This window comes from Aestuariispira insulae (genome assembly GCF_003385955.1).
GTDB lineage: Bacteria > Pseudomonadota > Alphaproteobacteria > UBA8366 > Aestuariispiraceae > Aestuariispira > Aestuariispira insulae.
This window is the reverse complement of record NZ_QRDW01000001.1, coordinates 873,854-931,524: the sequence shown is the minus strand read 5'-3', so window position 1 is coordinate 931,524 and position 57,671 is coordinate 873,854. Positions and strand designations below refer to the sequence as shown.

51 protein-coding genes (1 of these 51 cut by a window edge) are annotated in these 57,671 nt (G+C 56.2%); 23 read left to right on the top strand and 28 right to left on the bottom strand.

Annotated features, from left to right (window positions below):
• The 19 genes from recN to DFP90_RS04520 form a co-directional block, all read right to left on the bottom strand.
• Positions 1 to 219 carry the beginning of a DNA repair protein RecN gene (gene recN, locus DFP90_RS04610; protein ID WP_115935203.1) on the bottom strand. The gene continues 1,452 nt to the left of window position 1, outside the view, so the window shows 219 of its 1,671 coding nt (coding positions 1–219); it begins with the start codon at positions 217 to 219; its stop codon lies beyond the left edge, outside the window.
• Positions 220 to 238: 19 nt separating this feature from the next.
• Positions 239 to 1,072, bottom strand: coding sequence for an outer membrane protein assembly factor BamD (locus DFP90_RS04605; RefSeq protein WP_115935202.1), 834 nt, complete (start codon positions 1,070 to 1,072; stop codon positions 239 to 241).
• A 162-nt stretch (positions 1,073 to 1,234) separates the two neighbouring features.
• The gene (lpxC, locus tag DFP90_RS04600) at positions 1,235 to 2,206 is read right to left on the bottom strand and encodes a UDP-3-O-acyl-N-acetylglucosamine deacetylase (protein ID WP_115935201.1); all 972 of its coding nucleotides are present in this window, start codon (positions 2,204 to 2,206) and stop codon (positions 1,235 to 1,237) included.
• Positions 2,207 to 2,519: 313 nt separating this feature from the next.
• Positions 2,520 to 4,193, bottom strand: a complete 1,674-nt coding sequence (gene ftsZ, locus DFP90_RS04595) for a cell division protein FtsZ (protein ID WP_115935200.1) — start codon at positions 4,191 to 4,193, stop codon at positions 2,520 to 2,522.
• Positions 4,194 to 4,335: 142 nt separating this feature from the next.
• Entirely contained in the window at positions 4,336 to 5,574 is a 1,239-nt protein-coding gene (ftsA, locus tag DFP90_RS04590) for a cell division protein FtsA (protein ID WP_245956962.1), read from the bottom strand.
• A 60-nt stretch (positions 5,575 to 5,634) separates the two neighbouring features.
• Positions 5,635 to 6,546 (bottom strand): cell division protein FtsQ/DivIB, encoded by a 912-nt coding sequence (locus DFP90_RS04585; RefSeq protein ID WP_181905187.1) that lies wholly within the window; start codon positions 6,544 to 6,546, stop codon positions 5,635 to 5,637.
• Positions 6,534 to 7,436 carry a D-alanine--D-alanine ligase gene (locus tag DFP90_RS04580; RefSeq protein WP_115935197.1) on the bottom strand — a complete coding sequence of 301 codons (903 nt, stop codon included), beginning with the start codon at positions 7,434 to 7,436 and terminating at the stop codon, positions 6,534 to 6,536. The genes DFP90_RS04585 and DFP90_RS04580 overlap by 13 nt, the downstream gene beginning before the upstream one ends.
• Positions 7,433 to 8,359 (bottom strand): UDP-N-acetylmuramate dehydrogenase, encoded by a 927-nt coding sequence (murB, locus tag DFP90_RS04575; protein WP_115935196.1) that lies wholly within the window; start codon positions 8,357 to 8,359, stop codon positions 7,433 to 7,435. The genes DFP90_RS04580 and murB overlap by 4 nt, the downstream gene beginning before the upstream one ends.
• Positions 8,359 to 9,780, bottom strand: coding sequence for a UDP-N-acetylmuramate--L-alanine ligase (gene murC, locus DFP90_RS04570; protein WP_115935195.1), 1,422 nt, complete (start codon positions 9,778 to 9,780; stop codon positions 8,359 to 8,361). Before murC ends, murB begins: the two co-directional genes overlap by 1 nt.
• Positions 9,777 to 10,922 carry an undecaprenyldiphospho-muramoylpentapeptide beta-N-acetylglucosaminyltransferase gene (gene murG, locus DFP90_RS04565; protein ID WP_115935194.1) on the bottom strand — a complete coding sequence of 382 codons (1,146 nt, stop codon included), beginning with the start codon at positions 10,920 to 10,922 and terminating at the stop codon, positions 9,777 to 9,779. The genes murC and murG overlap by 4 nt, the downstream gene beginning before the upstream one ends.
• Positions 10,919 to 12,037, bottom strand: coding sequence for an FtsW/RodA/SpoVE family cell cycle protein (locus tag DFP90_RS04560; protein ID WP_115935193.1), 1,119 nt, complete (start codon positions 12,035 to 12,037; stop codon positions 10,919 to 10,921). The genes murG and DFP90_RS04560 overlap by 4 nt, the downstream gene beginning before the upstream one ends.
• Complete coding sequence (gene murD, locus DFP90_RS04555) at positions 12,034 to 13,443, bottom strand: UDP-N-acetylmuramoyl-L-alanine--D-glutamate ligase (RefSeq protein ID WP_115935192.1); 1,410 nt, start codon at positions 13,441 to 13,443, stop codon at positions 12,034 to 12,036. Before murD ends, DFP90_RS04560 begins: the two co-directional genes overlap by 4 nt.
• Positions 13,444 to 13,449: 6 nt before the next feature.
• The gene (gene mraY / locus DFP90_RS04550; RefSeq protein WP_115935191.1) at positions 13,450 to 14,535 is read right to left on the bottom strand and encodes a phospho-N-acetylmuramoyl-pentapeptide-transferase; all 1,086 of its coding nucleotides are present in this window, start codon (positions 14,533 to 14,535) and stop codon (positions 13,450 to 13,452) included.
• Positions 14,525 to 15,973 (bottom strand): UDP-N-acetylmuramoyl-tripeptide--D-alanyl-D-alanine ligase, encoded by a 1,449-nt coding sequence (locus tag DFP90_RS04545; protein ID WP_115935190.1) that lies wholly within the window; start codon positions 15,971 to 15,973, stop codon positions 14,525 to 14,527. Before DFP90_RS04545 ends, mraY begins: the two co-directional genes overlap by 11 nt.
• Entirely contained in the window at positions 15,970 to 17,409 is a 1,440-nt protein-coding gene (locus DFP90_RS04540) for a UDP-N-acetylmuramoyl-L-alanyl-D-glutamate--2,6-diaminopimelate ligase (RefSeq protein ID WP_115935189.1), read from the bottom strand. Before DFP90_RS04540 ends, DFP90_RS04545 begins: the two co-directional genes overlap by 4 nt.
• A 26-nt stretch (positions 17,410 to 17,435) precedes the next feature.
• Positions 17,436 to 19,196: a peptidoglycan D,D-transpeptidase FtsI family protein gene (locus DFP90_RS04535; protein WP_245956961.1), complete on the bottom strand. Its 1,761-nt coding sequence runs from the start codon at positions 19,194 to 19,196 to the stop codon at positions 17,436 to 17,438.
• Entirely contained in the window at positions 19,193 to 19,573 is a 381-nt protein-coding gene (ftsL, locus tag DFP90_RS04530) for a cell division protein FtsL (protein WP_115935188.1), read from the bottom strand. Before ftsL ends, DFP90_RS04535 begins: the two co-directional genes overlap by 4 nt.
• Positions 19,570 to 20,535 carry a 16S rRNA (cytosine(1402)-N(4))-methyltransferase RsmH gene (rsmH, locus tag DFP90_RS04525; protein ID WP_115935187.1) on the bottom strand — a complete coding sequence of 322 codons (966 nt, stop codon included), beginning with the start codon at positions 20,533 to 20,535 and terminating at the stop codon, positions 19,570 to 19,572. The genes ftsL and rsmH overlap by 4 nt, the downstream gene beginning before the upstream one ends.
• Positions 20,532 to 20,990: a division/cell wall cluster transcriptional repressor MraZ gene (locus tag DFP90_RS04520; protein ID WP_115935529.1), complete on the bottom strand. Its 459-nt coding sequence runs from the start codon at positions 20,988 to 20,990 to the stop codon at positions 20,532 to 20,534. Before DFP90_RS04520 ends, rsmH begins: the two co-directional genes overlap by 4 nt.
• A gap of 528 nt (positions 20,991 to 21,518) precedes the next feature.
• On the opposite strand from DFP90_RS04520, the gene neuC reads away from it, so the two are divergent.
• The 9 genes from neuC (at position 21,519) to DFP90_RS04475 (ending at position 30,789) form a co-directional block, all read left to right on the top strand.
• Positions 21,519 to 22,700 (top strand): UDP-N-acetylglucosamine 2-epimerase, encoded by a 1,182-nt coding sequence (gene neuC / locus DFP90_RS04515; RefSeq protein ID WP_181905186.1) that lies wholly within the window; start codon positions 21,519 to 21,521, stop codon positions 22,698 to 22,700.
• Entirely contained in the window at positions 22,693 to 23,787 is a 1,095-nt protein-coding gene (locus DFP90_RS04510; RefSeq protein WP_115935528.1) for an N-acetylneuraminate synthase family protein, read from the top strand. Before neuC ends, DFP90_RS04510 begins: the two co-directional genes overlap by 8 nt.
• Complete coding sequence (locus DFP90_RS04505; protein ID WP_115935185.1) at positions 23,787 to 24,719, top strand: Gfo/Idh/MocA family protein; 933 nt, start codon at positions 23,787 to 23,789, stop codon at positions 24,717 to 24,719. The genes DFP90_RS04510 and DFP90_RS04505 overlap by 1 nt, the downstream gene beginning before the upstream one ends.
• Positions 24,716 to 25,450, top strand: a complete 735-nt coding sequence (locus tag DFP90_RS04500; protein WP_115935184.1) for an acylneuraminate cytidylyltransferase family protein — start codon at positions 24,716 to 24,718, stop codon at positions 25,448 to 25,450. The genes DFP90_RS04505 and DFP90_RS04500 overlap by 4 nt, the downstream gene beginning before the upstream one ends.
• 3 nt (positions 25,451 to 25,453) lie before the next feature.
• Positions 25,454 to 26,788, top strand: coding sequence for an N-acetyl sugar amidotransferase (locus tag DFP90_RS04495; protein ID WP_245956960.1), 1,335 nt, complete (start codon positions 25,454 to 25,456; stop codon positions 26,786 to 26,788).
• 10 nt (positions 26,789 to 26,798) lie between these two features.
• Entirely contained in the window at positions 26,799 to 27,560 is a 762-nt protein-coding gene (gene hisF, locus DFP90_RS04490) for an imidazole glycerol phosphate synthase subunit HisF (RefSeq protein ID WP_245956959.1), read from the top strand.
• Complete coding sequence (gene hisH / locus DFP90_RS04485; protein ID WP_115935182.1) at positions 27,557 to 28,201, top strand: imidazole glycerol phosphate synthase subunit HisH; 645 nt, start codon at positions 27,557 to 27,559, stop codon at positions 28,199 to 28,201. Before hisF ends, hisH begins: the two co-directional genes overlap by 4 nt.
• A 15-nt stretch (positions 28,202 to 28,216) precedes the next feature.
• Positions 28,217 to 30,202 carry a motility associated factor glycosyltransferase family protein gene (locus DFP90_RS04480; protein WP_181905185.1) on the top strand — a complete coding sequence of 662 codons (1,986 nt, stop codon included), beginning with the start codon at positions 28,217 to 28,219 and terminating at the stop codon, positions 30,200 to 30,202.
• 101 nt (positions 30,203 to 30,303) lie between these two features.
• On the top strand, positions 30,304 to 30,789 hold the full coding sequence (locus DFP90_RS04475) for a PAS domain-containing protein (RefSeq protein WP_115935180.1): 486 nt from the start codon (positions 30,304 to 30,306) through the stop codon (positions 30,787 to 30,789).
• 15 nt (positions 30,790 to 30,804) lie between these two features.
• Here the strand turns inward: DFP90_RS04475 and DFP90_RS04470 are convergent, their stop codons facing one another.
• Positions 30,805 to 31,134 carry a rhodanese-like domain-containing protein gene (locus tag DFP90_RS04470; protein WP_115935179.1) on the bottom strand — a complete coding sequence of 110 codons (330 nt, stop codon included), beginning with the start codon at positions 31,132 to 31,134 and terminating at the stop codon, positions 30,805 to 30,807.
• A gap of 34 nt (positions 31,135 to 31,168) precedes the next feature.
• Positions 31,169 to 32,356, bottom strand: coding sequence for an O-succinylhomoserine sulfhydrylase (gene metZ / locus DFP90_RS04465; protein ID WP_115935178.1), 1,188 nt, complete (start codon positions 32,354 to 32,356; stop codon positions 31,169 to 31,171).
• 164 nt (positions 32,357 to 32,520) lie between these two features.
• Between metZ and DFP90_RS04460 the strand changes: the two genes are divergently transcribed.
• A complete protein-coding gene (locus tag DFP90_RS04460; RefSeq protein WP_115935177.1) occupies positions 32,521 to 33,096 on the top strand; it encodes a helix-turn-helix domain-containing protein in 576 nt (191 codons plus the stop codon).
• Positions 33,097 to 33,156: 60 nt separating this feature from the next.
• Entirely contained in the window at positions 33,157 to 33,807 is a 651-nt protein-coding gene (locus DFP90_RS04455) for a GntR family transcriptional regulator (protein ID WP_115935176.1), read from the top strand.
• A 6-nt stretch (positions 33,808 to 33,813) separates the two neighbouring features.
• Here the strand turns inward: DFP90_RS04455 and DFP90_RS04450 are convergent, their stop codons facing one another.
• Together DFP90_RS04450 and DFP90_RS04445 are read right to left on the bottom strand one after the other, a co-directional pair.
• Positions 33,814 to 34,377, bottom strand: coding sequence for a TetR/AcrR family transcriptional regulator (locus DFP90_RS04450; protein WP_115935175.1), 564 nt, complete (start codon positions 34,375 to 34,377; stop codon positions 33,814 to 33,816).
• 16 nt (positions 34,378 to 34,393) lie between these two features.
• On the bottom strand, positions 34,394 to 35,005 hold the full coding sequence (locus DFP90_RS04445) for a glutathione S-transferase N-terminal domain-containing protein (RefSeq protein WP_115935174.1): 612 nt from the start codon (positions 35,003 to 35,005) through the stop codon (positions 34,394 to 34,396).
• Positions 35,006 to 35,326: 321 nt separating this feature from the next.
• Here DFP90_RS04445 and DFP90_RS04440 point away from each other — a divergent pair, with 321 nt between their 5' ends.
• The 4 genes from DFP90_RS04440 (at position 35,327) to DFP90_RS04425 (ending at position 38,907) form a co-directional block, all read left to right on the top strand.
• Entirely contained in the window at positions 35,327 to 36,532 is a 1,206-nt protein-coding gene (locus tag DFP90_RS04440; protein WP_115935173.1) for an MFS transporter, read from the top strand.
• A 51-nt stretch (positions 36,533 to 36,583) separates the two neighbouring features.
• Positions 36,584 to 37,585 (top strand): 4-hydroxyproline epimerase, encoded by a 1,002-nt coding sequence (locus DFP90_RS04435; protein WP_115935172.1) that lies wholly within the window; start codon positions 36,584 to 36,586, stop codon positions 37,583 to 37,585.
• A gap of 72 nt (positions 37,586 to 37,657) precedes the next feature.
• On the top strand, positions 37,658 to 38,599 hold the full coding sequence (locus DFP90_RS04430) for a cation diffusion facilitator family transporter (protein WP_115935171.1): 942 nt from the start codon (positions 37,658 to 37,660) through the stop codon (positions 38,597 to 38,599).
• A complete protein-coding gene (locus tag DFP90_RS04425) occupies positions 38,596 to 38,907 on the top strand; it encodes a dATP/dGTP pyrophosphohydrolase domain-containing protein (protein WP_115935170.1) in 312 nt (103 codons plus the stop codon). The genes DFP90_RS04430 and DFP90_RS04425 overlap by 4 nt, the downstream gene beginning before the upstream one ends.
• 17 nt (positions 38,908 to 38,924) lie before the next feature.
• Here DFP90_RS04425 and DFP90_RS04420 read toward each other — a convergent pair whose 3' ends face one another.
• On the bottom strand, positions 38,925 to 39,437 hold the full coding sequence (locus tag DFP90_RS04420) for an Lrp/AsnC family transcriptional regulator (protein WP_245956958.1): 513 nt from the start codon (positions 39,435 to 39,437) through the stop codon (positions 38,925 to 38,927).
• Positions 39,438 to 39,580: 143 nt separating this feature from the next.
• Between DFP90_RS04420 and hppD the strand changes: the two genes are divergently transcribed.
• A complete protein-coding gene (gene hppD, locus DFP90_RS04415; protein WP_115935169.1) occupies positions 39,581 to 40,678 on the top strand; it encodes a 4-hydroxyphenylpyruvate dioxygenase in 1,098 nt (365 codons plus the stop codon).
• A gap of 76 nt (positions 40,679 to 40,754) precedes the next feature.
• On the opposite strand, the gene DFP90_RS04410 is transcribed toward hppD, so the two are convergent.
• The 4 genes from DFP90_RS04410 to hrpB form a co-directional block, all read right to left on the bottom strand.
• Positions 40,755 to 44,114: a PAS domain S-box protein gene (locus DFP90_RS04410; protein WP_115935168.1), complete on the bottom strand. Its 3,360-nt coding sequence runs from the start codon at positions 44,112 to 44,114 to the stop codon at positions 40,755 to 40,757.
• Complete coding sequence (locus DFP90_RS04405) at positions 44,111 to 45,253, bottom strand: ABC transporter substrate-binding protein (RefSeq protein ID WP_281269688.1); 1,143 nt, start codon at positions 45,251 to 45,253, stop codon at positions 44,111 to 44,113. Before DFP90_RS04405 ends, DFP90_RS04410 begins: the two co-directional genes overlap by 4 nt.
• Positions 45,254 to 45,617: 364 nt before the next feature.
• A complete protein-coding gene (locus DFP90_RS04400) occupies positions 45,618 to 46,874 on the bottom strand; it encodes a cation:proton antiporter (RefSeq protein WP_115935166.1) in 1,257 nt (418 codons plus the stop codon).
• A 29-nt stretch (positions 46,875 to 46,903) separates the two neighbouring features.
• Complete coding sequence (gene hrpB / locus DFP90_RS04395) at positions 46,904 to 49,429, bottom strand: ATP-dependent helicase HrpB (protein ID WP_115935165.1); 2,526 nt, start codon at positions 49,427 to 49,429, stop codon at positions 46,904 to 46,906.
• A gap of 138 nt (positions 49,430 to 49,567) precedes the next feature.
• Here hrpB and DFP90_RS04390 point away from each other — a divergent pair, with 138 nt between their 5' ends.
• The 7 genes from DFP90_RS04390 to DFP90_RS22780 form a co-directional block, all read left to right on the top strand.
• Positions 49,568 to 51,958 (top strand): Tex family protein, encoded by a 2,391-nt coding sequence (locus tag DFP90_RS04390; RefSeq protein WP_115935525.1) that lies wholly within the window; start codon positions 49,568 to 49,570, stop codon positions 51,956 to 51,958.
• Positions 51,959 to 52,036: 78 nt separating this feature from the next.
• Complete coding sequence (locus DFP90_RS04385) at positions 52,037 to 52,903, top strand: division plane positioning ATPase MipZ (RefSeq protein ID WP_218044565.1); 867 nt, start codon at positions 52,037 to 52,039, stop codon at positions 52,901 to 52,903.
• Between the two features lie 217 nt (positions 52,904 to 53,120).
• The gene (locus DFP90_RS04380) at positions 53,121 to 53,435 is read left to right on the top strand and encodes an STAS domain-containing protein (protein ID WP_115935163.1); all 315 of its coding nucleotides are present in this window, start codon (positions 53,121 to 53,123) and stop codon (positions 53,433 to 53,435) included.
• Positions 53,435 to 53,800 (top strand): response regulator, encoded by a 366-nt coding sequence (locus DFP90_RS04375; protein ID WP_115935162.1) that lies wholly within the window; start codon positions 53,435 to 53,437, stop codon positions 53,798 to 53,800. Before DFP90_RS04380 ends, DFP90_RS04375 begins: the two co-directional genes overlap by 1 nt.
• Positions 53,801 to 53,922: 122 nt before the next feature.
• Positions 53,923 to 56,094: a chemotaxis protein CheA gene (locus DFP90_RS04370; RefSeq protein WP_115935161.1), complete on the top strand. Its 2,172-nt coding sequence runs from the start codon at positions 53,923 to 53,925 to the stop codon at positions 56,092 to 56,094.
• Positions 56,091 to 56,657, top strand: coding sequence for a chemotaxis protein CheW (locus tag DFP90_RS04365; protein WP_245956957.1), 567 nt, complete (start codon positions 56,091 to 56,093; stop codon positions 56,655 to 56,657). Before DFP90_RS04370 ends, DFP90_RS04365 begins: the two co-directional genes overlap by 4 nt.
• 39 nt (positions 56,658 to 56,696) lie before the next feature.
• The coding region (locus DFP90_RS22780; RefSeq protein ID WP_115935160.1) for a HAMP domain-containing protein at positions 56,697 to 57,671 on the top strand (975 nt) is incomplete at its 3' end.

Below are 57,671 nucleotides of genomic sequence, written 5' to 3'. Positions count from 1 at the left end.
GTCATCGGCAATCTCGAAGCTTGCAATGACAACCGCCTGGTCGCAGCCATGGCGGACAAGACGGGCCTCTGCACGGGCGCCAAGGGCGAGGCCTAGTGCATCCAGCAGGATGGATTTACCGGCACCTGTCTCACCCGTCAGCACTGATAGGCCCGGCGTGAGATCAAGATCCAGCCGGTCAATCAATACAACATCGCGAATGGACAGATCCGTCAGCATGAAAGTTCCAGAACGCCTGTTAGAATACCCAGTCCCACATCTGACTTAGCCAACCCTGATTCTCCTCAGGCGCCAAATCTTTTCCTTCCAACAGCTGATAGGAATCCGCATACCACTGGCTGGCCGGGAAATTATGCCCTAATACAGCGGCCGCCATCTGCGCCTCATCCGAAATGCCGAGGGAAAGATAGGATTCCACCAGTCGATGCAGGGCTTCCGGCACGTGGGTGGTCGTCTGATAATTCTGGATCACGGTGCGGAATCGGTTGATGGCCGCCAGATGCTCGCCACGTTTCAAATAGAACCGGCCAATGGCCATCTCTTTACCGGCCAGATGGTCGCGCGCCAGGTCGATCTTTAAAAGCGCATCGCGGGCATAGGTGGTGTCGGGATAGCGTTGGGCTACATCCTGGAGAGCATTCAGCGCCAAGCGGGTGATTTTTTGGTCCCGCTGGACATCTGTGATCTGCTCATAATAGGCAATCGCACGCAAATAATAGGCATAAGGCGTATCGGGGTTCCCGGGATGCAGCTCGATAAATCGATCGAGCGCGATGATGGCCTCGTCATATTTGTCTGACAGATAATGCACATATGCCGTCATCAACTGGGCTTTTGTTGCCCAGATGGAATAAGGGTGCTGCCGGTCAACCTCGTCGAATGCCGTGGCGGCTTCTGAATATTCCTTTTGTTCGAAGAGATCCATGGCTTCGTTATAGAGCTCTTCAACGGGACGCTCGACATATGGCGCCGGCTCATCATTGGACGAGCAGGCAGCAAGAAGCGTCATGGCTGCGGCGGCCAAGATGATTCCCCGAAAGGAACGCCGCAGGGCATCAGTTGATACAGACATTGGGACTCCGACTATTACCAATCTGGGGACAGGTTATAGCACCCAAAAAGGGAGGGAACCAAGGGGCAAAGAGGGGCAGATCATGCTTTCCGGCAGTAGAGGGGCAAATGGCAATAAAAAAGTCCGCCAAAAGCGGACTTCTTAAACCCAAGAAGATCAATATCAGGCGCTGGCGGCGATGCCGAATTCCGGCATTTTCTGCAATTTGGCGACTTCCACCAATTCCCAGTTTTCATCGTTGGAGAACAGCTCGCGCAGCAGTGCGTTGTTGATGGCATGGCCTGCGCGGCAGCCACGATAATGCCCTGCCAGCGGGGCACCGGCCAATGCCAGGTCTCCGATGCAATCCAGAACTTTATGACGAACAGCCTCGTCATCGTAGCGCAGGCCCTCGTCGTTGAGAACTTTGTCGCCGGAAATGCCAACAGCATTATCCAAGCTTGCGCCCTGGGCCAGGCCCATTTTCTGCAAAGCCTCGACTTCATGCATGAAGCCGAAGGTGCGTGCGCGGCTGATTTCGTGCCTGAAATTGTCGGACGAAACTTCCAGGAACAATTCCTGGCGGCCAATCACTTTGCTGTCAAAATCAATTGACATGGCGATGGTAAAATCAATGGCCGGGCTCAAAGTCGCGGTCGCGCCATTCACATCGACGCTGACTTCACGCTTAACGGCAACGGCCATGCGCGGCGCGTTCTGGTCCTCAATACCGGCGCATTCGATCAGGAAGACAAACGGTTCGGAACTGCCATCCATGACCGGGACTTCAGGTCCGTTCAGCTCAATCACCAGATTGTCGATGCCGCAACCGGCCAGGGCCGCCATCAAATGTTCGATCGTGCCAACGGAGACATCATGTTCGTTGGAAATTTTGGTGCACAGACGTGTATCCGTTACATTGTCAAAGCGGGCGGAGATGATACCCTTGTCGCCTTCGACGTCTGTCCGGTGGAAGGTGATGCCGCTGTTCGGTGCGGCGGGTATCAAGGCCAGCGAGACATTCTTGCCGCTATGCAGGCCGACGCCGTTGCAATGAATGGTGTTCTTGAGCGTGCGCTGGTTCAGGACCGGCAATGCGTCATCTGCCTGCATCGCTTCCGAAAACTGTCCACTGCCACTAATGCTGTCGAGCATTCTTTTCCTACCTTGCAGCTTCAGTCAGCCGCTACGCCATGATTTCTATCGGTATCTCGGAAAGCACTCTATTAAAACAAGACCACCGGATACTTTGTTCATTTCTATGAGAAGGATACGAACCCTTCTTTCATACCTATTTGTCTAGCAAGCGCTGGTAAATCTCTCAAATCAATTAGTGTTACGGAATGTTGCATGCTGTAACAAATTGAAACATTAAAAATTTCTTTTAAATTACAATTAGTTAAAAGAAAGCGCAGCCCGCCGCAAAAGCGGGCTGCGTTTCTCTGGCAATGATATCTTTCAGACGGGCCTAGTTGGCTTGTCTGCGAAGGAATGCCGGGATTTCCAACATTTCTTCATCGGCACTGCTTTGTGCCGGCTTTTCTTCCGGTTGCGGGATCGCGCTCAGGCCCGGCTCCTCGCGGAACTGGGAGACTGTTTCGGGCTTGCCACCCATATTCTCGCGACCGCTGACAAGGCCGGTCATGCGACGAAACAGGTTGGACCGCTTCGGAGCTTTCTGCTGCGCCTGATCACGACCGGCATTGGCGTAGTCAGCTTCGGCGAAAGGGTCGGGTTGCTCCCCGTCAAATTCACGGGTTTCGGCAGCCTGAACCGGGCTCGGCGGAATGAAGGCATCCCGGGTTGCAACCGGTGCCGGTCGCGGAGCAGGACGCGTATCTTCCGCGGTTGGAGCGGCCTCGGGAGCAGGGGTCGGTTCGCCGAGGTCGAACAGGGTGTTTTCCACTGTTTCGACCGGCGCGGCGGTGTCCTCTGCCACGATTTCTTCCACCGGGAAGTCTTGCGCTGCTTCCTCGTTCAATTCAGCCGCTGTATCCAGGGGGGCGGCGTCGGCCGGTTGATCGGTTTCCAGGGATGTTTCCACGTCAAGGGCAACCTCGGCAGCGGATTCCTCCTCATGCCGGCGGGTTGCGGCTTCCACGGCAGCCTGCACGACGGGAGAGGATTTTGGTTGGTTGAAGCCAACGGCGGCCGGGCGCGGCATAACGCCGACTTCAGCTTCAATGCCTGTGGCCACAACGGAAACCCGCATGGAACCGTTCAGATTCTCATCGAAAGTGGAACCGAAGATGATGTTGGCATTCTGATCCACTTCTTCACGGATGCGGTTGGCCGCTTCGTCCACTTCAAAGAGGGTCATATCCGCGCCACCGGTGATGTTGATCAGGACGCCACGGGCGCCCTTCATGGTGACATCTTCCAGCAGCGGGTTGGCGATGGCGGCTTCCGCGGCGGTGATGGCGCGGGTTTCGCCTTCCGCTTCGCCGGTACCCATCATGGCTTTGCCCATCTCGCCCATAACGGTACGGATATCGGCAAAGTCCAGGTTGATGAGACCCGGCATGATCATCAGGTCGGTCACGCCGCGCACACCGGAATGGAGAACGTCATCCGCCATTTTGAAGGCATCTGCAAAAGTGGTTTTTTCATTGGCCACCCGGAACAGATTCTGGTTTGGGATAATGATCAGCGTGTCGACGAACTGTTGCAGCTCCTCAATCCCGGCTTCCGCCAGGCGCATGCGCTGGGATCCCTCAAAATGGAACGGTTTCGTAATAACACCGACCGTCAGGATGCCGGCCTTGCGGGCGGCTTCTGCAATCACAGGGGCCGCACCGGTGCCGGTGCCGCCGCCCATGCCGGCGGTAATGAAGACCATGTTGGCACCGTCCAACTGGGCCATGACCTCTTCCAGGGCTTCTTCAGCCGCGGCGCGCCCGATTTCCGGACGTGCACCGGCACCCAGCCCCTGGGTGATGTTGGTGCCCAACTGGATCTTGCGCTCGGCACTGCTATGTTCCAGTGCCTGTGCATCCGTGTTGGCCACGAAAAATTCGACCCCTTCCAGATTGGAATGGATCATGTTGTCTACTGCGTTGCCACCGGCCCCGCCAACACCGACAACCACAATGCGTGGTTTCAGTTCGGTGATGGCCTGGGGCGTGCTCAGATTCAAAGCCATCTACGCCTCCATTAATCCCAAGTTATCATTGCCATATTCGCACCGGATGTCCATGAACTTTTGCCGGTGCAGCGCCGTTTCTAGAACGACGATTCTTTTCGGGTCAATACAACCCGAAGAAGAATTCCTAATCAGAGCCATATCAGAAGGTTTCACGGAACCAACCTCCGACTCTGGAAAGCAGGCCACCACCGGTTTTTGCGGCGGCTGCGGCCTCCATTGTTCTTGCTTCCCCGCGGTCGTCGACCGCGTAATGCAACAGGCCCGCAGCGGCGGCAAAGGCCGCGCCTCCCGTTGCTTCCGCCAAGCCGGTCACGCCCAGCGGACGGCCGATCCGGATTTGTTTATCGAGCATCTGGGTCGCCAGCTCGCGTACGCCGGTCAATTGACAGGCGCCCCCGGTCAAAACCACACGCTGGCCCGCGACGCCTGCGATGCCTGATGCATCAAGCCGGTCGCCGACCATTTCCAGTGTTTCTTCTATGCGCGGTGCAATGATGGAAACCAGGTAGCTTTTGGGAATGATGTTGGGGGCATCCTCTTCCTCACCGACCTGTGGTACTTCCAGCATCTCGCGGTCGTCTGAGCTGGCGGGCAGGGCGGACCCGTGACGGGTTTTAAGTTTCTCCGCCTCGGCCAGTGACGTGGACAGCCCACGCGCGATATCCGAGGTCACATGCTGGCCGCCCACGGGAATAGAGTCGGTATAGATCAGGTCGCCTTCGTAAAAGACTGCGATGGAGGTGGTCCCGCCGCCCATATCGACCACGATGGAGCCCAGGTCCCGTTCGTCCTCGACCAGGCTGGCTAAGCCCGCGGCATAGGGGGCCGCGACCACATTCTGGACCGCCAGATGGCACCGGTTCACGCAATAGCTGATATTCTGGACACTGGCGGCATTGCCGGTCACCAGATGCATGCGCATCACCAATTTTTGGGCATGCATGCCTGTCGGATGGTCGATGCCGGTGGCATCATCCACGTCAAACCCAAGGGGAATCGCATGCAGAAGGGTACGGTCGCGCAAGTCGGCCGCCTGGCGTCCGTCATTGAGCATGCGGCGGACATCGGCCTCGCGGATTGCACCGCCGCCGATGGTCAGTTCCCGCCGGATGATCTGGCTGACCGGCTGACCGCCCGCCAGGCTGACGGTCACCGCATTGATGGTGGTGCCGGCCATCTGTTCGGCCGAATGCACGGCGGCGAGGATCGACTGGTAGGCAGATTCCATGTCGACGATCACACCGTTTTTGACGCCCGCACTGGCCTGGTGGCTCATACCGGTCACGCGGAGCTGGCCGCCGCCCGATACCTCACCAATGAAACAGCAGATCTTGGAACTGCCGATATCTAGTGCTGCTATGCTTCTTTGTGTTGCCACTCTTTTGTTTTCCCACTTAACCGGCATTGCGCATCCTGCCCTTCGCGCAATGCCGGGAAATTAAGTATCCTCTTCTGGTGCCATTAGTCTTTGTGCCCCGACATCGGTCATCCGGATCACAAGCCGATCCGGTTGGCGCATGTCGATGGCGCGGATTTCACGGTTTAACAATTCATGTTCCTTGATCAGGACCGATAGCCGTTTCCAAGCGGCATGGGGGTCTTGTTCCGGGAGCCTGACGGAAACATCATTTTCAAGCTGGATGTTCCAGCGGCGGTTACCGACCCACACCGCACCAACCACTTGCTTTTCCAGCTGCGGGGCCTGTGCGAGCACCTGCAACAGTTGGGCGGTATGTTTCGGGGCATCGTCACCGGTAATGACCTTCAGGTCCGGGAACAGTTTCACATCTCGCTGGCTGATCAGGGCCCCTTCCAGATCCACCAGGAAATACTGATCATGCTTTTGCCAGATGGCCGCTGGTTTTCGTTCTTCCACCTGGACGACAATTCTGTCCGGCATGCGGCGTTCAACGGTAGCCGTTCGGACCCAGCCCAGCGCCTCGATATCCCGCCGGGCGGTTTCGGGGTCAAAATCCAGGATGGAATCGCCAATCTGGACATTGAGCGCGCGCAAGATGGCCTTGCGGCTGGTGCGCTGCCGATTGACCACATAGACCTCGCGAATGAACAGGCCGGAATCGATACTGGCCTCATGCAGGCCGTCCATTGTGTCATTCCAGGTTTCCGAAATGATACCGCTGGTCCAGAGCCAGGCTGATCCGCCGACAGTCAGGCCGAACAGAAGGCTCATGGATGCGCCGATCATCAGAGGCTTGCGCCATTTTGGCTGATTCCGGCGGCGGACCTGCTTGCGGCCTTTCGCGGCCCCTGCGGCAGTTTTCCGGGGGCCACCTTTTTTCGCAGACGCCTTGGATTTGGTGCGTGAGAATTTATCGGTCAGCCATCGCATTGGGCATTCTCCACCATCCATTTCATCAGATCCGGGAAGGAAATCCCCTTGTAGGCCGCCTGTTCAGGGACCAATGACAAAGGCGTCATGCCCGGCTGGGTGTTCACTTCCAGGATGATCAGGCGGTCCTTTGCCGCGTCATAGCGGAAGTCGGCCCGGCTGACACCGCGACATCCCAGGATCCGGTGCGCGCGCAACGCATAGTCCTGACAGCGTTTCGCCACATCGTCCGGGATCGGCGCCGGGCAGAGATGGGTTGTCTTGCCGTCGGTATATTTGGCCTCATAGCTGTAGAAACCCTCAAGCGGACGCAGCTCTGTCACTGCCAGCGCCTTGTCACCCATGACCGCGGTGGTCAATTCCAGGCCGGGAATGAACTCTTCTACAAGGGCGTCACCCAGGGTCCAACTGCTGTAATCGGGGCCGTTATCACCTTCCTGCACGATATAGACACCGACCGAAGAGCCTTCGCGCGCCGGTTTGACCACATAGGGGCGAGGCATGGGATCGCCGCGACCCAGATCCTCGGGCTTAACGATCATGCCCTCGGCCGTAGGGATGCCGGCCGCACGGAACAGACGCAGTGCCATGGGTTTATCCATGGCCACGGCGGAAGCCAGCAGGCCGGAATGGGTATAGGGGATCTGCAGCAAATCCAAGACCGCCTGAATCGTGCCATCTTCACCGTAACGGCCGTGCAGGGCGTTGAAGACCACATCCGGCTTCGGGTCGAGCGCTTCCAGCGTTTCCTTCAGATCACGGGTTAGGTCGATCCTGGTGACCTCATAGCCTTTTTCCTCCAAGCCCTTGGCGCAGGCCTCGCCGGATACCAGGGAAACCTCACGTTCCTCGGACCAGCCGCCCAGGATGACAGCAACATGTTTGGTCATTGGCTGGCCTCCCCGATCCGTTTGATTTCCCACTGCAACTCAACACCGCTTTTGGCTTTGACGCGGGTGCGGACCTCTTCACCCAATCCTTCCAGATCGGCGGCGGTGGCGTTACCGGTATTGATCATGAAATTGCAATGCATCTCCGACATTTGTGCACCGCCCACCATCAGTCCCCGGCAACCGGCATCATCAATCAGCTGCCAGGATTTATGACCTTCCGGATTCTTGAAGGTTGAGCCGCCGGTCTGGCTGCGGATCGGCTGGCTTTCCGAACGGCTTTTCTGGATTTCTTCCATTCGGGTCAGGATCTGGTCCTTGTCACCGTGCTGGGTGCGGAAACTGGCTTTCACAAAGATCCAGTCGGCGGGAATGCTGCTTTTGCGATAGGAAAAGCCCATGTCAGCGGCACTCAGTTCATGCATTTCCCCGGACGGGTCCAGGGCAAAGGCGGTTTCCAGTACATCCTTGGTTTCGGCGCCATAGGCACCTGCATTCATACGAAGTGCACCGCCGATCGTGCCCGGAATGCCGCTCAGAAATTCCAGGCCTGCGCGGCCTTCCTTGGCTGCGGTCTTGGCGACATTGAGATCGAGGGCCGCCGCACCGGCGGTTACCACATCACCATCCACGGTGATCCGGGCGAAATCGCCACCCATCTTGATCACCACGCCGCGCACGCCGCCGTCACGTACCAGTAGGTTCGAGCCGACGCCAATGACGGTGACGGGGATGTCAGTGGGCCTGTTGCGCAAAAAATTCTGCAAATCCTCAAGATCGGCAGGCTTAAACAGAATATCTGCCGGTCCACCGACACGGAACCAGGTGACCTTGGAAAGGGGCGCTGCTTCCGCATAGCGGCCGCGCACCTTCGGTAGGCGTTCAATCAGGCGGGCATTGTCATTCTGTTTTAGGGCGGCCATCAGGATGCGTCTCCTCCCTTGGCGAGCTCTTCCAGCTGCTGGGGCAGGGCATGGGCCCAATTGGTGATGGTGCCGGCACCCAGAAAGACCACAAGGTCGCCTTCTTCCGTCATGTCGCGGATCATTTCCGGCAGGTCGTCTTCGGACTGAAGCGCAAAGGCATTCCGGTGCCCACGGGTTTTCAACCCCTGAACCAAAGTATCCCGGTTGATCCCCTCGATCGGCTTTTCACCGGCTTCATAGACATTTGCGACAATCACGGAATCCGCGTCATTGAAGCAGGCGCAAAACTCTTCGAACAGACTCATTAGCCGGGTATAGCGGTGCGGCTGGACCACGGCGACCACATTGCGCCGGGTGGCAGCGCGGGCCGCCTTCAAAACGGCGGTGATCTCAACCGGGTGATGGCCATAATCATCGATGATGGTGACCCCGTTCACTTCTCCGGTTTTGGTGAAGCGGCGTTTAACCCCGCCGAAGCTGGCCAGGCCTTTGGCAATTTGCTCATCACTCAGGCCCATTTCGATGGCTACCACGATCGCGGCCAGGCTGTTTTGAACATTATGGTCACCATGCATCGGCAGATGCAGGCCCTTGAACTCGCGGGGCGCTTCGCCGCGAACAGAAGCGGTCACATCGAATGTTACACCGGAGGGATCAGATTGCAGATTGGTGGCGCGAACATCCGCCTGCGGGCTGAAACCATAAGAAATCAGGCGTCGGTCGGATATTTTGCCAATCAAGGCCTGGACCTCCGGATGGTCGATGCACAAAGCGGCAAACCCGTAGAAGGGAATATTCTGGACATAGGTCTGGAAGGCCTGGCGCAAGGTGTCGAAGGAGCCATAGAAATCCAGATGCTCTGGATCAATATTGGTCACAACCGTAATCGTGGCCGGCAGTTTGATGAAGGAACCATCTGATTCATCGGCCTCCACCACCATCCAGTCACCCTGGCCAAGACGCGCATTTGTGCCATAGGTATTGATGATGCCGCCATTGATCACGGTCGGATCCATTTCTGCGGTTTCAAACATCTGGGCGATCAGTGAAGTGGTGGTGGTTTTGCCATGGGTGCCGCCTACGGCGACCGACCATTTCAAGCGCATCAACTCAGCGAGCATTTCAGCGCGGCGCACGACCGGGATCAGGCTTTCCCGGGCGGCAACCAACTCCGGATTATCCTGGCGGATGGCGGTGGACACCACGACAACGGCCGCCCCTTCCACATTGGCAGCCTCATGGCCGACGATCACCTCGATGCCCAGTCCGCGCAGACGTTTCACATTGGCATTGTCACTCATGTCGGAACCGCTGACCTTATGGCCGAGCGTATGCAGAACCTCTGCGATCCCGGACATGCCAATGCCGCCGATCCCAACAAAATGAATACGTCCAATGGTAAGGGGCATCTGCATCATGCGGCTTCTTTCACTTTGTTACTGTCATGGCTGTCGGGGCCATGGCCGTTGCTCTTCAATAGGCTTTCCACCAGATCTGCCAACTGCCGTGTGGCATCGGGCATGGCCAGGCGCTTGGCGGCCTGGGCGGCATTGGCCAGGGTATGGGGCGTGCCCAACAGCTGGTTCAATCGGTTGGAAAGGGTTTCGACGGTCAGATCCGCCTGCGGGATCATCCAGGCACCGGCCGCATCGCACAGCCGTGCGGCATTGGCCGCTTGATGGTCATCAACCGCATAGGGGTAGGGGACCAGGATTGCAGGGCGCCCTGCTGTGGTTAACTCGGCCATGGTGGAGGCACCGGCCCGGCAAATCACAAGATGGCTTTTGGCTAACTGATCCGGCATATCATCCAGGAAGGATTTCAGGTCGGCCTGGATCCCAAGATCGCGGTAGCGCTGAGTGACCTCATCCAACTGTTCCTGGCGAACCTGCTGCGTGATCCGGATACGGCTCCTCAGCTCCGGCGGCAGGCTGCCAACCGCCAGAGGAATGGTTTCACCAAAAATGGCTGCACCCTGGCTGCCGCCGGTGACCAGGATATGAATCGGCTGATCCTGTTCAGGGCGCAGATAGGGTGTTTTTTCAATGCCGGCAATCTCCGGCCGGATCGGATTGCCGGTCCAGATGGTTTTGGACTGATCGGCCCCGCGCAAGGCGGAGGTATATTCGAAAGAGGTCGCGATCCGATCCACTCGCGGTGCCAGCAGTCGGTTGGCCCGCCCCAAAACGGCGTTCTGTTCGTGAATGACCGTCCGCTGGCCCAGCAATGTTGCCGCATACATGGTCGGAACGGACGGGTAACCGCCAAAGCCGACGACAGCATCGGGGCGCAACTGCTTTAGGAGCTTGCGGGCCTGGAAGAAACCGATACCCAGTTTGGCAATGGATTTCACAATGCCAAGCTTGCCACGGCCGGAGACGCCGGCGGCACTGATAATATGGGTTTCCAGGTTGCCTAACGGTCCCTGATAGGCACCGCCCCTGGTATCGGTGATCAGGATCAGTCTGTGGCCACGGCCCTGCATCTCTTCCGCGAGGGCCTGGGCCGGGAAAACATGCCCGCCGGTGCCGCCGGTCGCCAGTGCGATTAATTTGCTCATCGTTGGCCTCCCGGTCTGGTGCGGGTGATGGCCAACAACATCCCCATGCCAAGCGCCAACGCGATCAGGGAGGAACCGCCATAAGAAAGAAACGGCAGGGTCATGCCCTTGGTCGGGATAAGGTTTAGGGTTGATGCCATATTGACCAGGGCCTGTAATCCGAATTGCACCAAAAGGCCTGTCGCGGCCAGGACAACGAACAGATCATTGCGGTTAAGAACCCGGGCAAAGCCGCGTAAGACAACAAAGGCATAGATGCCGACAATCAACAGGCAGAAAAGCAGGCCGAATTCTTCGCCGGCCACTGCCAGGATGAAATCCGCATGGCCATCAGGAAGGCTGTTTTTGACAACGCCCTCGCCGGGGCCCGTTCCCATGATGCCGCCATTTTGAAAGGCTTCCATGGCCTGTTCGACCTGATAGTTATCGCCGGACGCCGGATCCAGGAACCGGTCGATGCGGCTTTGCACATGAGGGAAGACAAAATAGGCACTGATCAGGCCTAGAACACTGATGATGGCCAGAACGATCACCAGCACCATTGGCAGCCCGGCCAGGAAAAACTGGGTGAACCAGATGGCGGAAAGCACGAAGGCCTGGCCAACATCGGGCTGTAACAACAACAGGGTGAGCAAGACCATGTAAAGGCCGCCCGCCATGGTGTAGCCGGGAATATCCTCTCCCAGGCGGCTGGCACTGAAAAACGTGGCCGCAACAACGGCAAAGGCCGGTTTGGCTAATTCAGAAGGCTGGATGGTAACCCCGCCGACCGAGATCCAACGGGTGGCCCCCTTGATCTCCGCACCAAAGGCCAAAGTGGCCAACAGCAAAAGCACGGTGATGCCCAACAGACCGATGGCAAGCCGGCGGATATTCCTCAGATTCAGCAAGGAGACAGAGACCATGATCACCAGGGCCGGTACAATCAATGTCGCTTGTTTACGCACGAATAAGAGCGGGTCCGCACCGATCCGTTCCGCAACGCTGGGGCTGGCGAACAGCGTGAGCATGACGCCGAAGCCGGCCAGGGTCACGATGGCCATCAATGTCCAGCGATCGACCTCCCACCACCAGCGGCCCAGGATCGATGTGTCATTGCGCGCGATATTGATCATGATCCGATCCCTTCAACGAGCATTTGCCGGTTCTGGCAGGGCAGTTTGCGTACCAGATCACAGAAAAACGCGCCTCGGTCTTCAAAACTGGCAAACTGATCAAAGGAGGCACAGGCGGGCGAGAGCAGGACAACCGCGCCGCGTTCGCCATTTTCACGCGCCATTTCATGGGCGGCGTTCAAGGCGGTATCCAGGGTACCGCACTGGCTGACGGTGATATGGGGCGACAGGCTTGCACCCATATTTTTCGCCCCTTCACCGATCAGAAAGGCATGACGCACATTCTTGAGGTGCGGGGTCAGAATGTCATAGCCGCCGTCCTTTTCCTGGCCACCGGCAATCCAATAGATTGCGGGATAACAGGAAAGAGCCTTGGCGGCGGCCTCGGCATTGGTGGCCTTGCTGTCATTGACATAGGCGACCCGGTCCAGGATGGCGATCATCTGCTGGCGGTGCGGCAGGCCCGGGAAATCGAGAATGGCATCAGTCGCCTGACGCGCGGAGACGCCATACAGGCGCGCCACCGCATAGGCCGCCGCCATATTTTGCCAGTTATGGCTGCCGGGCATGGTCGTGACGGTGGATAGGTCCAGCACATGTTTGGTATCACCGTCCAAATCATCAATCAGTTTTTCGCCGTCCACATAGACCCCGCCTGCGACGGTATGATGGCAGGAAATCGGCACCACACGGCGCTGTCCCAGGGTCAGGGCCTCCGCCACACCGGCGCAACGGTCGTCATCAACACTGATTACAGCGATATCGCCGGGACCCTGGCCGTCGAAAATGCGGGCCTTGGCCGCAACATAACCGTCCATGCCGCCATGGCGGGGCAGATGATCGGGCGTGATGTTCAGCAGAACAGCGATTTTGAAATGGATCGGGGATAATTCCAACTGATAGGAAGACATTTCGATCACGTAAGCACCATCGGCGTCTAGGCGTTTCAGGTCGGTCGCGGGAACGCCCAGGTTGCCGCCGACTTCAGCATTTTTTCCTGCCCGATGCAGGATATGGCCGATGAGGGCGGTGGTGGTGGATTTCCCGTTGGTGCCGGTAATGCCGATATAGTTTGCTTTCGGTGCATAGCCTGCCAGCAGAGCGACCTCACCAATGATCGGCACGCCGGCTGCTTTGGCAGCGGCGGCCACCGGGTGGGGCGCGGGATGGGTATGGGGGATGCCGGGGCTCAGAACCAGTGCTTCTACATCGTCAAAGGCACCAGCCTGAGCCAGAGGGGTGACAGTGGCCCCCAAGGTTTGCGCGCGGTCCCTGGAATGCTCATTGTCGTCCCAGGCCAGAACCTCTGCGCCATCTTTCAACAAAGCATGCACGGCTCCAAGGCCTGCGCGTCCCAGGCCCATCACGGCGATTTTCTTATCTTTATATGTCCGGGCGGCCTGCATAATCGCTTACCTCAGCTTCAAGGTGGCCAGCCCGATTAGGGCCAGGATGGTGGCGATGATCCAGAAACGGATGACGATGGTCGGCTCTTTCCAGCCTTTCTTTTCAAAATGATGGTGCAGCGGTGCCATGGCAAAAACCCGTTTGCCGGTGGTCTTGAACGAAACCACCTGAACAATCACGGAAACCGTTTCCAACACAAACAGCCCGCCGATGATCGCCAGCACGATCTCATGTTTGGTGACGATGGAAATGGCACCCAGCGCACCGCCCATGGACAGCGATCCGGTATCGCCCATGAACACCATGGCCGGTGGCGCATTGAACCACAGGAAGCCCAGGCCCGCACCAACAAGCGCCCCGCAGAAAACCGTGAGTTCACCAGCGCCCGGAACATAGTGGAGCTGCAGATATCCAGAATAGATGCTGTTGCCCACCAGATAGGAAATCAATGCAAAACAGGTGGCGGCGATCATCACCGGCACGATGGCCAGGCCGTCCAGCCCGTCTGTCAGGTTGACCGAATTGGAGGCACCGACCATGACAAAAATGGCGAAAGGCACGAAGAACCAGCCCAAATTGACCAGCAGATCCTTGAAGAAAGGCAGCGCCAGACCGGTTGCCATGGGATCCTGGGTGATCTGGCTGTACCAGATGGCGGCTGTCCCGCCGATGGCGATCTGGGAGATCAGCTTCATCTTGCCGGGCAGGCCTTTGGAATTTTTCTTGGTGAGCTTCAGATAGTCGTCGACAAAGCCGATGGTGCCAAAACCCATGGTGACCAGCAGGACAATCCAGACATAACCATTACGCAAATCCGCCCAGAGCAGGGTGGAGATGCTGACAGCCAACAGGATCAGGAATCCGCCCATGGTCGGGGTCCCGGCCTTCACCAGATGACCTTCGGGAACATCCTCACGCACGTTCGAGGCACCGCATTGCTTGGCTTTCAACCAATTGATCACTTTCGGGCCCAGGATGAAGCTGATGACCAGCGCAGTCATCACGGAACCGCCGGTGCGAAAGGTCAGATACCGGAACAGGTTCAGGAAACCATAATCATCAACAAGCGGGGTGAGCAGGTTATACAGCATCGGCTGTGTCCTTCTTCTTATTCTTGCCGGTCTCGTTCAGCGCGAGCAGCGCCTGGACGATCGGGGCCATGTTTGTGCCAAGCGATCCTTTGATCATGACGACATCGCCATGACGGATCGCGCGGAGAACGGTATTGATGATCTCTGTGCTGCGTTCCGCATAGGCGGCACGCCTGGTTTTGGGCAGGGCGTCACGCAAATGGGCCATGACCGGGCCGACCGTATAGACCCGATCAATCTTGTCTGCAGCCAGGTCGCGTGCGAGGCCTGCATGCAATTCGGCGGCCGCTTCGCCCAGTTCCAGCATGTCGCCCAGGATCGCGATACGGCGACCACCGTCGCCGGTATGACTTTCGCCCAGCACCTTGAAGGCCGCTTTCATGGCGGCCGGGCTGGCATTGTAGCTTTCGTCGATCAGGGTGAAACTGCCCCCTTTTGGCAACGTCACTTGCGCGCGGGCGCCCCGGCCTTTGCTCGGCTTCAATTCGATCAACGCATCGGCGGCCTGCTGGACGGAAAGCCCGAACCGTTCGGCCACACCCAGCACGATCAGGCTGTTGACCGCCCAATGACGGCCGGGCATGGCGAGGTCATATTTGTAGCTGTCCGAGCCGATAACCGCCTCGACATGGCTTTTTTCCGTGTTGGCTTCGAAATCAGCCAGCCGGATATCCGCCTCCCAATGTGCGCCGAAACCGAGGATGCTTTTTTCCGACACGCCATCACAAAGCGCCTGTGAGCGGAGATAATGAAAGAGCGGGTGATCACGCGGCAGCAGGACCGTTCCTTTTTTGCCCAACCCCTGGAAGATCTCTGCCTTGGCATCGGCAATGTCATGCACGCTGTCAAAAAACTCGAGATGAACCGCCTGAACCGTGGTGATGACGGCGATATGCGGACGCGCCAGTTCGCTTAAGGGAGCGATCTCTCCCGGATGGTTCATCCCCATTTCCAGGACCGCGAATTCGGTATCCTTCGGCATGCGCGCCATGGTCAGCGGCAAGCCGATATCATTATTCAGATTGCCGAGGGTCGCATGGGTGCGTCCAAAGGACGACAGGGCCTTGGCCAGGCTTTCCTTGGTGCCGGTCTTTCCGACACTGCCGGTCACGGCAATGACTCGCGCCTTTGTCCGTTTGCGTGCGGCAGCGGCCAGATCTACGAGGCCTTTCAGGGTATCCTTGACCACCAGCAGGGGCAGGGGCGCTTTTTTCAGCTTTTTCGCATGCGCCTTATCCACCATGGCCGCGGCCGCACCAGCCTTGGCGGCGGCTTTCAGATAGTCATGGCCGTCATGGTTGGGGCCGACGATGGCAACGAACAGATCGCCTTTGGTAATCGACCGGCTGTCAATGCTGACACCGCCAGCTTTCCAGCGGGCGGTGCTTTTGCCATTCGTTGCCTTTTCTGCCTTTTTCGCGGTCCAGAGGCTCGTCATCCGCCACCTCCTTGCAAATCAGCGATGGCGGCACGTGCCACGTCGGCATCGTCAAAGGGCAGTATTTTGTCTCCAACGGTTTGGCCCTGCTCGTGGCCCTTCCCGGCAATGACCAGCACATCGCCCGGTTCCAACCCGGCGATAGCCTGATGAATCGCCTGGGCGCGGTCACCGATATTCAGGGCATCGGGGCAGGCCGGCATCACATCGGCCCGGATCGCGGCAGGATCTTCTGTACGCGGGTTGTCGTCGGTCAGGATCTGCATGTCGGCCAATTCGGCTGCGACGGCCCCCATCAGGGGGCGTTTGCCACGGTCGCGGTCGCCGCCGCAGCCAAAAACCGCATGCAGACGATTGCCGACATGGGGGCGCAGCGCCTTCAAAACTGTCGCCAGCGCATCCGGCGTATGGGCGTAATCCACGTAAATGGAGGCGCCATTTTTCAGTCGGCCGACCCGTTCCATCCGGCCACGCACGCCGGAAAGCTGGCTTAGATGACTGACCGCATGTTTCGGGTTTTCCCCACAGCCGATCAACAGGCCCAGCGAACAGAGCGCATTTTCCACCTGGAAGGTGCCGGGGATTGGGAAATCCACTGTGAAACGTTCACCCATCACATCCAGTTCCAGGTCGAACCCATCGGTGCGGTGGTCCATTTTGATGCAACGGATCTGGCCGTTGGTCAGGCCGTAGGCAATCACGCGTTGCTTGCGTTCGGCGGCAATATTGCTGATCTGGTCAAACTCGGCGGCGGCGCTGTTGACCACGGCGGTGCCGCCGCTGGCCAGCAATTCTTCAAACAGGCGTAGCTTGGCGGCCCGGTAAATTTCCATGGACCCATGATAATCCAGGTGGTCCTGGGTCAGGTTGGTGAAGGCGGCAGCGGCGAATTTCGCGCCATCCAACCGGTACATATCCAGCCCGTGGCTGGAAGCCTCCATGGCTACATGATCGATGCCCTTGGCTTTCATCGCCCCCAATTCACGGTGCAGATCGACCGGATCCGGTGTGGTCAGGCCCGACCCACCGTCGGATCCCGCATAGCGGATGCCAAGTGTGCCGATGCTGGCGGCATTGATCTTCATGGCTTGCCAGAGCTGGCGGGTGAAGTCGGCGACAGATGTTTTGCCGTTGGTTCCGGTGACAGCAACCATGGTTTCAGGCTGAGGCGCGTAAAATTCAGCCGCCAGCAAGGCGAGCCTGCGGCGTGGGTTCGAATCATGGAACAAAGCGACATCGGGGCCGACATCTTCTTGTGTAACACTGGGCGGCGCCAAAACAGCCCGTGCGCCGGCCTTGATTGCGTCAGGGATGAAACGCGCGCCATCCGCCACAGTGCCCGGGATCGCAGCAAACAGATAGCCAGGCTGTACCTGGCGGCTGTCTGCGGTCAGCCCGGTCAGGGGGACATTATTTATGATCTTTTGCGCGTTCATTTCTCTTTTCTGTCTTTCCGGGCCTCTTAGAAGGAGGCCAGTGTTTTGCCCTGATTGGGCAATTTGATGGCAAGGGCCTGACGAATTTCAGGCGATTCCGGATCCTGGGGCGGAATGCCGAGCATCGGGGCCATTTGCTTAATCACTTGCGAGACAGCCGGGGCGGCAACCCAGCCGCCGGTGGCATAACCAAAGGTTTTCTTTGTCCCGCGCGGTTCGTCGAGATTGACATACACCACATAGCGCGGCGCGTTCATTGGGAAGGCGGCGACATAGGATGAAATAAGATCTTTTTTGCGATAGGTGCCGCGTGCGCCAACTTTCTCTGCGGTACCTGTCTTGCCCCCCACCAGATAGCCCTTGGCATTGGATGCCTTGCCGGATCCTTCGATATTGTTCAGACGCATCAGTTTCCGTATGGCATTCGAAGTGCTTTCAGAAATGATCCGTTCGCCATTTCTGTCTGTATCGGATCGCACCAGCGTGGGCTGGTAAAAAGTGCCGCCGTTAACCATTGCAGAAACACCGCTGACCAGTTGAATAGGACTCACCGCCAGACCATGGCCATAGGAAATGGTCATGGTGTTGACCGGCCGCCAAACCTTCGGATACAGCGGTTGCCCGACTTCCGGCAGTTCGATCGAAGAAGGCGTGAGGAAACCCAGTTTTGCGAGAAACTCCCGTTGGCTGGCTGTGCCAAGTTCGTTCGCTATCCGCGCAGAACCGATGTTGGAGGAGTAGATAAAGATCTCGGAGACCGAAAGCCAGCGATTTTTGGCATGATAGTCCCGAATTGCAAAGCGTCCCACACGCAATGGTTTGGTTGCATCAAACTGGCTAGACAATTTGGCGGTACCGGTGTCCAAAGCGACTGCCGTATTAAAGATTTTGAAGGTCGATCCGAGCTCGTAAACACCCAAGGTCGCGCGGTTGAAGCGCGAATCATCTGTCGCTTTACCAGCGTCGTTTGGATCAAAATCCGGCAACGAGACCATGGACAGGATTTCGCCGTTATTAACATCCATGATGATGCCGGTCGCGCCGATGGCGTCAAACTCTGTGACCGCTGCCTGCAATTCCTGGCGCATGATATGCTGCAGGCGGACATCAACGCTGAGCTTTAACGGCTGGGTACTGCTGCGTAGGGTCTGATCGAGTTTTTTCTCAATGCCGGCAAGGCCATTATTGTCAATGCTGGTGAAGCCGAGCACATGGGACATTAGGTTGCCCTGGGGGTATACACGGGTTTCCTGAGTGCGGAAATCCAGTCCCGGAATGCCAAGCCGGTTCACTTCCCATTGCTGATAAGGTGTCAGTTTCCGGTGCAGCCAGACAAAGCGGCTGTCCGAAGAAAGCTTGCGTGCGATATCGGCGGCGGAAAGATCCGGCAGAACAGCGGCCAGTTTGCTGGCCGCTTCCTGAATATCCATGATTTTTTTTGGATCCGCCGACAGGCCAACCGTTTTCAAGGCGGTCGCCACAAGCGTGCCGTTGCGATCAACAATATCGGCCCGTTCCTTCTTGACCGTACTGGCACTCACCGCGTGGGTCACGCGTGGTTCACTTGGATTGTTGAAGGCGGTCACGTCAATCAGGCGAATCCCGACGACCGCAAAGGCAAGTGCCATCACAGCCCCGGTGATCAGGACGCGGGTCCGGCCGGTCTCGATGGCCTGTTTGAACAGGCCCTCTTCATGCAGCGCATGTTCTGCGGGGGTGCGGAATTCAACCGGTTCCTGCCGACGGGAGCGTGCGTTTTCCATGGATTGCAAAAGTCGTCGCATCATTGTCCCCCCTTATATGAGGCCCGGCGGGATTTTTGTTCCGGCGTGGCGATGGGCGGGATCGGCATGCCGTCCCGGGTGCGCGGGCTTTCCTTGGTATTGGTCCGGTAGGGCAGGGCATCCAGGGATGTAAACTGTTCCGCCGTGACCGGAGTCAGTTCCGGCAGTAATTCATGGGTCAGTTTCTGCAAACGGTCCGGGCGGGTAAGGTAGCTCCATTCCGCTTCCAACACATGCAGGGATTCCTGTTCCTTGAGGATCTGGCGGTTCAGTATCGCCAGTTCCTGTTCCAGCGCCTCCACCTGATAGCTGACATAAAATAGCGCGTATCCGGCGGTGGCAGCAGCCAGGCTCCAAATGGCAAAAGCGATGATCTTCATGCTGTCCCCTCCGGGTTTTTGGAGGGGGCGTCTGTGCGAACAGCCGCCCGCAGCAGCGCGGAGCGCGCGCGGGGATTTTCCTTCAGCTCGTCTTCGGCGGCCTTCATCGGCTTACGGTTGATCAGCTTGAATGAGGGGGGCTTTCCTTCATCTGCTGTGATCGGCGCATAGCGGGAAACCCCGCTGCCCCGGCTGGAGCGGTCTTTCAGGAAGTTTTTTACCCGGCGGTCTTCAAGGCTGTGGAAAGAGACCACAACCAGCCGTCCACCCGGTTTCAAGAGGTTTTCAGCGGCCTGTAGCGCGCGGTCCAGCTCACCCAATTCGTCATTGACGGCAATCCGCAAGCCCTGGAATGTGCGGGTAGCCGGATCAATGCCGTCCTTTGATTTCGGTACCAGGCGGCGGATCAGGCCAGCCAGTTGCAGGGTCGTGGCGAAAGGGGTTTCTTCCCTGTCATGGACGATCGCGCGCGCCACTTTGCGGGCAAAACGCTCTTCGCCGAATTCCTTGATGATCCGGGTCAGCTCGTCTTCGCTCCAACTGTTCACGATATCGGCGGCGCTAAGGCCATCCCGGCTCATGCGCATGTCCAGCGGACCGTCTTCCCGGAATGAAAATCCGCGATCGGCATCATCCAGCTGCGGTGAGGAGACACCGATATCGAGCACGATGCCATCCAGTTTTCCGACACCGGTGTCATCGACAATATCGGCCATGTCGCCAAAGCAGCCTTCGTGGATGGAAAAGCGGCTGGCAAAATCATCATGGAACGGTTTTGCCCGCGCGAGCGCTTCGGGATCGCGGTCGATTGCCATTAATTGGCAATCTGCGCACTCCAGAATGGCGCGGGAATAACCACCGGCACCGAAAGTGCCGTCGAGATATCGCTCGCCTGCTGTGGGGGCAAGGGTTTCCAGGACCTCACGTAACATCACCGGTTTGTGGATCTGGGTGTCACTCATTGATCCGCTCCCGGCCGTTTCAATTTCAATGTCAGGCCGCGCGCCTGATTGCGTCGGTCGGGCAGGCTGGCTTTATGGGCATCGGGCTGCCAGATCTGGAAACGGGCTGCCATGCCGACAAAGACTGCCAGGTTGCTGATACCGGCATAGTCGGCAAATTCAGCCGGCAGGACGAAACGGCCAGTGCTGTCATAGGAAACGCGCCTGGCGTTCGAGATGATGTAGCTGAGCCCCTGCTCCTCTTCAGAGAACATGGCGGCCTGTTCTTCGATGCTGTCGGCGACACGCTGCATGAAGGTTTCATCGCAGGCTTCCAGACAGTCCGCATTGGGAGAAGGGAAAATATAGAAGCTGCGGTTGCCGTTATCGGAAAGCAGGTCGCGGTAATCGGCCGGAAGGGAAACGCGCCCCTTCTGGTCCACTTTGTTTTCAAATGTCCCTGTAAACAAGGCCATCGCGACTATTTCTTCCCCGGTTTAACTGTCATGCCCGGCGGTATGCCGAACCTCTGTCCCAGTGGAGCCGGATGAAGGCAGATGCACTTCACCCCACAAATACACTACTGGGTTATTATGGGATATCATGGGAAAGCTAGGTCGGTCAATGGGAACGACAGTAACGTGAGTATGGATTTACTGCTGTTCAAGTAGTCTTGGGCAGTAATTTGAGTAAAGACGGTGGGGCTGGCTAAAAACATGGCTTTTCTAACCAGTTGTTATTGGATAATGATTTTATGGATATTTATTTTGTTCACATTTTGTTCAAGTAAAAGATAAGTTGAAGATCGTCATTTTCAGAAACTGAAAAATCTTCTGGAATGGGAAATTATGGGAAACAGGTTGGCTTGAGGTGAATTGCGGGAAATCGTGGGATTATGGTGAATTAATAAACGGCACGCGCTTTGCTTTGCCTTTACAACGGGTTAATATGATCTCCATCCAGAAGGGATTGAAAGCACATGGCCAGAATGCCCGGATATGACAATGTCTGAACGAGTCGTAGGACCGCGCCGCATTCTTGTGGTGACCGGCAGCAGGGCCGATTATGGCCTGCTTCATTGGCCGATGCGTCTATTGCAGGATCACCCTGCCTTCCATCTACAAGTCGCCGTGACCGGCATGCATCTTTCAGATGCGCATGATGAGACCTGGAAAATCATTGAGCAGGATGGATTTCCTGTGGATGCTCGCATTGAAATGCTGATACCGGGCAAGGATAGCCCAACGGATATCTGCCAGGCGATGGCTCTGGGGATAGCCGGTTTTTCACAAGCCCTGCCTCAGCTGGATCCGGATCTGGTGGTTGTGCTCGGCGATCGGTTTGAGATTTTTGCCGCCGCCACGGCAGCCAGCATGTGTGGCTTTCCTATTGCACATCTTTGTGGCGGCGATCTGACATTGGGCGCGATCGATGATGCCATGCGCCATGCAATCACCAAGCTTTCCCACCTCCATTTTCCGAGCAACGACGAGGCGGCGGATCGGCTGATGCGCATGGGCGAACAGCCGGACCGCATTCATATGATCGGCAGCCCCGGCCTGGACCAGATCCGCCATATGGCTTTTAAGCCCCGTGATGAAGTGTTCCAGGCCATTGGACTTGCGCCGGGAAAGAAAAATCTGATGGTGACCCTGCATCCCGCCACCCTGGAGCAGGGGGACCCTCTGGGGCAGGCGCAAAATCTTCTCGAAGCCCTGGATCATTTTGGTCAGGATCTCTCTATCGTCCTGACCGGCAGTAATGCGGATACGGGCGGCCAGGCGATTTCAGGGCGGTTTTCGCACTATGCGGATGAGAGACCGAATGCCGCGTTTCGCGCCAATCTGGGTACTGACCTCTATCTCAACCTTCTGAACCAGGTGGATATGGTTGTGGGCAATTCTTCCAGCGGACTTTATGAGGTGCCAAGTTTCGGCATCGCAACCGTGAATATCGGTTCCCGGCAGGATGGCCGGTTGAAGGCCGCATCCGTGATCGACTGCGGCAGTTTGGCGGAAGAGGTTGTAGCTGCGATGGAAAAGGGGTTTCAGGCTGATTTCTCAGACGTGAAAAATCCCTATGGTGACGGCTGTTCATCGGTCCGTTTCGTCGATAGGCTGACACAAGTGGAAGATTTCACCGCCTTGATGGCGAAACAATTCTATGAAGGGCCGCTTGATGAGTGAGCTTCGGATAATCGCGGAAGCAGGCGTCAATCACGATGGTGATGTGAAAAAAGCGTTAGCACTGGTGGATACCGCTCTGACTGCTAAGGCTGATTATATCAAGTTCCAGCTTTTTGATCCTGGTCAGTTGACCAGTGCCCAGGCACCGTTGGCTCCGTATCAGCAGGCCTACGGCGCAGAAAAAGGCACCTATGGTCACGGTCAGCAGGAGATGTTGCGTGCGCTTAGTCTGACCCGGGATGAAGTGCTGGAGGTCAAAGCCTATTGCGATAGCCTCGGTATCGCATTTACGGCAACACCGTTTGATCTTGGCAATCTTGCCTTTTTGGATCGAGAGTTGGATCCGCCTTTTATAAAGATCGGCTCCGGTGATTTGACCAACGCCCCGCTTCTTCACGCGGCGGCTCGCACGGGCCGTGAGGTTATCCTGTCCACAGGCATGGGGATGCCGGATGAGGTGGCGCTGGCACTGGGTGTTCTGGCCCATGGATATTTGACGTCTGAGATTCCGGCGGCGGCGACGGATTTCAAGGCCCTTCGCGCAACCGCCGATGCGCAGCAGATCCTGTTTGAAAAAGTCACCCTGCTGCATTGTACCACCGCCTATCCGACCCCCATGGCGGAGGTGAATCTTCGAGCCCTTGAAACATTGCGTGACCAATTCGGCCTTCCGGTCGGTTATTCCGATCATACCCTTGGTGCGGATGCGGCGGTCGCGGCCGTTGCCCTTGGGGCTCGTGTCATCGAAAAACATTTCACCTTGGACAAAGGGGCCGCGGGGCCGGATCACTCGGCTTCACTGGAACCGGTGGAGCTGACGGATTTCGTCGAGCGGCTGCACGCTATGGTGCGGGCGATGGGGACAGGTGAAAAGAAGCCATCCGTAGGCGAGTTGGAAAATGTCACAGCGGCAAGGCGAAGCCTGGTTGCCGCCACTTCCATCAAACCGGGGGATGTCTTTACTGAGGAAAATCTGACGGTTAAACGGCCGTCGGGCGGCCTTTCGCCCGCGCTCTATTGGCACATCCTGGGGCGCAAGGCGACAAAATTGTATCTGCCTGACCAGATGATCGAGGAAAATATCTGATGGGCCGGGTGCTGGTAATTGGCCTGGGCAGTGCGGGGATGCGCCACGCGGAAATATTGAAAACGCAAGGACATGATGTGATCACGGTCAGCCGGCGGCCGGGTGCCGGTGATTATGCCGTGATCAGAGACGCAGTCTTGGACAGGCGACCCGGCTACACCGTGGTTGCCAGCGAAACCGCGGCGCATCTGGAACATTTGCAAGAGCTTTGGGAGGCGGGTTTTCACGGACCTGTCCTGATGGAAAAACCGCTTTTTCGGGATTGGTCGGATGGAGCTGATCTATCCATCGGATCGGAGATCTTTGTCGGATATAATCTGCGATTTGATCCGGTGATCCGGCATCTGCAGGCGCGGCTGGCTGAATTGGAAGAACCTTTGGTTTCCGTGCGGATCGAAGTGGGACAATATCTGCCGGATTGGCGGCGCTCAAGAGATGTGAAGGAAACCTATTCCGCATCGTCCGCTGCCGGTGGTGGCGTGTTACGGGATCTCAGCCACGAACTGGATCTGGCCATGCTGTTATGCGGTCCCTGGAACAGCCTGACGGCACTCGGCGGTCGGCTTGGCGGGTTTGAGATCACCAGTGACGACAGCTGGACGATCATGGCCTCAATGAGCAATTGTCCGCAACTGTCCATCCGGATGAATTATTTTGACCGACCGGCGCGCCGGAGCATTCTGGTCAACGGAACCCATACAACGTTAGAAGCGGACCTGATCGCAGGCCGTCTTTGTGTGAATGGTGAATTAGAACATATTCACCGTGAGGATCTGCAAAGTTACAAAGACCAACTGGAAGCCTTCATGGGCGGTCCCGGTCACAACAGGCTATGTGATTTGTCGACCGGCATGGCGGTGATGGCAATGATCCGGGATGTGGAGCGGGCCGATCGGACGGGAACCTGGGTCCAGAGGGAGGGCGCGGTATGAAGCGGATTTGTACGATTTGTGCGCGCGGCGGTTCCAAGGGGGTGCCGGTTAAAAATCTGGCGCCGGTTCTGGGGCGGCCGCTGATTGCCCACACCATTGTCCAGGCGCAGGAAAGCGCCATGTTTGATGCCATTGCCGTCAGCAGTGATTCTGCGGCCATCCTGCAGGCTGCAGAGGAATATGGTGTTGAGTTGCTGATCCGCCGTCCGGATGCGTTGGCCACCGATAACTCCGCCAAATTGCCGGTGGTAAAACATTGTGTCGAGGCCGCGGAACAGAAAACCGGCATGGCTTTTGATATCATGGTGGATATGGATGTCACCTCCCCCCTGCGACTGCGCAAGGATATCACCGGTGCGGTGGCCCTGCTGGAGGACGGTGGCTGTTCCAATGTGATTACTGGTGCTGTCAGTCGCCGGTCGCCTTATTTCAATCTGGTGGAACGGGGATCGGATGATTTTGTCCACCTGTCGAAACCGTTGGAACAAGCGGTGACCCGCAGACAGGATGCGCCTCGTTGCTTTGATATGAATGCTTCGATTTACGTTTGGAAACGGGAGAGCTTTTTCCCGGAACCCAAAGTGTTTTACGAGGATACAAAACTGTTTGAAATGCCTGATGACCGGTCATTGGACATCGACAATCCCCTGGATCTGGAGATTGTCTCTTTTCTGATGGCAAGACGGATGGGACTGGAAACCGGCGTGGTTGATGTGACAAAGGAAGACTGATCTATGAAGAGCCCCTTTAAATATCCGGATATGGGTCGTTTTCAGCCGGATTTGTCGGCCTATTCCGGCGCGGTCAATAACCCTGAATGTTATTATGGCCTGCCGCAGGATATTACCTATTGCAGCAAATGCGTGATTTCCAATCAGCGGCCCAATTCCGCCGTTGAATTCAAACATAAAGCCGACAGTAAGAAAGGCACCATTCATCTGGATGAGGCCGGTGTCTGTGACGCCTGTCATGTTGCGGAACAGAAGAAGGCGGAGATTGACTGGGAGGCGCGCGAGCGTGAATTGGTCGCGCTTTGTGACAAATATCGCAGCCGCAACGGTTCATACGATTGCGTGGTGCCTGGCTCGGGCGGCAAGGACAGCTTTTATGCCTCCTACATGTTGAAATATAAATACGGCATGCATCCGCTCACCGTGACTTGGGCGCCGCATGTTTATACCGAATGGGGTTGGCGAAATTTCGAGCGTTGGATCCATAGCGGGTTCGACAATTATCTGATGACCCCGAACGGGCGAGCCCATCGATTGTTGACCCGTCTGGCAGTGGAAAATTTATTCCATCCCTTCCAGGCCTTTATTCTGGGCCAGAAGAATCTGGCACCGAAAATGTCAGTCCTACATAAGATCCCGTTGGTTTTTTATGGTGAAAATGAAGCGGAATATGGAAATCCCAAGGGCGATATGAAGGGGGCGACCCGATCAACGGATTATTTTGCCGCCGATGATTTGAGCGAAATGTATCTGGGGGGTGTTTCCGTGCCGGAACTGTTGGCCGATTTTGATATGGTCCGAAGTGATGTTGATCCTTATCTACCGGCGGACCCCAAGGGCCTGGCCGAGGTCGGGACCACCGTTCATTATCTTGGCTACTATCTGAAATGGCATCCGCAGAGTTGTTATTATTTTGCCGCCGAACATGGCGGGTTTGAAGCGTCTCCGGAACGCACGCCGGGCACCTATTCAAAATATAACTCCATCGACGACAGGATTGATGATTTCCATTATTACTGCACCTATATCAAATTCGGCATCGGCCGGGCCACCTATGACGCGGCTCAGGAAGTTCGTTCCGGCGACATTACCCGGGAAGAGGGACAGATGCTGGTCCGTAAGTTCGACGGGGAATTTCCCGAGCGCTTCGCCGAAGAGATTTTCCAGTATCTGAGCCTGCCGGAAGCAGAATTTCCCAAAGCCTCAAAACTGTTCGAGCAGCCGATCATGGACCGGTCCTATTTCGATGCCCTGACAGACCGGTTCCGGTCCCCGCATATCTGGAAACATGAAGATGGTGTGTGGAAACTGCGCCGGACCGTGTTCGATGACCTCTAGGATAAGCGGTATGTTGAGGATCATTCCCCGCCTGGATGTGAAAGCGCCGAACCTGATCAAGGGCGTTCGGCTGGAAGGTCTGCGCGTGATCGGCGATCCACAGGAATATGCGGTCAAATACTATAAGGCCGGTGCCGATGAACTGCTCTACATGGATATTGTCGCCAGCCTTTATGACCGAAACAACCTGGCAAATATCGTGGAGAAAGCGAGCCGGGATGTTTTTATCCCTATGACGGTGGGCGGCGGTGTTCGCTCGGTAGAGGATGCTAAAACCTTGCTGCGTGCGGGCGCGGATAAGGTCGCTATCAATACGGCAGCTTTGAAACGTCCGGAACTGGTCCGGGAAATGGCGGAAACTTTCGGCGCGCAATGCATGGTTTTGAGTGTCGAAGCCAAACGCAAGCCCAGCGGCGGATGGGAGGCCTATTATGACAATGGGCGTGAGCATAGCGGACGGGATGTGATTGATTGGGTCCGCCAAGGGGCGGAGTTCGGGGCTGGTGAATTGCTGATCACCTCCGTCGATCAGGAAGGAACCCGCAAAGGATATGATATCGAGCTGGTCGCGGCGGTGACGCAGGCTGTGGATCTGCCGGTCATTGCAAGCGGTGGAATGGGATCTGTATCGGATCTGACAAAATTGGTGGAACAGGCCGTTCCAGATGCGGTTTCCATGGCGGATATTCTCCATTATGAGCGGATTGGTTTGGTGGAAATGAAAGCCGAACTGAAGCAGGCGGGATTGCGGGTGCGGGAGATCGAGCCATGAACCGGAGGGTCACGATTGTTGATTACGGTTCCGGCAACCTGCTCAGTGTGCGGCGGGCATTGGAATGTTGTGCGGGCGAGGTGACACTGGCACAGACGCCGGAACAGGTGCGTCATGCGGATCGTCTGGTCCTGCCGGGGGTTGGCGCTTTTGCTCATTGTATGGCGCTTTTGCGTGGCTTGGATTTGCTGGACCCGCTGAAGGAGGTTGCAGCGCGGGGCAATCCCTTCCTTGGGATCTGTGTCGGCATGCAGATTCTGATGACCGAAGGGCATGAATTTGGCAAACATGCGGGGCTGGGCCTGATCGACGGCATGGTGGAGCCCATTCCTACCCTGGATGGCGATGGCGGGCGCCTGAAAGTGCCGCATATTGGATGGAACGCCCTGGGGGAGCCGATTGCGGGCCGTTGGGACAAGACCCTATTGGATGGCGGGCTGCGGGGTGGTTCTCAGGTGTATTTTGTTCATTCTTATGCGGCCCGGCCTGCCAACAGTGATGATCGCCTGGCGGAAACACGTTATGGAGGGCAGGCGATCTGCGCGGCCGTGGCGAAAGACAATGTGGTCGGCACACAATTCCATCCGGAAAAAAGCGCGGAAGCGGGGCTGGACCTGTTGGAACGGTTCCTTGGTTGGTAGGGTTTGGAGATGTCAATGAACCGGTCGCTGTATGATTCCAATCTGGATGTGATCAAGGAAAAAGAAGCGGATGGCCGGCGGTTGGCGGCACGTTTCCGGAATTTTCGGCCGACGGATTTCTCACTTGTGGGGGAGGCAGAAGCCGGTACTTTGAATCTGGTGCGGGCGGGTGTGCCGTTCTATCAACCCGACGCGCTGACTTCTGCGGCGGTCCAGGTGGATGAATATCTCCAATCACCGGAACGATACATGCTGGATCGGCCATCGGCCCGGCAGGATCCGGGAACCGTGCACAGCGATTTTCGCAAGGCGCTCTACGGTGCCCTGGATGGCTGGGAGCTATCTGCCGAACCGTCTTCGGATGCTGGGTATCTCGTCAGTTTCGGTGCCGGGAGTGGGATTGCCGCTTTGCTGCTGCTCGACCGGTTGGACGTGCGCAATCTGGTCTTGGTGGAAACGGATCCGGATCGTTTATGGGCCTGTCTGAATATCCTGCCATTTGACGGACTGTTTCAAAAACTGGAAGCGCGCGGCGGGACCGTCCGCATTATTCTGGAGGAAGATCCGGAGGCAGCGGCCAATTGGGCGCTTCAGGCATTGCGCGGTGTTGATCATACCCTTGTCGACGGCAGCTACATCTTCCGGGAACGGGACGGGGATGATCTGATCGACCAGGCGGGGGATCATTTCCGGGTGAACCTGACCACCTTGGCGGCATCCATGGGCTTTTTTGAAGATGAATGCCTGATGTTTGCCAACACGGTGGCCAATCTGAAACGCCATCATTTCCGGTTGATGGGGCCGTCAGCCGTCAGTCCGAAGACCATACCGGCACTGATTGTCGGCAGTGGTCCCTCCATTGATCAATCCATCGACAGCATTCAGCGTAACGCAGACAAGACGATCGTCATATCCGGCGGAACCGCCATCACGATCATGAAACGGAATGGGATTGAACCGGATTTTCACACCCAGTTCGAAAATGTCGCGATGAATGTGGATGTGCTTGAGGCGATTGAGGAAGAGGTGGGTTTGAAAAATACCATCCTGATTGCGCCAACAACAGTCGATCCGCGCATCCCGGGACTATTCAAGGAAACCATTTTCTATTTCAGGGATTCGCTCTGTCCGACCAAGCTGTTTGTGGAGATGGCGGATATGGTGCCCCTAAGCGGGCCAACGGTGACTAACCTTGCTTGCAGGGCTGGTATTTCCTTTGGGATCACCGAATTTCTGCTCTATGGCATTGACCTTGGCGGTCCTAATCCGGAGACCCATCATTCCAAGGATTCGATTTACGAATATTCGAAAAACAGGATGCTGGAAGCCACCGGCCAGACCATGCAGGAAGTGGCCTTGGCCGATCCGCAGAATATACCGGTTGCCGGCAATCGGCGGGATCGGGTTTACACCAGTCGGATCATGATCCTGGCCCGGATGTTTTTTGAAAAACTGTTTACAAGTTCAAATCATCTGAAAGTCTATAACTGTTCGGATGGGGTCCGGATTTTGGGCACGCAGCCGGTGGACCCAAAAGCGGTGAATATTACGGCGGGTCTGGTGGAAAAGGATGTGTTGAAAAAAGCGATCCTGGATGAAATGCCGGCCTATGAACCGGGCGCCATAGTTTCTGATGAGCGTATCGACGAATTTGGTGCTCGCCTGCGTGAGATTTTCGCGACCTTAAAAACCATACTAGCGCGTCATAAGGCGCGGGCGAATGCCGATGCGGATGTGGTTTTCCGTGAGATGTATGATGAGATCCGGCCCCTTCTGCAACAGGGTCAGGAAGAACTGGCTCACGGCACAGATGCGGCGGCCCGGGTTGTGGCCAATGGCACTGTGATCATGATTGTACAAACGGGGCATTTTCTATTGAGGCGTCTGGATGGGGCAAACCAGAAAACACATTTCCTGGAGATCTTTTGCGACTGTTTCATTGATGTGATCGCGCGAATGGAGGATGAATTAACCGCATTGCTGGAAAAGGCGTTGAAGTGAGAAAAACATCGCCGGCCCAAAATTGGTGATGCAGCCGGAGACAACAATGTCTATTCTTCTTTCGTAATGTTGTTATTCAGCCGGATCTCCACCCTCAATTCATGAACAGTACCATCAGCCCAGAATTTGTTGATCTTTACAGGCGTCCGGTTACCGGACCTGCCAGTTTTGTCTCTAGCCAGATAAAAAGCCTGTATGACTGGTGGCTGGAATTCCACCCAATGATGCCGGCGATGGATGCTTTTGACATTGTTGAACACCGCTCCCTGGCACCCAACCTGTTTCTCTACAAAATTCTTGAGCCAGGTAAATATCAATACCGCCTCAATGGTGAAGCCGTTGTCTCATTAACCGGGGCAAGCCAGTCCGGTCGCATTTTCAGCCTTGAAGATTCGGATGAGGAGGCACAGATCCTCGCAGATTATCTGGGGGAAGTGATATCGAGCCGGGTGCCCTGGACCTGTGGCGGATCTATGGCGCATCTGGGTAAGGATTGGATGCGCTTTGAATCCATCGACTGCCCGATGGCCGGCAAGGATGGCGTTGTTACCCATATTCTGGGATTGATGGTCAAGCTGGATAATTGACCAGGCTGTTGGTGCTTAGCTGCCGCTCTGGGTCGGGTAACCTTTTGCCTGCCAATCCAGGATGCCCCCTTCCATATGGACGATTTGTTTGAATCGGCCCTGTTGGAACAGCCCGAAATTGTCGGCGGTCCGTCGACCGCTACGGCAATGGAAGATACCGACTTTGGCCGGATCATGGGGGATGAGGGCCGGGTCGAAAGCGGAAAGCGGTACCAGAGTGGCCCCCGGAATATTCATGCTATCCCACTCATTGCTCTCGCGGACATCAATCAGGACGGCTTCCCCGTTGTCGAGCAGGGACTTTGCCTCATCAACATTGATGCCATTTACAATTACGTCACTCATCACCCAGATTTCCCAACTCAGTTATTTTCTGTTTTCAAAGGGTTGCGATGGCCTGATCCAAGTCCCGGATCAGATCGTCGGCATTCTCCAGCCCGACCGACAGGCGCAGCATGCCGTCCGTGATCCCCATTTCAGCGCGCTCCTCGTCACTCAGGCGCTGGTGCGTGGTGGTGGCGGGATGGGTGGCCAGGGTTTTTGAATCCCCTAGATTATTGGAGATGGTTGCGACTTTGAGCGCGTTTAGGAATTTGAACGCTTTGTCCTTGCCGCCCTTCAGATCAAAAGTGACCATAGAGCCGCCCAGGCGCATCTGCTTGCGGGCAAGTTCCACCTGCGGATGACTTTCTAAATGGGGGTAAAGCACCTTTTCAAAAGCGTCATTGCCCTCGAAATACTTGGCGATTTTCAAGGCCGTCTCACATTGGCGTTCGATCCGGAGCGGCAGGGTCTCGAGCCCCTTTAACAGGATCCAGGCATTGAACGGGCTCAACGACGGACCGGTATGGCGGATGAAGGGGGTGACCTTCTCCTTGCAATATTCCTGGGTGCCCAAGATTGCCCCGCCCATACAGCGGCCCTGGCCGTCAATATGTTTGGTCGCGGAATAAATCACCACATCCGCGCCCAGTTCCAGCGGCTTTTGGTTGCCCGGTGTAGCAAAGACATTGTCGACCACTACGGTCGCGCCGGCCTTGTGGGCAAGTTCGGCCACAGCCGGCAAGTCGATGATTTCCAGGGTCGGGTTTGAAGGGGTTTCCAAAAACACCGCCTGGGTCGGTTTGGATAGGGCCGCTTCCCACTGGGCGAGGTCGGTACCGTCGACAAATTCGGATTCAACTCCATAGCGCGGCAGGATTTCATTGATGATATATTGGCAGGACCCGAACAGCGCCTTGGAGGCGACCACCCGGTCCCCGGCTTTCAACAGGGCGATCAGCGCATTATAAACAGCCGACATGCCGCTGGATGTGGTGACACAGGCTTCCGCCCCTTCCAGAAGGCGCAGGCGCTCTTGCAGGGTGGTTACGGTCGGGTTGGCATAGCGGCTGTAGACATAGCGCGCGCCGTCGGTCTTGAAAGCATGCTCGGCTTCCTCGGCAGAGGAATAGACATAACCGGAGGTCATATAAATCGCCTCTGCGGTTTCCATGTGCTGTGACCGTTCCAGGCCGCCCTGGATCAATGCTGTTTCCGGATGCCAATCGGCGAAATCTTTACTCATAACCTGAATCCTCAGCCGGGACTTTTCCCCATGAAATAACTGTCTCGTACAATAAAACGAACAAATGTTCTGTCAATCAAAAATGTTCCGTTGCAAGAATTGTCCAACCTGTGCCATAAAGAGCGGAAAATGGTGTCAGACCTTGATGATTGGGATAGTTTAACATGGTTGATGGCGGAGAAATGCCGAAAATCGGGCGCAAGGTCTTGCGTCTACGCCAGGCCTATAAGATGAGCCTGGACGATCTTGCGGCAAAATCGGGTGTATCGAAATCCGTGCTTTCCCAGATCGAGCGGGACCAGAATAACCCGACTCTGTCGACGATTTACCGAATCTGCAAAGCGCTGCATATCACGGTGGAAGAGATCGTGCGGGAAGACACCGATCCCAGGATTTTCGACAAGTTGACTGAACATTCCACACCAGTGATCCGCAGTGATGACGGGCGCTGCAACCTCCGCATCCTAGGACCGATCACAACGGTCAACTGGCTGCAATGGTATGATATAGAAGTGGATCCGGGCGGGCGTCTGGTTTCCGATCCACACGATCCGGGAACCCTGGAAAATCTGACGGTTCTGGAAGGGGAGCTGGAGGTTGCAACAGGTGAGAGCAGTGAGCGCATCTCAAAAGGTGAGACGCTGCGTTATCCGGCGGATGAACGGCATGTGGTCAGTAATCCGGGATCCACACCCGCAAGGGCGACGATGGTGGTTGTCCTGGGGCGGCCGATTACCTGATTTCCAGATTGCGGGAATCGGGCATAATAAACGAATTCACCAGGGCAAAGACGAGACACGATGAGTATTCAGATCGGTGCACAGCGGGAAAAACTTGCAGACCGGGCCTACCGGGAATTGGAAGAATTAATCATCACCCTGCGCCTGCGGCCGGGCAGTATCCTGAACGAGCCGGATTTATGCAGTGCGTTGGAAATCGGGCGCACTCCCATGCGCGAGGCGTTGCAGAAACTGGCGGCGGAACGTTTGGTCACAATTCAGCCGCGCCGGGCGATGATTGTCAGTGAGGTACATGCCTCAGAGCATCTCATCGTGCTGGAGACAAGGCGCGTTCTGGAACGCTTGATTGCCGCTTCCGCTGCGAAACGGGCAGATAAGCAGGAGCGCGAGCAACTGCGCGATTGTGCCGAGGCAATCCGCACCGCTGCAGATCAGGGGGACATTGACGAATTCATGCGCCAGGACAAGGAGTTTGACCGGATCCTGGGGCAGGCAGCCCGAAATCCTTTTGCTTCGCAATCCTGCCAGCCGTTGCAAAGCCTGTCGCGACGTTTCTGGTATTATCACCAGGGTGAGGCAGAGCTTTCCATCGCGGCTGATCTTCACACCCAGATCATGTTGGCAGTGGCCGATGGTGAGCCGGAGAAGGCGGCGGATGCTTCAGATAAACTCATGGATTATCTGGAAGCGGCGGCACGCAAGGTGATTTGAGGGTCTTTAGCGGGCCTCTCCGCCGAAAAGCAGATTGATCATGCTGCGGGCGATGGACTGATGAATGTCCGTGCGGTCTTGTGCCCTGGAGAGAACGAAGCCGCCTTGGACCACAGCCAGGAGGGTCGTGGCCAGGTCCCCGGCATCGAGATGGGCCGGAAGGCTGCCATCTTCCTGTGCTTCGCGGATTGCATGCTTCAGTAGCTCAGTCAGTTCTTCGAAATAGGCACGCATCGGCTGGCCAAGTTGAGGGTCTTGCATGGAGATTTCATTGGCAAGCCGCCCGACCCGGCAGCCTTTCAGGCTTTCCCGCGGCTTGCAAAGATAGGATTCCAAGCGTTGCTGTGCCGGCCCCTTTGCCGCCAGATTGTCGCGCATGATATCGAGCATTTCACGGCTGATTTCTTCGAGCGCGGCAATGGCCAGATCCTTTTTGCCGTCGAAATGATGATAAAAGCTGCCCTGACCGGTGGCGCTTAATGCCTGGATGTCACGGGGACTGGTGGCTTCATAGCCTTTTTCCCATAACAGCTGTTTGGTGGCGTCGATCAGGGCCTCTTTTTTCGACATATTGGCTCCACAAGGATCAGGTGGGGTCAAAGGGGATAGTTTCTCTAAAGGAAGGTCTGGCCATCCATTCGTCAAACTTTTTCGCCAGATGAGGCCGGTTTGCCCGCCAGTCGAGGCTCTCAAAGCGGAAACCGAGATAGCCCAGAAGGCAACCGGTTGCGATTTGGCCGAGATCAAGATCCGTCTGCCAGGTGCCGCATTCCTGTTCCATCCGGTCCAGGGACCGCATCACGGCATTCATCCAACGGTCCTGCCAAAGGGGGGATCGCTTTTCTTCATCCCGGCGGCGTTCCGTGACCATGTTAAAACAGGCGTCTATGGCACCGTCGGCCATGGCCTGCAATCGTAGTGCCTGCCAGCGGGCTTCGCCCTTTTCCACCAGCAGGGCCGGGACCGGTGAGGGGAGGCTGTCCAGATATTCGCAAATGACGGGGCTGTCGAATAAAGGGGGAAGGCCGGGGCGAACCAACGCCGGAATTTTGGAAAGCGGGTTGGCGTCCAGCAGTTGGGGTGGGCTTTCCATGGCAACAACCATGGTTTCGGAAATGTCAGGGGTGAGTTTCTTTTCCAATCGGACAATCCGGGCTTTTCGGACATAGGGCGAGGAGGGGGAGCATAACAGCTGCATGATGGGATCTCTGATGATTGAAGGGGGAAATGTACATACTAGTAGGTACAATATTTCCGGAAACGAGTCGAATCATTTCTGTGTCAAACCGGAAGCGTCATGAAGAAGTAGGTTTGCCTGCATCATCAAGCTTGTTTTGCGAATTAGTATATTGTAGATATATTAGTAGAAATTTTCTGAAAGTTGCCAAAGATGCGGCCTTACAACGGATAAATCTGCATCAGAGTGAATTGGCGACTGATTTAATGGCGGACTTCGTGCACCCTCATGGCATATGTGTCTAAAATATATGCTCCCGTGAGCCTTGATGGAGTCTTGTTCATGTCCTTGAAATGGCGGTCTATCTCCATACTCGTCCTGTGCGAGGTTCTGGCAATGACCCTATGGTTTTCCTCGTCGGCAACCATTCCGGCCCTCCGAGCTGAATTTGCGCTGACCGATCTGCAAGCCTCCCTGATCAGCAGCAGTGTGAATGTGGGTTTCGTAGTGGGCACCATACTCAGCGCTATGTTGGGGCTGGCGGACCGGCTGAATTTGAAATGGTTTTTTGCCGTTTCGACCTTCGTGGCGGCGGCGGCCAACAGCCTGATCCTGATGGTCGATCCGACGTCGATCCTGTTACCTTTATTGCGGTTCCTGGTCGGAATCTGCATGGCCGGTATCTATCCAGTGGGTATGAAGATGGCGTCATCATGGGCCAAGGCGGATATGGGGCTTTTGGTCGGCATCCTGGTAGCGGCCTTGACCTTCGGTTCGGCGGCACCGCATATGATCGATGCCTTTGGCGGGCTTGACTGGCGATTGACTATTGCGGCCGCTTCCGTCGCTGCTGGAACCGGGGCCCTGTTGATCGCTGCCTTTGCCTTGGGCCCGAATATGGGCCGCACCCCGCCCTTCAAGCTGACCCACATGTTTGATGCCTGGAAAAACCGGCCTTTGCGTTATGCCAATCTGGGGTATTTCGGCCATATGTGGGAGCTTTATGCCATGTGGGCCTGGATCGGGGTGTTTCTTCAAGCAAGCTTTGCGCTCAACCCCGGCGGACCGGAGGCGGCTTTCTGGGCGCGCATTGCCAGCTTTGCAATCATCGCAGCCGGGGCGCTGGGCAGCCTTTACGGGGGATATTTCGCGGATCGGATGGGCCGGACAACCCTGACGATCGGGGCGCTCTCCATCAGCGGCAGCTGTGCGTTGGCCGCCGGCTTCCTGTTTGGTGCCAGCCCCTGGCTTTTGGTGTCACTTTGCCTTGTCTGGGGGATCAGCATTGTGGCGGATTCAGCACAATTCTCAGCCAGCGTCATTGAGTTATCCGATCCCACTTTGACTGGAACCATGGTGACCATCCAGACCTGTATCGGTTTTTTGCTGACCATCATCACCATCCATATGATCCCGCCACTGGTGGCTTGGGTGGGATGGTCATTTGCCTTTATGCCCCTGGTGATAGGGCCAGTCATCGGTGTTGTGGCCATGGCGCGGCTGAGGGCTATGCCGGAATCCCTGAAACTGGCCCATGGCCGCCGATAGCGATCTGGCACCATTTGTGATTTGTTATTCTTCAGTGAAGGAAAGAGTAGAATGAATTCCCATCGTTTCGATTGCATTGACGGTCATACATGCGGCAACCCGGTCCGGGTGGTGCGCGAGGGCGGGCCGGACCTGACAGGCGACAGCATGAGCGAGCGCCGACAGCATTTCCTGCGCGAATATGACTGGATCCGGACCGGGTTGATGTTCGAACCCCGCGGCCACGATATGATGTCGGGCTCCATCCTCTATCCGCCAACCCGTGAAGATTGTGATGTCGGAATCCTCTTTATCGAAACCAGCGGATGCTTGCCTATGTGTGGCCATGGCACCATCGGCACGGTAACGATCGCGCTGGAAAATGATCTGGTGCAGCCGGGGACACCTGGTGTTTTGAACCTGGATACGCCGGCGGGCAAAGTTGTCGCCGAATATGAGATGCAGGACGGTTTTGTTGAATGGGTGCGGATCCGTAATGTGGCGTCATATCTGGATGCGGAAGGGCTGGAGATCGATTGTCCGGAATTGGGACGGCTGTCGGTTGATGTGGCTTATGGCGGAAATTTTTATTGCATTGTCGAACCACAGGAAAATTTCCGCGACATGGATGATTTCGCCGCCGGAGACCTGATCCGCATGTCCCTCAAACTGCGCGCGGCGATGAATGACGCCTATGAATTTGTTCACCCCGAAAATCCCACCATCCGCGGCCTGTCGCATATTCAATGGACCGGTGAGCCAAAAACCGAGGGATCACACGCCCGCAATGCTGTTTTCTATGGGGACAAGGCCATCGACCGTTCTCCTTGCGGGACTGGAACCTCGGCCCGTATGGCGCAACTGGCGGCCAAGGGCAAGTTGAAGGAAGGTGATGACTTTGTCCATGAAAGCATCATAGGCAGCCAGTTCCATGGCCGGGTTGAGGCCGTGACCGAACTGTCGGGCATGCCGGCGATTATCCCATCAATCCGCGGCTGGGCGCGGGTTACTGGCTATAACACCATCTTCATTGATGACCGGGATCCCTATGCGCGCGGATTCCAGGTTGTCTGACCAGTCTTTGCCCTCTAACGTTCGGGCAGATGAAAACCATCTGCCGGAACAAATTATGGGGGAGTGTAAGGGGTGGCCAGCGGTTCTAAAAAAGTGATCCTTGCCGGGATTACGGCAAATTTCCTGATCGCAGTGGCAAAATTCGTGGCGTCAGCCTTTACCGGCTCTGCCGCTATGTTTTCGGAAGGAATCCATTCCCTGGTGGATACCGGCAACCAGGCTTTGCTGCTCTATGGTATGGGACGGGCGGCAAGGCCCGCGGATAAACGCCATCCCTTTGGTTATTCCATGGAGCTTTATTTTTGGTCCTTTGTGGTGGCGATTCTGATCTTTGCGGTCGGGGCCGGTGTTTCCTTCTATGAAGGGGTGGAAAAGGTTCTGCATCCGGTTGCTGTTCATGATCCGACCGTCAACTATATCGTCCTTGCGGTTGCTTTTGTGATTGAAGGCTTTGCCTGGTGGGTGGCGTTTAAGGAGTTCAACCGGGCACGTGGTGACCGGGGCATGTTTGAAGCTATCCGCAAGACGAAGGATCCTGCTGTGATGGCGGTTCTGTTGGAAGACAGCGCGGCCATGATCGGCCTGATGGTGGCTTTCACGGGCATCTTCCTGGGCCAGGTTTTGAATATGCCGGTCCTGGATGGCATGGCTTCGATCGGGATCGGGGTGGTGTTGACTGTGGCGGCGATTATCCTCGCGATTGAAACCAAGGGCCTCTTGATTGGTGAATCGGCTGATATGTCGATGGTGGAAAGCGTTAGGACATTGGTGCTCAGTCATCCGCAGGTGACGGATGTCAATGAGGCGCTATCCATGCATCTGGGGCCGGAAGATATCCTCATGACCATGAGCCTGGATTTTTCCAGTGATGCCACAGCGGATGATGTGGAAGAAGCCGTTTCCCGGATGGAGACAGCAATCAAGGAAAAGCATCCCCAGATTCGCCGGGTCTTCATCGAAGCTCAGTCCATTGCTGCCCATCATCAGGCTGTGGAGGTGGGACAAGGGGCATGAGCAACCGTATGGAAAACCAGGCCAGCCTTGCCGCCTGGGGCGAGGAAACATTCGGCCCGGCGGCCGATCCGGTCAGATTGCTGGAACGGGCCGAATTGGAGATGGATGAACTGCTGGAAGCGGCCAGAGCCGGGCAGGATGAAGAAGCCGCGTTGGAAGCGGCGGATATTCTCATCCTGCTATTCCGCTATGCGGAATTATCGGGCTTTGATTTGATGGAGGCAGTGGACCGGAAAATGGTGGTTAACCGGTCGCGCCGCTGGAAGCCTGCTGGTGATGGCACCGGGAGCCATGTCAAGGGCGGCTAACGCCGCTTGCCATGCGCTCAGCGCTTACCCGCCAAATGCCCCAATGGATAGGCGGTGGTGCTTTTTTCCTCTTCCAGCAGGATGGTTGATTTGACCCCGGATACCATCGGCAGGCCCAGAAGATCGCGCATCAGGAAATTTGAAAAAGTGCGCAGGTCCGTGGAGACCACCCGCAACAGATAATCAGATTCACCTGATACTGCCCAGCATTCCAGGATCTCTGGAAAGCGCTGGACCGCGCTGTTGAAGGCCCGCGCGGGATCTTCGCCATGTTTTTCCAAAGTAACACTGACAAAGGCCATCACATCCAGGCCGACCGCCCGGCGGCTGAGCTGGGCGGCATAGCGTTTGATATAGCCTTTTTCCTCAAGTCTTTTGAGCCGCCGATAGCATTGCGAGGGCGATAGGTTGACCGCTTCCGAAAGCTCCACATTGGTGGCGCGCGCATTTTCCTGCAAGGCGTTTAAAAGACGGAGATCCTGCGGCTCCAATGTGGTTGTGAACATGAATTTCTCAATTTGTCCGGTCATGTTGCAATAATCATGCATGATTATTGTTCATGAGGGGCATCTTCGCAAGGATTATGCGCTGATACTTCATTAGAATACAGGAAACACCGAATGATAAGGGTTTGGTGGAAAAATCTTGTAACCCTATGACAGGAAGTAGGACCATGACCGCGCTGGCGACGAAAACCGAATTTGACGGCAATGATCTCTGGGAAAACCCGATGGCTACCGACGGGTTTGAATTTGTTGAATATTCTTCTCCGGAACCGGAAAAACTGGCGGCTTTGTTTGAAAGCCTCGGTTTCATCGCCGTTGCCCGCCATCGCAGCAAGAAGGTCACGCTGTACCGCCAGGGCGATATCAATTTTATCCTCAATGATGAACCTAACAGCCATGCCGATCGGTTCTCCGCGGATCACGGCCCCTGCGTCTGCGCGATCGCCTTTAGGGTTAAGGATGCGACCTTTGCCATGAAGCGCGCGGTTGAACTGGGTGCGAAACCGGTTGAAAGCGGAGCGGGGCCGATGGAGCTGAACATCCCGGCCATCGAAGGGATCGGCGGGGCGTCGGTTTATCTGGTCGACCGTTATGGCGACAGCAGCATTTATGATGTGGATTTCAAAGCGATCGAAGGCGTTGACAGCAAGCCGAAGGGGGCTGGCCTCACCTATATCGACCATCTCACCCATAATGTTTTCAAGGGCAACATGGATGAATGGGCGGAATATTATGAGAAATTCTTCAATTTCAAAGAAATCCGCTATTTCGACATTGAGGGCAAATTGACCGGCCTGAAATCCAAGGCGATGACCAGCCCCTGCGGAAAAATCCGCATTCCCATCAACGAATCCTCTGACGACAAGAGTCAGATCGTTGAATATCTGAATGAATATAAAGGTGAAGGCGTTCAGCATATCGCCCTTGGCACCGACGATATTTATGAAACGGTGGAAAAGCTGCGTCAGGGCAATATCTCCTTCATGGACACACCGGACACCTATTATGAGAAAGTGGATACCCGTGTCCCGAACCATGGCGAGGACCTGGACCGCCTGCGCAAGAACCGCATCCTGGTGGATGGCGCGCCGACCGACGGCCAGGGCCTGTTGCTGCAGATCTTCACCGACACGGTGATCGGGCCGATCTTCTTTGAAATCATCCAGCGCAAGGGCAATGAGGGTTTTGGGGAAGGCAACTTCAAGGCGCTCTTCGAATCCATTGAGCTGGACCAGATCCGCCGCGGGGTTTTGGATGAAAAGTAAGGCCAGCAAGGCCTAGTGCATTAAGGGGCGGTGGATTAAATTCACCGCCCTTTTTTGTGTCATCCGCCAGTCATGGCTAAGAGGATTGCTGTTCCAGAAATTCATTCAACCGGGGTTTTATTGCCTGGAACTCGGTCTCAATCTCCTGGACCTGGGCGATCAGATCCTGTTGGGATGCAATTTCATCGGCCTGTTCTATCCGGCGCGCGGTTTCTGATATGCCCATAGCACCAAGCGAGGCGGCACAGGCTTTCAGGCTGTGCGCGGATCGGATGCGGCCGGCCTTATCGTCGCTTTTGATCGCGTCATACATATTCGTGCACAGATCCGGCAGCATCTTCTCAAACTCCAGGATAATTTCGCCCAACATTGCCGTATTGTGATCGAGATTAACCTGTAGCTGCTGCAATACAGAGAGATCGAGCGAGATGGCGTCCGGCTGACCTTCCTCGTCGGTGGCTTCAATGGGGCTGGTGTCAGTGGAAACGCCATTCTTCAGCCATTGCCGCAGGATAAGCTCCAGATCCTCTTTGCGAAAAGGTTTGGCCAGATGATCGTCCATGTCGTTTTGCAGGGACAATTCCCGGTCGCTTTTCAGGGCATGGGCGGTCAGTGCCACGATCGGCACCCTTGCTTTACCGACTTCTTTTTCAAATTGGCGAATGCGTTTTGTTGCCCCGAAACCGTCTAGCTTCGGCATTTGAACATCCATTAGCACCAGGTCATAGTCCTGATTTTTATACTGGTCGACGGCTTGCAAGCCATCTTCGGCCAAGTCTATTGAACAACCATATGTTTTCAAAATGCCATGGGCGACCTTCTGATTGATCAGCGTATCCTCGACCAGCAGGATGCGGCAGTCATCCAAACGAAGCGGGCCTGCCGATTGGTCCATCACAGCGGATACGCTGACAGGGGGAGGCGTCTGTTCGCCCGTTGCGAGCGGCAGTTGCAGTTCCAGCCAAAACTCTGTTCCCTGGCCAAGAGTGCTCTCGACCCCGATGGTTCCCTGCATCGCATCAAGGATGCTTTTTGAAATCATCAAGCCTAACCCGGTGCCGCCAAATTTGCGTGTGGTCGAACTGTCAGCTTGGCTGAATGGCTGGAAGAGCTGGTCGATCTTTTCTGCTTCAATGCCGATGCCGGTATCAATGACGCGGATCTCGAGCGTGGATCGATCTGGTCGATGTTGTTTCTCCCGGCAAGTGATGGTGACCGACCCCTGATCGGTGAATTTGATGGCGTTGCCAACCAGATTAACCACGACCTGGCGCAATCGGGTCGGATCCCCCATGTAGCGTTCCGGCAGGTCTTCCGGCAGTTGGCAGGTCAGGACAAGCTCTTTGGTCTCGGCACTGGCGCGATGGAGGGTGATGACGTCTTTAAATAGCTCGCGCAAGTTGAATTCGGTTTCTTCTAAAGACAGCTTACCGGCCTCAATCTTGGAATAATCCAGGATGTCGTTGATCACGCTTAGCTGCATATCGGCGGATTTCAGGGCGGTTTCGATATAGTTCTTTTGCGTTTTGGTCAGGCGCGTGTCTGCCAGCAGTTCCAGCATCCCGATGACGCCGTTCATCGGTGTTCTGATTTCATGACTCATATTGGCGAGGAAATCGGATTTCATGCGGGCGATATTCTCTGCTTCCTGCCGGGCCAGCTCGAGGGTTTGGCGCAGCTGCACTTCGTGGGTGAGGTCGGTCAGAATGGCAAATTGTGCAAGAATTTTTCCGTGATTGTCCTGTGCGCTGTTCAGGTTATACCGGACATGCCGGATGGACCCATCCTTGCATTTTAGGGAAATCTCGATCGGTTTGGGCTGACCGTTGATATTCTCACCGCCGTGATTTGCCAAGGTCGAGTGACTGTCGCGCGTGAACAAAAATGATGGTGACCGTCCGACAACATCATCTTTTTGATAACCACACATGTGCAAAAGCGCATCATTGGTATCGACAATGATGCCCAGCGCCGGATCCAGATAGAGATATCCATCCGATGCGGACTCAAGAATGCTGCGGTATCTCACTTCACTGTCGGCCAGACGTTGGGCCGCTTTGAGACGATCGGTGATATCCCGGCAGACCCCGACAAACCCTCGCGGTTTTTCCTGTCCTAAAGGCGTGACCATCAATTCCAGATCAAAAGTGGTTTGATCTTTGCGCAATCCTTTCAGATTACGGCTGCGGCTGATGATGCGGGTTCCGTATAATTCTGATTGCCGGACATATTTTTTATGGGCGGAACGTTCGTCTTTGGGCAAGAGGATCGAAACATCCTTGCCAATCAACTCCGCCTCTTCATACCCGAACAACTGGAGCGAGGCTTGATTGACGGTTTCGATCGTGCCGTCCAGGTCGATGGTGATGATACCGTCCAATATGCCGGAAAAGATACTGTCCAGATAATCCCGGGAGGTTGATGTTCTGTGAAGCTTGTCGAGCATGCGGTTGAGCCGTTTGCCGACCTGTCGGATTTCATCGGCACCTGTGGCGGGCATTCTGATCCGGGTGTCCTGCATGCTTTGGATGCTTTCGATTGAGCGGATCAGTGGTGCCAGTTGCTTGCCCGCCAATGTTGCCGACAGGATGATGGAGGCGATGGAGGTGATCACAGCAATTACCAGGGCAGCAATCAGGAAATCATAAACCCATTTCAATTCAGCAATCCCCGCCTCCCGGGGCAAAGTGATGGTAAGCGCGAGGTCGAAATGCTCGGAAAGGGCGGTTCTGCGGCTGAAGAATGCGCTACTATCCAGGCTTGGTGGTGTGTCGCTGTTCCAGCGCTGATATCGGCCGGACCCTGCCATCAAGAATGAACCCGGGATTGAAACATAGGAATCGGCACCGGCCAGATTGAGCCGGAACAGGTTTTCCATTTGCGAATGCCCGATACGGGCGATCAGTGCCCCTTCCGGTAATCCGGCATAATGGACCGGAAACGCCATGAAAAGCTGGCTTGGGTCGGTTGCAAAATACGGGGTGCCTTCGTCCACTACCGTTTCCAGCCATTCATTTGTCGGCAGCATCGGTTCGGCCTGACCGCTATTCTGATAGAGGATCCGCCCTTTGTAATCGGTGAGGCTGACCTCTACATCGGCCGGTGAGGCGATTTTCAGCGAACGGAAAAACGGCGGCATGTAGAAATCACGGCCCTCATGGTCGATCAGCCCGTTGATGATTAACGAACTCTCTGACAAGTTCCGTGCCTGGTCGATGATGCTGTTGAGCCTCGTTTCCAAAAGGGCGGAGCCAAAAACATCCAGTTCCTCCAGTTCTGCGTCCACTTTTTTCAGGCGGGTATTGTCGGCGCGTTCCAAAATAATATAGCCGGCAAGACCCAACGCCAGCAGTGAGACCGGCATGGTCCGTTTCAGCAGGATCGAAAAAAGAGAACCGCGATCCGGGAGAAACAGATGTTTGAGCAATCTGATCACGGCTTGACACCTGCGGGGATGATGCTGCCGTTGTCGTCATATCGGGCCATGATAAAGCTGTCCGGCCCAAGGGCATCGTGTTTTGCGGGGGTGAAAGGTGGATCATAATGTTTCATTACCCCGCCGACGGCCGGCAAGTTTTCCATGGCATCCCTGATGCTTGCTCGATCCGTGGTTCCGGCCTGCCGGATAGCAACAGCCAGCAATTTCATGAGGTCATATGCGTGTGCGGTGCCAACCGGGGAGGGAACATCGCCGATGGTGCGTGTTTCCGGGAAATGGTTTTGATAGGCCTGCCAAAGGCGATCCGCCATTTCATTATCCGGTGGGTCAAAGAAGGAAAAGGTTTGCAGGAATTGGAAATCGATCCTGGACAAGGCCTCTTGATTGTTCTGGAAAAAGTTGCCGCCACTGATGCCCCAATGGGAAATGATTGGCAGGGAACTTTCCTGGTCCAATGCCGCCATGCTGTGCACGGCAACCCCCCCTTCCTTCGGATTGGCGACCAACAGGATGGCGTCGGCGCCTTTCTGACGCAGTCTTTCAATATGGGGGCTCAGGTCCGTTATTCCCCAACTGAACCATTCAATGCCGGCATAGTCCGTATTTTTGTCCGTCAGAGCGGTTGAAACGGCGCGCTCGTTCGAGCGCCCCCAACCGGTCTGTTCGAACAGCAGGCCCAGTTTTTTAAACCCGCGCGACATGGCATGATCGACCAGGAAGGCCCCGGCATATTGATCCCTGACGGAAACGCGGAAGACGAAATTCGGCTGATAGTCATTGTCGATGATGGGCGTTCCTGCGGCCCAGGGCACCAGGAACAAAAGCTTCTTTTCGTGAATGGTCTTCAGTTCTTTGAGCACGACAGGCGTATGGATGCCACTGAATACTGCCACCATGTCCGGCATGTCCGCCAGTTCCAGCAGATTGTCATTGCCGCGTGCCGGATTGCCGCGATGATCCCTCACCACAAGCTTGACAGGCCTGTCCAGGACGCCGCCTGTTGCATTGATGTCTTCAATGGCCAGGACGATGCCGCGCCGGATCGCTTCTCCGGATTGAGCGGAGCCTGAACTCATGTCGGCATCCAGGCCGATAAGGATGGGCGCGGGTGATTGCGCCGATACTGCGCCGGACATGAATAGGAATGATGTTACTAAGGTAATAAGGGTGCTGAGCTTTCCCATTATTTCCCTCCTGAAACTTGATTTCCGGTTTTGGTCCGTTCCTCAAGCACTCATGTCACCGTCCCTAAGAAGGCATCATGGCGGGAAAATCTTGATAAATCGTGAAAGTCTAATGTTAGGCTTCGAGTGATCTTTGGGATGAATGATTATTTCTGTTGAAGATGGGAAAAAACGCCTGGTCTTTTCATAGCGGAAGATACCCTAGTAAACGGGTTCTACTCCCCTCCCGGAACCCGCTCTTATACTCCCCTCTCTCTCGAAAGAGATTGCATGACCGGACCTGGTTTACAGGTCCGGTTCTCGCATTCAGGGGAAATCAATCCTTCACGAAACGGGCGATCACATGCTTGATACTGAGCCCCTGCACAATGATTGAGAAAACCACAACGATATAGGTGATGGTCAGGATCACCGGCTTATAGTCACTTTCCGGGAGGGAGAGCGCCAGCGCGACTGAAATGCCGCCCCGAAGACCGCCCCAGGTTAAGACCGGCACTGCCCCCTTGGTGAATTGACGCCCCATCAGGCCCAGCCCGCGGATGGGAATGGAAACCGCGATCATGCGGGCGGCCAGTACCACCGGAATGGCGATCAGGCCGGCCAGCATATGATCGGTGCCGAAACCGACCACCAACACCTCCATGCCGATCAACAGGAACAGCACGGAATTAAAGATCTCGTCCAGCAGGATCCAGAATTTCTCCACATGATCGCGGGTATTTTCGCTCATGGCGTTTTTCATCCCCTTGTTACCGATCAGCAGGCCTGCGACCACGACGGCGATCGGACCGCTGACATGGAGATGGTAGGCCAGCGCATAGGATCCCATGACCAGGGCCAGGGTGATCAGCACTTCCAGGGAAAATTCGTCGAGCGCGCTTAATGCCAGATAGGCGATATAACCGGCAATCAGGCCCAATGCCGCGCCGCCGAAGGCTTCCAGGGCAAACAGTTTGGCAACCTCTGTCGGTCCCATCTCACCGCCATGGCCGCCGGCGCCCGTGGCCAGGGCCAGGATCACCAGGAAGACCACCACACCGACACCGTCATTGAAGAGAGATTCTCCGGCAATCTTGATTTCCAGTGACTTTGGAATGGAAACGGTCTTCAGGATCGAGAGCACCGCGACCGGATCTGTCGGGCTGATCAGGGAACCAAGCAGCAGGGCATATAAATAGGGGATGGGCTGGCCGAGTGCGTTTAAAATCCACCACATGGCCGTGCCGATCAGGAAGGTGGAGGTGATGACCCCCATGGTTGCCATCAGCCCGACCGCCCATTTCTTATCCGCCAGCTTATCCAGATCCACATGCATGGCCCCGGCAAACAGAAGGAAACTCAGCATGCCCTTCATCAGGGCTTCGTTGAAATCGATCTGCGCCAGCAGGCCGGTGACCGCTTCACCGATCCCAAGGCCGGGCGCCGCAAAATTCAGCCCCAGCACGCCAAGGGACGAGACCATGGCAATGATCACCAAGCCGATGGTATGGGGCAGATGAATGAAACGATGATTAATGAAACCCGCAATCGCCGCCAGGACGATCAACAGGGACGCGATATCGAGGATGCTCAACGGAATTCCCCCACCCAAATGATTGTTGATTATTGACCCATGCGCTTCTTAGTGTGCCGGGACGGTTCTGCCGTCAAGGGGTTATCGGGCCAGGGATGCTTCGGATAGCGTCCCTTCATTTCAGCTTTCACATGTTTATAGCCGTTTTCCCAGAAGGCGGGCAGGTCCTGTGTGACCTGCAGCGGCCGCCCGGCAGGCGATAGCAGATGAATGGTAAGGGCCAGGCGACCGTCGGCAATGGTCGGCGTCTCGATGGCACCAAACATTTCCTGCAATTTGACCGGTAGAACGGGGGCCTCCGGATTGCTGTAATCGAGCCGGATAGAAGAGCCGCTCGGCACGGTCCAATGGCTGGGGGCGAGGCGGTCCATCTCCTGCTGCTTTTCCCAGTCCAGACCCGATTTCAGGATCTGCACCAGATCCAAATCCTGTAAATGTTCCAGCCTGCTTTTGCCCGCCAGATAGGGCAAAAGCCAGTCTTCCATTGTATCGGCCAGTATGTCGTCGGAAAGGTCCGGCCAATATGATGACTCTCCATCCAATAGCCGCAGGCAGGCGATCCTGTCACGCAGGCTCGTGGCCTCAACAGACCAGGGCAGGCACTGCAGGCCGGTCTCCCGGATGCCCTGAACCAGCCCTTCGGTAATTTTCTCGGGCGGGATGGTTTTGGCGGGAGCATCGGCCAGCACAACCGCATGGAACTTCTTCTGCAGTCTGGCCTGCACTGATTTGGTCCGGCTGTCCCAGGCAGCGGTCTCTCCCGTTTCCAACTGGTCAGAAAACAATCTTTCAATCAGATCGGCTTCCAGACGGGCGGCCAAGCGGATCTGGGCGTCACGGCCAGCCCCGGTTACAGAGGCAATGGCCAGGAAGGGGGCATCCTGCAACGAATCATCGATGGGCAGGGTGGCCCCCTTGCCGTTGCTCATCCGATAGCGCGCCTGTTTGCCCGGCCGCCGCTCCGCGACCCGGTCCGGATAGGCAAGCGCGATAAGCGCGCCGGGGGCCTCCTGATCGTCCAGGTCGGTTTCCGGAATTTTTAAATCCAGGCGCTTTTCCCATTGTTTGGAGAGGGTTTTTACCCGGCTGAGCGCGCCCTTGTGGATCTTCAGCGGCCCCCCTGCCGGTGTCAGCGATTGCAGCCTGGGGGCCATATCGACCGGAGCGCTCTGCGCGCCATCGCGCAAAACAATGTCCCGTTCGCCCAGCAGGGCCGCGACCTGGCAGGCCTGCCTGCCCAGGCCCATTTCATCGCCCCGCACGATCATATGGGCAAAGCGCGGATGCATCGGTTTTTTGGCTATGGCTTTCCCATGGGCGGTGATCCTGAATTCGTGATCCAGCGCGCCAAGCCATTGCAGCAGCGCGCGCCCCTGTTGCATAGGAACTTCTGGAGGTGGCGTCAGCCATTTCAGGCTGTTGGCATCCAGAACACCCCAATTAGCCAAATCCAGCGCCAGGGGGGCCAGATCCGCATCCAATATCTCCGGCGGTGTGAATTTTCGCATTGCGCCTTCACCGGCTTTGTTCCAGAGGCGATAACAAATGCCGGGTTCCAGGCGGCCCGCACGGCCCGCACGCTGGGAGGCGGCGGCAAGCGACACCGGTTCTGTCACCAACTTGCCCATGCCGCTTTGCGGATCGAAGCGGGGCTGGCGTGAGAGGCCGCCATCAATGACGATGCGGATACCCTCGATGGTCAGGCTGGTTTCGGCGATGGAGGTTGCCAGCACCACTTTGCGTTTGCCGGTGGAGCATGGCGCGATCGCCAAGTCCTGTTCTTTTTGGGACAGCGCGCCAAACAGCGGGGCAATGACGATATCATTGCCAAGCGAGGCACTTTCCAGCCGGCCCTGAAGGCGGCGAATTTCGCCTTCGCCGGGCAGGAAACAGAGAATGCTGCCGGTCTCTTCGCGCAGCGCCTGTTTGATGGCCTCGGTCATGGCCGGGGTGAAACTGTCGCCGAACCGTGCGGCCGGGGGCTTGCCCAGATACCGGGTTTCGACCGGAAAAGCCCGGCCTTCACTGGTCAGGATGGGGGCATTGCCCATCAGTTCCGCCACCGGTTTGCCATCAAGCGTTGCCGACATGACAATCAGGCGCAGATCCTCGCGCAACCCTTCCTGGGCATCCAGACATAACGCCAGACCCAGATCCGCCTGCAAGCTGCGTTCGTGAAACTCGTCAAAAATGACCGCGGCGACGCCGTCCAGTTCCGGGTCCTGCTGCAAACGTCTGGTCAGGATACCTTCAGTGACCACTTCGATCCGGGTATCCGTGCTGACTTTGTTATCCAGCTGGATGCGGTAACCAACGGTTTTGCCGACCGGCTCACCCAGCGTTTGCGCCATGCGGATTGCGGCGGCGCGAGCCGCCAGGCGTCTTGGTTCCAACATCAGGATAGTGCCATTTCCCCGCCAGGAGGCCGCCAGCAGCGCCAGAGGGACACGGGTGGTCTTTCCGGCACCGGGAGGTGCTTGCAAAACCAGGTTGGCATTGCTTTCCAGGGACTTGGTGATGTCCGGCAGCAGAGGATCGATCGGCAGTTCAAACATGGTTGCGCAGGATGGTGTGAGCGGGCATTTTTAGCAAGCCGGAATGCTTGCCCGAGGCGTGAGAATCACGTCCAACTTTTCGGCTAGGATTTAGAGACAATTGATAAGCAAGACAATCACAAGAAAGTACCCATGCCCATGACCGTTGCCGCCATCCCCGGAAAGATCGCTGCGGAAATCAATGCCCAGGAAAGCCAGATTAAATCGGCCATCGAACTGTTGGACGGAGGCGCGACGGTACCGTTTATCGCACGCTATCGTAAAGAAGTGACCGGCGGCCTGGACGACGCGCAGTTGCGCACCTTGGAGACCCGCCTGACCTATCTTCGTGAGATGGAAGAACGGCGCGAAGCCATTGTCAAAAGCATCGATGAACAGGGCAAGATGACCGATGATCTGATGGTTAAGATCATGTCGGCGGATACCAAGGCACGACTGGAGGATCTCTATCTTCCTTACAAACCGAAACGCCGAACCAAAGCCCAGATTGCCCGTGAGGCAGGTTTGGAGCCGCTGGCCGACATGCTGTTTGGTGATCCGACGAAAGATCCGGAAAAAGAGGCAGCGGCATTCGTGGATGTGGAAAAGGGAGTCGAGGATATCAAAGCGGCCCTGGATGGTGCGCGCCAGATCCTGGTGGAACGTTTTGCCGAGGATGCGGCCCTGGTCGGGGCCTTGCGCGACTATGTCTGGGAAGAAGCCAGGCTGGTTTCCAAGGTTATCGAGGGCAAGGAACAGGATGGCGCAAAATTCGCCGACTATTTTGATTATTCCGAACCGCTGAAAAAGGTGCCATCCCACCGGGCGCTGGCGATCTTCCGTGGCCGCAAGGAAGAAGTGCTGCAGGCAAGTCTGGTGGTCGGCGATGCGGAAGACCGCACCACGCCGCATCCTTGCGAATTGAAAGTTGCCCATCATTTCGGCATCAGGGATGAAGGGCGCGCGTCGGATAAATGGCTGGCGGATACGGCGCGATGGGCATGGCGGGTTAAACTGTCTTTGTTCATCGAAATGGAGCTGATGCGCAGGCTTTGGGAAGATGCCGAAGATGAGGCGATCAAGGTCTTTGCCGAAAACCTGCGTGATCTGCTGCTGGCGGCCCCGGCGGGAAGCCGCCCGACCCTGGCGCTGGATCCGGGGTTCCGAACCGGGGTCAAGGTGGCGGTGGTGGATGCCACGGGCAAATTGGTGGACACACATACGATCTATCCGCATCAGCCGCAGAACCAATGGGATCAATCGGTCGCGGCCATTGCGGCGCTGGCCCTGCGCCACAAGGCGGAACTGATCGCGATCGGCAACGGCACGGCCTCGCGCGAAACCGATCAATTGGCGGCGGAAGTGATCGCGAAACATCCAGAGTTGAAGCTGACCAAGATTATGGTTTCAGAGGCGGGCGCTTCCGTTTATTCGGCCTCGGAATATGCCTCAAAGGAGCTGCCGAATGTGGATGTCTCCCTGCGCGGGGCGGCTTCCATCGGGCGGCGTTTGCAGGACCCGTTGGCGGAACTGGTCAAAATTGACCCGAAATCCATCGGGGTCGGCCAGTATCAGCATGATATCTCAGCTTTCAAACTGGGCAAGGCGCTCGATGCTGTGGTGGAAGATTGTGTGAACGGAGTCGGCGTCGATCTCAATATGGCCTCCGCCCCCCTGCTGGCGCGGGTTTCCGGGGTAGGGCCCGGCCTGGCAGAGGCGATCGTCAGCTATCGGGACCAGAATGGTGCCTTCCCGGATCGCGAGGCCTTGAAGAACGTGCCGCGCCTGGGGCCGAAAGTGTTCGAGCAATGCGCGGGCTTCCTGCGCGTCAATGGCGGCAGCAACCCATTGGACCGATCGGCGGTTCACCCGGAAGCCTATCCGGTGGTCCAGCGGATCCTGACAGCGGCCAACGAAAATATTGAACAGTTGATCGGCGATGTGAAGGTCCTTCGCGGCCTGAAACCGGCCCAATTCACCGATGAGCATTTTGGTGAGCCGACCGTGCGTGACATTCTGGCCGAATTGGAAAAGCCCGGTCGCGACCCGCGTCCGGAATTCAAGACCGCCACCTTTAAGGATGGCGTTGAGAAAATCACCGATCTTAAGCCGGATATGGTCCTGGAAGGGGTTGTGACCAATGTGGCCAATTTCGGTGCCTTTGTGGATGTGGGCGTGCATCAGGACGGTTTGGTGCATGTGTCAGCATTGGCGGACCGGTTCGTCAAGGACCCGCGCGAGGTGGTGAAACCGGGCGATGTGGTCAAGGTCAAGGTATTGGAAGTGGATGTTGCCCGTAAAAGGATCGGTCTTTCCATGCGCATGGGAGATAAGGCGGAACAGGCTGGCGGGGCGCAATCCCGTTCCGGTCAGGACCGCCCCAACCAGGGGAAACCGGGGCAGAAATCCGGCGGCAAGGGGCGTGGCGGCAAGCCGCCCCGGTCGGGCGGTGCCTCCAACAAGGGGGGCAGCGGCGGTTTTGGCGGTGGATCACAAGGGGCCGGGGCCCTGGCGGCGGCCTTTGCCGCTGCGAAGAATAAGAAAGGCTGATAAACAGGGTTTTGCGCGCTCGGCGAATCCCTCTATGCTCTCCCCCGGAAGCCATTGATTTCGGGGGGCGAGCATCCCTTGGGGAAGCAGGCGCATATCATCCTGTTCGGCAATCAAAAAGGCGGTTCGGGAAAGTCCACGGCCGCGATGCATTTGATTGTCGGTCTTCTGCGGCTGGGTTTCCGCGTTGCCAGTATTGATCTTGATGCCCGCCAGCAAAGCCTGACCCATTATCTGGAAAACCGGAGTCGGGAGTTGGAAAAGCATGGGGTCTGGTTGCCCATGCCGACCCATATCCTAATGGAGCCGGTGGCGCTGGATGATCGGAAACAGCGTCGGCAAGAGTTGGAAAAACGCCTGCGGGATCAAATTGACCTGTTGCGTGGCCAATTTGATTTCATCGTCATAGATACCCCGGGCGCGGATAATCTCCTGTCCCGGGTGGGCCATGGCATGGCCGACACCCTGGTCACCCCCGTGAATGACAGTTTCCTGGATCTGGATCTGCTGGTGCGGCTCAAAAATGGTTCCATCGGGGAAGCGCGCCCCAGCAGTTATGCCAACCTGGTCATGGCTCAGCGGAAAAAACGGTTTCAGCAATTAAAATCGGGTATGGACTGGATCATCCTGCGCAACCGAATCCCGACATTGCGATCGAAGAATAATCGGAATATGGCACGGCATCTTGAGGATCTGTCTGCCCAAATGGGGTTCAGGATTGTCCCAGGAATTACCGAACGGGTCATTTTCCGAGAATTGTTCTTGAACGGCCTGACGGTTTTGGACCTTGCGGAAGAAACTGCGCTGGAAACCCCCTTGACCATGTCACAGCTGGCGGCCCGCCAGGAAGCCAGGGATCTGATGAAAGCCCTCTGGCTGCCATCGATCGAACGCAAGATGGGGCACTCGAAAATACTAGAAAAAGAACGCAGTCAATCTACCTGAGAATGCTATTGAGTTTGGTTTGAACATGTATGCCATGAGTCGGTTGAATGTTATGCCACTAATTGGAGAAGTCTTTATAACCATTAGATTTCAATCTATTGGCTGAAATACTATTTCCAAAAGAACTTAACCTCTTGTTAACGGGTCACGTTGTTTACTTAGCGAGTATTTCCCTGTTGGTCGGCTTGGGTGTTTCGAAAAATAGGGGGGAGTTAAGTTGGAAGAGGGTTTTGAGCTTCATCAGGATGGTGAATTGGCGCGTATTGCGCTGCCTGCTGTCCTTGACCTTGCCGCCGCGGAAAAATTCTGGACCGCCTGCGCTAACGCTCACGAACGTGGACTAAATCTTGACCTTGATGGCTCAGATGTTGAACGGCTGACCACAGGCTGTGCGCAGGTGATGCTGTCTGCAGCGAAAACCCTCGAAGCCGGAGGGATGACACTGTCTCTCTCCAATCCTTCCGAAGCGGTCCGTAAGGGCCTTGAAGATCTTGGACTTGCTGAAATGCTGGAAAAATGGAGTGCGAAGTAATGGGCTTGCGAGTACTTGCCGTGGATGACTCTAAAACCATGCGGGACATGGTTTCCTTCACCTTGAGAAATGCCGGTCACGAAGTCATCGAGGCGCATGACGGGCAGCACGCAATTTCGGTCCTGGGCGGCGGTGCGGTCGATCTGATCATCACCGATGTGAATATGCCGAATATGGACGGCCTGACCTTGATCCGGAATTTGCGGTCCAACCCGTCCTATCGGTCCACACCGATTCTGGTGCTGACCACAGAAGCGGACGGGGCGAAAAAGAACGAAGGCCGGGAAGCCGGCGCGACCGGCTGGATCGTGAAACCGTTCAGTCCGGAAAAACTGCTACAGGTCGTGGCCAAAGTCTGTCACTGACCGAGATGATGTCCGGAATTCAGGGGCCGGATGATTAATGAACAGGGCACAAAAGTAAATTCTTCAATTGGGATGGGTGGAATGTAGGTCGTGAAATAAATCCAGTTGCAGGAGGCATTATTTTGTCTGATGCGGGTGATTTCGATCTTGAACAATTCAAGATCACCTATTTCGAAGAATGCGTCGAGCTTTTGGCCGACGCGGAAACACGCCTGAATAACGTTCAGCAAAGCATCGGCAATGTGGATGTGGAAGATCTGCACGCGATCTTTCGCGCGGTGCATTCCGTTAAGGGCGGCGGCGGCGCCTTTAATTTTACCCAGCTTGTCAATTTTGCCCATATTTATGAAACGCTTCTGGATCTGATGCGCGAAGGCCATGTGGCCGTCACCGACGAGGTGGTGAGCCTGATGCTCTCGGCCACGGATGTTTTGAACAATCTGGTCAATGCCGCCCGCGAGGGCCATGACCTGCCAGAAGAAGCCTGGGCGGATATTGCGGTTGAACTGGAGGCGCTTTCCGGCGTCACCCCATCCGAAGATGGCGATGATGAAGACCATGGCGGTGATGACGAACCGGAGGGGGATGACGGTGCGGAAAGCGGGCTGAAACAGTTTGAAGTGCTGTTGAAGCCGGATGTTCATCTTCTGCAATATGCCAATGAACCGTTGCTGCTGATCCGGGAATTATCCAGCCTGGGTGAGTTGGAGACCGAGATCGATCTCTCCAAGCTGCCGACCCTGGATAAATTGAAGCCGGATGAGATTTATCTTTCCTGGCGATTTGTCCTGACCACCGAAAAGGGGGAGGCGGATATTCGTGAGGTCTTTGAGTTTGTCGAAGATGATTGCGAGATCACCGTCACCCTTTTGAAAGCGGATGATGTTGAACAGGAAATCAGTGACGCCCCGGTCTCTGATGAGGCGTCCGATGAAAGCGTTGCTCAGGCACCGGCCGCTGTCCCGGACAAGCCCGCTGGCGTCCCTGAAAAGGCGAAACCGGCCCAGGCTCCGGCAACTGCAGCTGCAGCGGCACCCGCCGGGGGCGCCGCCACCGCATCGGCTAAAATCTCTTCGATCCGGGTGGATCTGGAACGGGTCGATCGTCTGGTGAACATGGTGGGTGAGCTGGTAATCACCCAAGCCATGCTGCACCAGCAATCCGCGGACCTGCCGGCGGAATTCAGCCAGATCATGGCCCGCGGTTTTGAAGATCTCGGCATGCATACCAGAGAGCTGCAGGAAAGTGTCATGGCGATCCGGATGCAGCCGGTGAAATCCGTTTTTGCCCGCATGCCCCGTTTGGTACGCGAGGTCTCCACCAAGCTTGGCAAGAAGGTGGATCTGGTGACCAGCGGTGAGAATACCGAAGTGGACAAGACCGTCATCGAACTGCTGGCCGATCCGCTGACCCATATGATCCGCAATTCACTGGACCATGGCATTGAAACCCCTTCTGAGCGTGCACAAACCGATAAGCCGGAACGGGCCAAAATCCATCTTTCCGCCGAACATAGAAGCGGGCGCATTCTGATTGATGTGGCGGATGACGGGCGCGGTATCAACCGCGACCGGGTCTATGCCAAGGCCGTTGAAAACGGTGTCATCCAGGCGGATACCAATCTGACGCCGGAACAGATTGACGAATTGATCTTCATGCCCGGTTTCTCGACGGCCGAGGCGGTTACAGATCTGTCTGGTCGCGGGGTCGGCATGGATGTGGTCCGGCGTAATGTCACTAATTTGGGCGGTAGGATTTCGGTTACCTCACAGCCGGGGCAGGGATCGCGCTTCACCATGTCACTGCCGCTGACCCTGGCGGTTCTTGACGGCATGATCACGGCGGTGGGCACCGAGAAATTCGTCATTCCGCTGACCTCGATTGTGGAAAGCATCCGCCCGACCCGGGATTCGTTGAAACATCTCTCCACGGGCGCGCAAGTGGTGTCGGTGCGGGGCGATTATATTCCCATTGTCCATCTGCACAGGGTCTTTGGCCTGAAAACCGATATCACCGATCCCTGTAAAGGCTTGGTGGTTTTGGTCGAGGTGGAAGGCGGTCAGCATGTGGGGATCATGGTTGATGAATTGCTGGGCCAGCAGCAGGTGGTGATCAAATCCCTGGAAACCAATTATGACCCGGTTGCCGGCGTCTCTGCGGCGACGATCCTGGGCAATGGGCGTGTGGCGCTGATCCTGGATTTGGACGGGCTATACAGTATGGGGACCGAGGCGCGGAATTTGCCGCCCCTAGAGCTTGAAGATGCCTCAGTGATGACAACGGAGCAGGTATGATGTCTGAAGCGAGCAATACGGCGCTGGCACCCCAGCAGCCGGAACAAGGAATTGCCAAGGGGGGGGAAGGCGCGCTGGAACCGACGGATCTGTCGGGTGAAATGGCGCAGTTTGTGACCTTCACCATCGGCAAGGAGGAATATGGCGTCGATATCATGGCCGTTCGCGAAATCAAGGGCTGGTCGGACACAACGCAGCTGCCGAACACCCCGGAATATATGCGGGGTGTTTTGAACCTACGTGGCCTGATTGTACCGATCTTCGATTTACGATGCCGGTTCTCGGGCCGCTTTACCGAGGTTACCCCGCTTCATGTGATCATCATTGTAGCGGTCGGCGACCGGATGATCGGCATCCTTGTGGATACGGTGTCCGACATTTTGTCGATTACATCGTCTGAAATCCGGGCAGTTCCGAAAATGGATCGGCGTATTGATGACCAGTATCTAACCGGGTTGGTCAATGTGAAGGATCGTATGGTGGCGCTGCTGGATGTGGAGCGCCTGTTTAGAAGCCAGGAATTGAATGACGGCTTTGCCGCGGCCCAGAGCGCGGACAACTGAGATTTTAATAGAGGACCAGGATAACTGGGGGACGAACCTATGCTAAGTGCTTTAAATAACCTTAAAATCGGCGCCAAGCTTGGTGTCCTTACCGGCGTGAACCTCGCCCTGCTTGTCATCACGGCAATCGCAGCGTCAGTCTTTATGATCCAGATTGGGAATGAGCTGAAAGAGGTCGCGCATAAAGATATTCCGATCACGGAAAAGCTGACGCAGCTGACAACCCATCAACTGGAACAAGCCATCGAGTATGAACGGGCACTGCGGATGGCTAGCGGAGGCAGCAGTCAGGCCCGGGAAAAATTTGAAAATGCAGAAAAACGTTTTTCTGAACTGTCCACGAAGGCGGATCAGGAAATTATCGAACTGCAAGGAATGCTGAATGACGCGGTGGTGTCGGCCGGCAGTGATAAGGCCAAAGCGGAACTGACAGATATCCTTAATCGGATGGAAGGGGTTAAGGCCAATCATCAGAAATATGAAGAGCATGTGGACGAGGTTTTCAATTTGATTTCCAGAGGACTGTTCTCAGAAGCGGAGCGTCTGGAAGCAGATATCGAAGAAGAGCAGTTAGCGCTTAATAATGAACTGACCGCCCTGCTAGTGAAGATTGGAGACTTTACGGAAAATGCGCTCCTTTCGGTTGAAGCACACGAATCGACGGCCCTGACAGTTATGGTGGTTCTCGGTGTGATTGCTTTGGCAATTGGTATTGGATTCTCGATCATTGTCACTAAAGGTATTTCCAAGCCGATCGATAGCTTTGTAGAGGCGATCCGCTTGCTTTCCGGTGGGGATACACGGGTTGCCATCCCTTGCCTGGAACAATCAGATGAGATTGGTGATATGGCCCGCGGTGTCGAAAGCATTCGCCTTTCGGCCAATGAAAACATGCGCATCCGCAATGCGTTGGATAACTGTCAGGCCAATGTGATGTTAGCCGACCCTGACCTCAATATCGTCTATATGAATAATACCATGGTGGCGATGATGAAAAATGCGGAGGCGGATCTG

Excerpts from the sequence above, each read along its gene's own strand:
- DFP90_RS04605 (WP_115935202.1), bottom strand. The coding sequence starts at position 1,072 with ATGTCTGTATCAACTGATGCCCTGCGGCGTTCCTTTCGGGGAATCATC.
- lpxC (WP_115935201.1), bottom strand. The coding sequence starts at position 2,206 with ATGCTCGACAGCATTAGTGGCAGTGGACAGTTTTCGGAAGCGATGCAG.
- ftsZ (WP_115935200.1), bottom strand. The coding sequence starts at position 4,193 with ATGGCTTTGAATCTGAGCACGCCCCAGGCCATCACCGAACTGAAACCA.
- DFP90_RS04585 (WP_181905187.1), bottom strand. The coding sequence starts at position 6,546 with ATGCGATGGCTGACCGATAAATTCTCACGCACCAAATCCAAGGCGTCT.
- DFP90_RS04580 (WP_115935197.1), bottom strand. The coding sequence starts at position 7,436 with ATGACCAAACATGTTGCTGTCATCCTGGGCGGCTGGTCCGAGGAACGT.
- murB (WP_115935196.1), bottom strand. The coding sequence starts at position 8,359 with ATGGCCGCCCTAAAACAGAATGACAATGCCCGCCTGATTGAACGCCTA.
- murC (WP_115935195.1), bottom strand. The coding sequence starts at position 9,780 with ATGATGCAGATGCCCCTTACCATTGGACGTATTCATTTTGTTGGGATC.
- murG (WP_115935194.1), bottom strand. The coding sequence starts at position 10,922 with ATGAGCAAATTAATCGCACTGGCGACCGGCGGCACCGGCGGGCATGTT.
- DFP90_RS04560 (WP_115935193.1), bottom strand. The coding sequence starts at position 12,037 with ATGATCAATATCGCGCGCAATGACACATCGATCCTGGGCCGCTGGTGG.
- murD (WP_115935192.1), bottom strand. The coding sequence starts at position 13,443 with ATGCAGGCCGCCCGGACATATAAAGATAAGAAAATCGCCGTGATGGGC.
- mraY (WP_115935191.1), bottom strand. The coding sequence starts at position 14,535 with ATGCTGTATAACCTGCTCACCCCGCTTGTTGATGATTATGGTTTCCTG.
- DFP90_RS04545 (WP_115935190.1), bottom strand. The coding sequence starts at position 15,973 with ATGACGAGCCTCTGGACCGCGAAAAAGGCAGAAAAGGCAACGAATGGC.
- DFP90_RS04540 (WP_115935189.1), bottom strand. The coding sequence starts at position 17,409 with ATGAACGCGCAAAAGATCATAAATAATGTCCCCCTGACCGGGCTGACC.
- DFP90_RS04535 (WP_245956961.1), bottom strand. The coding sequence starts at position 19,196 with ATGATGCGACGACTTTTGCAATCCATGGAAAACGCACGCTCCCGTCGG.
- ftsL (WP_115935188.1), bottom strand. The coding sequence starts at position 19,573 with ATGAAGATCATCGCTTTTGCCATTTGGAGCCTGGCTGCTGCCACCGCC.
- rsmH (WP_115935187.1), bottom strand. The coding sequence starts at position 20,535 with ATGAGTGACACCCAGATCCACAAACCGGTGATGTTACGTGAGGTCCTG.
- DFP90_RS04520 (WP_115935529.1), bottom strand. The coding sequence starts at position 20,990 with ATGGCCTTGTTTACAGGGACATTTGAAAACAAAGTGGACCAGAAGGGG.
- neuC (WP_181905186.1), top strand. The coding sequence starts at position 21,519 with ATGTCTGAACGAGTCGTAGGACCGCGCCGCATTCTTGTGGTGACCGGC.
- DFP90_RS04510 (WP_115935528.1), top strand. The coding sequence starts at position 22,693 with ATGAGTGAGCTTCGGATAATCGCGGAAGCAGGCGTCAATCACGATGGT.
- DFP90_RS04505 (WP_115935185.1), top strand. The coding sequence starts at position 23,787 with ATGGGCCGGGTGCTGGTAATTGGCCTGGGCAGTGCGGGGATGCGCCAC.
- DFP90_RS04500 (WP_115935184.1), top strand. The coding sequence starts at position 24,716 with ATGAAGCGGATTTGTACGATTTGTGCGCGCGGCGGTTCCAAGGGGGTG.
- DFP90_RS04495 (WP_245956960.1), top strand. The coding sequence starts at position 25,454 with ATGAAGAGCCCCTTTAAATATCCGGATATGGGTCGTTTTCAGCCGGAT.
- hisF (WP_245956959.1), top strand. The coding sequence starts at position 26,799 with ATGTTGAGGATCATTCCCCGCCTGGATGTGAAAGCGCCGAACCTGATC.
- hisH (WP_115935182.1), top strand. The coding sequence starts at position 27,557 with ATGAACCGGAGGGTCACGATTGTTGATTACGGTTCCGGCAACCTGCTC.
- DFP90_RS04480 (WP_181905185.1), top strand. The coding sequence starts at position 28,217 with ATGAACCGGTCGCTGTATGATTCCAATCTGGATGTGATCAAGGAAAAA.
- DFP90_RS04475 (WP_115935180.1), top strand. The coding sequence starts at position 30,304 with ATGAACAGTACCATCAGCCCAGAATTTGTTGATCTTTACAGGCGTCCG.
- DFP90_RS04470 (WP_115935179.1), bottom strand. The coding sequence starts at position 31,134 with ATGAGTGACGTAATTGTAAATGGCATCAATGTTGATGAGGCAAAGTCC.
- metZ (WP_115935178.1), bottom strand. The coding sequence starts at position 32,356 with ATGAGTAAAGATTTCGCCGATTGGCATCCGGAAACAGCATTGATCCAG.
- DFP90_RS04460 (WP_115935177.1), top strand. The coding sequence starts at position 32,521 with ATGGTTGATGGCGGAGAAATGCCGAAAATCGGGCGCAAGGTCTTGCGT.
- DFP90_RS04455 (WP_115935176.1), top strand. The coding sequence starts at position 33,157 with ATGAGTATTCAGATCGGTGCACAGCGGGAAAAACTTGCAGACCGGGCC.
- DFP90_RS04450 (WP_115935175.1), bottom strand. The coding sequence starts at position 34,377 with ATGTCGAAAAAAGAGGCCCTGATCGACGCCACCAAACAGCTGTTATGG.
- DFP90_RS04445 (WP_115935174.1), bottom strand. The coding sequence starts at position 35,005 with ATGCAGCTGTTATGCTCCCCCTCCTCGCCCTATGTCCGAAAAGCCCGG.
- DFP90_RS04440 (WP_115935173.1), top strand. The coding sequence starts at position 35,327 with ATGTCCTTGAAATGGCGGTCTATCTCCATACTCGTCCTGTGCGAGGTT.
- DFP90_RS04435 (WP_115935172.1), top strand. The coding sequence starts at position 36,584 with ATGAATTCCCATCGTTTCGATTGCATTGACGGTCATACATGCGGCAAC.
- DFP90_RS04425 (WP_115935170.1), top strand. The coding sequence starts at position 38,596 with ATGAGCAACCGTATGGAAAACCAGGCCAGCCTTGCCGCCTGGGGCGAG.
- DFP90_RS04420 (WP_245956958.1), bottom strand. The coding sequence starts at position 39,437 with ATGACCGGACAAATTGAGAAATTCATGTTCACAACCACATTGGAGCCG.
- hppD (WP_115935169.1), top strand. The coding sequence starts at position 39,581 with ATGACCGCGCTGGCGACGAAAACCGAATTTGACGGCAATGATCTCTGG.
- DFP90_RS04405 (WP_281269688.1), bottom strand. The coding sequence starts at position 45,253 with ATGTCCGGCGCAGTATCGGCGCAATCACCCGCGCCCATCCTTATCGGC.
- hrpB (WP_115935165.1), bottom strand. The coding sequence starts at position 49,429 with ATGTTTGAACTGCCGATCGATCCTCTGCTGCCGGACATCACCAAGTCC.
- DFP90_RS04390 (WP_115935525.1), top strand. The coding sequence starts at position 49,568 with ATGACCGTTGCCGCCATCCCCGGAAAGATCGCTGCGGAAATCAATGCC.
- DFP90_RS04375 (WP_115935162.1), top strand. The coding sequence starts at position 53,435 with ATGGGCTTGCGAGTACTTGCCGTGGATGACTCTAAAACCATGCGGGAC.
- DFP90_RS04365 (WP_245956957.1), top strand. The coding sequence starts at position 56,091 with ATGATGTCTGAAGCGAGCAATACGGCGCTGGCACCCCAGCAGCCGGAA.